Genomic DNA, 57,671 nt, shown 5'->3' on the forward strand with positions numbered 1-57,671 from the left:
GTATTTCCCAAAAGCTCTACCTCAGCTTTGCCGCCATCGTGTTTCTGTTGGGCATCCTTGTCATCAGCGCATACCGTGGGTTTGGACAGGTCGACAGTGCGATCAGCAGCAACGTCCACAGTTATCGCGTGTTAAGTCAGTCCAAGATAGCCCTTGAACAGTTGATCAATATCGAGACCGGTATGCGCGGCTTCGTCATCACCGGCAAGGACAACTTTCTTGAGCCCCAGATTGCCGGTGAAAGTACATTCTCTAGCAGTCTTGCGACGCTCAAAGAACTGACGATTGATAACGCCGAGCAGCAGAAACGGCTTGCCTCATTGGAGCAGCTACAAAAGCGGTGGCTGGACGAAGACGTTCATTCGATCATCGCGCAACGGCGTGAGCTGACGCAAAGCGGCACCTCCGGTGATTCGCTGAATCAGCGCATAAGCAGCGGCGCAGACAAAGCCAAAATGGATGGCATGCGCGGCATTATTGCAGAGCTATCGCAGGCAGAAGACGTTCTGTTGGCAAGCCGCACTCAAGAGATGAACAACGCCAAGGATCGCGCGATTACGATTCTGGTGGCCGGTGGTTTGATTGCGGCCTTTTTGGCGGTCATCCTCGCCTATGCTTTAGGCCGCACCACGCGCGCCCGCCTGCAAGTGGCTATAGACGCGGCGACAGCGGTTGCCGAAGGTAGATTGGACACCGTGATTGATACCAGCAGCAGCGATGAACTGCCCAGGGCATTTGATCGCATGCAAACGCGCCTGCGGGAAATGATTCAGCAGATCAATCAAGCTGCCAGTCAATTGATTGAATCCGTACAGAAGATTTCAGGAGCTTCGGAGCAGCTTTCCAGCGCGGTAAACGAACAATCAAACTCGGCATCCGCGATGGCGGCCACGGTTGAAGAACTTACGGTAAGTATCAACCATGTATCCAACAACGCAGGCGAGGCCGGCGGACTTGCTCATCGCTCTGGTCAGCAATCAATAGATGGATCCACCGTCATCCAGAACACACTGACCAGCATGAATGGTATCGCGAAGACCGTGCAGCATGCCTCAACCAAAGTGTCAGAGTTGGGCCACCATTCCGAGCAGATATCTACCATTATCAGTGTTATTCAAGGCATCGCAGATCAAACCAATCTCCTCGCCCTCAACGCTGCCATTGAGGCTGCTCGAGCGGGTGAACAAGGCCGCGGCTTTGCAGTAGTCGCCGACGAGGTACGGTTGCTCGCGCAGAACACCGGTAAATCTACCAAGGAAATTGCCGGCATGATCGACAAGATCCAGCTCGGAGTCCGTGAGACTGTGGAGAGTATGCGCAGCGGCGTGATGGAAGTTAGCCAGGGTGTGGAAATGGCGGAGTCAGCTGGCAAGGCTATTACCGAAATTAGTCAAAGCTCTGGCCAAGTGCTCGAGGTGGTCGAACAGATTTCTTTGGCCTTGCGTGAGCAAACAGCTGCAAGTCAGGACGTCGCACGTAACGTCGAACGATCTGCACAGATGGCTGAGCAAAATAATCAGTCTGTGCAAGATCTTCTGCGCACCAGCAACGATTTGAATCAGTTGGCGATAGGACTTAAACAGGAAGTAGGTCGGTTTCGTCTGTAATGGAGTGGCAGAAACCATATTCTTGATCAAGCCCAACCTGCAAAGGTTGGGCTTTTTCATGCGCGCTATTTTTTCCGTGGGCTGCCTGTTGGCACCCGTCAGGCGCCAGTGGCGCGCTGCTTGAGGTAATCCACAAACGGGTCGATATCCGTGCTGCACAGCAAATGAGCGATCGCGCGCACCTCGGTTTCCGGCCATTCCCACCAGGCGGACTGTTCGAGGATCTGGCGGGTGGGCTCATCGAAGCGCCAGCGGATATGTTTGGCGGGGTTGCCGCCCACGATGGCGTAAGGGGCAACGTCCTTGGTCACAATGGAGCCGGCCGCGACGACCGCGCCATTGCCGATGGTGACGCCGGACAGAATCTTCGCGTGCGAGCTGATCCAGCAATCATTGCCAATGATCACGTCGCCCTTGCTGCCACCAAAATCAGTGATGTGCGCGAGGCTTTTGACCTTGGCCGGGAAGGGATAGCAACTGAGCCAATCGGTGCGATGATGGCCCCCCAGGTACACTTCGACATTGCCGGCAATGGACGTGTAGGCACCCACGCGCAAGGTCGTGCCTTCATGCCAGTCGTGAACCTTCAGGTCTCCGTAGGTGCCGATGCCAAAGCTGTAGTCGGGGTAACGGTTGCGCAGTTTCTGCGTCGAACGCTCCAGGGGGGAGAGCGCGCGCAATGCCTTGCGCGCTTGGTGTTCGCGCCATTTACGCAATAGTTTCATGCGTCGAGCCTTCTTGCAGAGGTTGAAATCAGGCCGCCATCCTGAGCAATGGGTGGCTTCTATGCAAGACGAAAATGCTCAGGGTAATGGCCGGGAGAACCCTGGCACATAAGCGTTTAACTGCCAACCACCGCCAGCAGCAACAGTCCCATCAGTGCCACCAGCAGGGTTAATCAGGCACGTCCTGGACGGTTTCGACGGGTCGATCCTGCCCCAGGTGCACCATTGCTACCCCGTCACCGGCGAAGTGGGTTTCGTGCTGATACTGAATGTCGCCAGCCTGCGGGAATACCAGGCGCTGGACCGGGTCAAGGTAGGGCTAAAAGTGCCGGTCAGTTGAGCGCTTCATTGTCTGAAAAAAAATGGCCGCTGCCTGTCCCTTTTTTTCACCTCGCCTGTCATTCATGGCAAGTGAATCAAATCGAGAGCTTCCGCCAATGCCCGCCGTCCCACCTTTGCGCCTGCGCCCGTTACTGAACTTGAGCCTGATGCTGAGCCTCAGTGCCAGCCCATTATTCGTCCCGATCAGCTACGCCGAAGACAGCAGTGCTCGGCGCAGCTACCAGGTGCCGGCTGGCAGCCTGAGCGCGGCGCTGACCCGTTTCGCCGGGTTGTCGGGGGTTAATCTGTCGGTAGATCCTGCGTTGGTCAGCGGTCGCAGCAGCAGTGGCCTGGCCGGCGAATATGGCGTGGAGGAGGGCTTTGCTTACCTGTTGCAAGGCTCCGGCCTGCAGTTGCAACCGATGGGTGAGCAGGCGTACAGGCTGGTGCCGGTGCCCGAAGGCAGCAGCCTGCAATTGGCGCCGACGTCAATCATCGGCAGCGCGGGGCAGGAGGGCGGCGATACCTACGCTGGTGGGCAAGTGGCGCGTCGTGGCTCGCAGGGCTTGCTCGGTTCGCGGGACTTCATGGAAACGCCGTTCAGCATGACCACCTACACCGAGGAAGCGGTGAAGAACCAGCAGGCGCGCACCCTCGGCGACCTGATCGCCAGCGACCCCTCAGTGCGCGCCACCAACCCGGCCGGCGGGCGCTATGAGCAGTTCACCATTCGCGGATTCAGTCTGTTCAACAGTGATGTGGCCTACAACGGCCTGTACGGCGTGTTGCCGACGTACACCATCGACATGGAAATGGCCGAGCGCGTCGATATCCTCAAAGGCCCGAGCCAGTTGATCAACGGCATCTCACCACGCGGCAGCGTCGGCGGCGGAATTAACGTGGTGCCCAAGCGCGCCACCGACAAAGACATCAGTTCGTTTACCGGCACCTGGGCTTCCGGCAGCCAGGCTGGCGGTGCGGTGGACGTGGGCCGGCGCTTTGGTGAGGACAACAAATTCGGCATCCGTTTCAACGGCGTGAAGCAGTCTGGCGACACCGAGTGGGACCACCAGAGTGTCGACCGTGAGATGGCCGTTCTGGGCCTGGATTTTCGTGGCGATCGCCTGCGCCTTTCCACTGACATCGGTCACACCGAGCGTGACACCGATGCCCCGCAGGAGCGTGTCCAGATCGGCCCGAATGCCCGCGTGCCGAGTGCCGGCGATGTGCGCCGTAACTACGCGCAACCCTGGAGCAAGGCCAGCACCAACGATACGTTCGGCACCGTCAACGGCGAGTTCGACCTCACTGATAGCGTGATGCTCTACGGCGGTGTTGGCGCGCGGAAAAGTAATCACGACTTCCTGCGCCACGCGGTGTCCGTCACCAACAACGCCGGGGATTTCAGCGTGCAGCCGCGTGATTTCACCCGTGACGAAAACGTGCGCACCGCCACGGCGGGCGTGCGCAGTTGGTTGCACACCGGCCCCGTCAGCCATGAGCTCAACCTGGCTGCCAGCTACTTCTATATGGACTTTGAAAACGGCGGGGCGCGGTATGCGGCGGCGCCAAGTAACCTCTACGACCCCGTGCAAATCCCGACCCCCTCGCGGCCGACGCGCTTCGATTCCAAGGTCTACACAGAGAATAAGTTCAGCGGTGTCGCGCTGTCCGACACCCTGGGTTTCTTCGACGACCGATTGCTGCTGACCCTCGGCGCGCGCTGGCAGCGGGTGAAGGTGGATGACTGGACCGACAACGTCAAAGGTGACACCGCCTATGACGAGGAAAAAGTCTCGCCGTCGGGTGGCATCCTCTTCAAGGCCACCGACACGTTGTCGCTGTATGCCAACTACATGGAAGGCCTGAGCCAGGGCAAAATCGCACCTTCTACCTCAATCAACGAAGACGAAATCTTCCCGCCGTTTATCAGCCGGCAGGTCGAAGTCGGTGCCAAATACGACGCGGGCGCCTTTGCCGTCACCGCCGCCGTGTTCCGCATCAAACAGCCAGCCTATGAAACCAACGCCACCACGCGGGTGTTCGGCCCCAACGGCAAACGCCAGAACGACGGGGTGGAGCTGAGTGTGTTTGGCGAGCCGCTCAAGGGCTTTCGCCTGCTCGGTGGCGTGATGTACATCGACAGCGAGCTGACCCATACCACCAACGGCACCTACGACGGCAACCGCGCGCCGGCCACGCCCAAGTACAACGTGAACCTGGGGGCGGAATGGGATGTGCCGACGCTCGAGGGTTTGACCCTGACCAGCCGGGGCATTTATTCCAGCTCGCAGTACCTGGATCAGTCCAACGTGAAAGAAATTGATGCCTGGAACCGCATCGACGTCGGCGCGCGTTACGCCTTCAAGGTGGATGACAAACACATCACCTTGCGCGCCAATATCGAGAACGTCGCCGATAAACGCTACTGGAGCTCGGCCGGGGCCTCGGATGACAGCGAACCGGGATTAACCCTGTCGACACCGCGTACCTACTTGCTCTCGGCCACCGTCGACTTCTAACTGCGCAACTTGAGGGCAAGCGGGCTTGTCGAGGCAAGCGTGATTGATGTGGCGAGCGGGCTTGCCCCGCGTTGGGCTGCGAAGCGGCCCCAAAACCTGCCAATGAGTTCTGACTGAAAAAACTGCGGTGACTGAATAGAGGCTGCTGCGCAGCCCAACGCGGGGCAAGCCCGCTCGCCACAACAAGCCCGCTCGCCACAGCAGCCCAGCTGCCAACAGGATGTACAGCGCCTGTAAATGAAAAAGCGTTAATAAGAATGTTTTTTGATTGCATCGCCCTGATATGGAATAGTACCCGCCGTTTTCCCCAGCCTGTCCAGCCGGGGTGTTCCAACGCCGAGGTCCCTGTCATGCGAATGCTGCGCTCCATCCCGACCCTTGCCGCCTGCCTCCTGGCGTTCTCTTCCAGCGTGTTAAGCGCTGCGCCCATCGACCTCAATGATGGCCAGCACGCAGTGCACTTGCCGGATGCGCCCAAGCGCGTGGTGGTGCTGGAGTTTTCCTTTCTCGACAGCCTCGCCGCTGTTGACATTACGCCCGTAGGCGCTGCCGATGATGGTGACGCCAACCGAGTGCTGCCACGCGTGCGCCAGGCCATCGGCCAATGGAAATCGGTGGGCCTGCGCTCGCAGCCGAGCATCGAGGAAATCGCCCGGCTCAAGCCGGACCTGATCGTCGCCGACCTCAATCGCCACCAGGCGCTGTACAGCGACCTGTCGAGCATCGCGCCCACCTTGCTGTTGCCTTCGCGTGGTGAGGATTACGAGGGCAGCCTCAAGTCCGCCGAGCTGATCGGCAAGGCCCTGGGTAAAAGCCCGCAGATGGAGGCGCGTATCGCGCAGAACCGCGAGCATTTGCAGGCGATTGCCAAGCAGATACCCGCCGGTGCCAGCGTACTGTTCGGCGTCGCCCGGGAAGACAGCTTTTCCGTGCACGGCCCGGACTCCTATGCCGGCAGCGTGCTGCAAGCCATTGGCCTGAAAGTACCTTCGGTGCGCGCCAACGCCGCCCCCACCGAGTTTGTCAGCCTGGAGCAATTGCTCGCGCTGGATCCGGGCTGGTTGCTGGTCGGTCACTACCGCCGCCCAAGCATCGTCGACACCTGGAGCAAGCAGCCGCTGTGGCAAGTGCTCGGTGCGGTGCGTAACCACCATGTGGCCGAAGTCGACGGCGACAGCTGGGCGCGCAATCGCGGTGTGTTGGCCTCGGAGCAAATCGCCGAAGACGCCCTGGCCATTCTCAAAGGCGGCAAAGCCGTACTGAGCCAATAAGCATGGGCCGAAGTCTCGCGGCAGCGAGTATCGTGCTGCTGGGCGCTTTATTGTTCTGGCTCTCTTTGTACAGCTGGTCGCCGTTCACCCTCACGGCGGCGGATGCCTGGAATGGCTTGGTTCACCAGGGCAGCGTGGGCGGCAATATGGCCTATATCGTCGCCCAGTTGCGGGTGCCGCGAGCGGTATGCGCGGCCTTGGTCGGTGCCTGCCTGGGCCTGGCCGGTGCGCTGATGCAGGGCATTACCCGCAACCGGTTGGCATCGCCGTCGCTGTTTGGTGTAACGGCGGGTGCGGCGCTGGGGTTGGCATTGTTCTCGACCGGCTTGGTCGCGCCACCCTTTGCCGGCGGCGCATTGTTGATGACCTGCGTGGGCGGCGCATTGGCCTGGATTACCGTGTTCAGTCTGGGCGGTGCGTGGTCGCCCGCCACCGCCCAAGGCCGGCTGGTATTGGCCGGCGTAGCCGTGGCGGCGCTGTGCGCAGCATTGACGCGGCTCACGGTGATTCTGGTCGAGGCTCAGGCACAAAGCGTGCTGAACTGGCTGGCCGGCTCCCTGGCGAACGTCGGCGCGGCCCAGGTGCAATTACTCTGGCCTTGCACCTTGATCGGCGGCCTGTGGGCGCTGTGGTGCGCGCCGCGCCTGAACCTGATCAACCTGGGCGAAGACGCTGCACGCTCGCTGGGCGTGGGCATCGCCAGCCTGCGTCTGCAGGTATTTTTCGCCAGCCTGTTGCTGGTGGGGGCCAGCGTCTGCGCCGCCGGCCCCATCGGTTTTGTCGGGCTGATCGCGCCGAATATCATTCGGCAATTTCTCGGCAATGACTACCGCTGGCTGATCCCTATGAGTGCAGCCCTGGGCGCGGCGATCGTGCTCGGCGCCGACTTGCTCAGCCGCGCTGTGGCCTTTCCGGTGGAAACCCCGGCGGGTGTGGTGACCGCGCTGATCGGTGCGCCGTTCTTCCTCTTTCTTGCCAGGCGCGCGCTATGACCCAACCCCGATTGCGCCTATGGCTGCTGCTCGGCATGTTGCTGGTGGCGACCGGTGTCAGCCTCAGTGCCGGCACGGTGTGGCTCACCCCGGAAACGGTGCTGGACCGTCTGCTGGCCCACAACGCCCTCGACTTCGAAGTGTGGAACCATCGCCTGCCACGCAGCCTGATCGCCATCCTCGCCGGCTGCGCGTTCGGCCTGGCCGGGGCGATTGTCCAGGGTGTGATTCGCAACCCGCTGGCCTCGCCGGAAATCCTCGGCGTCACTCAGGGCGCCGGGCTGGCACTGACGGTGGCGATCATCGGCTGGCCGCACATGCCGATTGCCTGGTTGCCCCTGGTGGCCTGCCTCGGCGGTGCGGGTGGCGCCTTGCTGCTGGCGCTGTACAACACCGGCGTGAGTTTTTCCGGGGTGCGTTTCGCACTGTCGGGTGTGGCGATTGCGGTCACGTTGTCCAGCGTTACCGAGTTTCTGATCCTCTCCCATCCGCTGGATATCAACACCGCCTTGCTCGCATTGACCGGCAGTTTGTGGAGCCGCAACTGGCACCACGTGGCGCTGGTGTTGCCGTTTCTGCTGCTGATTCCGTTGGGCCTGTGCCTGGCCAAACCGCTGAACCTGATCGCCCTGGGTGACGAAGCCGCCCACAGCCTGGGCACCGCACTGACCCGCGCGCGCTGGTTGGCGATGGCGTGCGCGGTGGTCCTGACCAGCCTCGGCGTGGGGGTGATCGGGCCGATTGGGTTTATCGGCCTGGTCGCGCCGCACATGGCGCGGCGCCTGGTGGGCGGGCATCACCTGTATCTGCTGCCGGCGGCGATGCTGATCGGCGCGCTGTTGCTGGTGCTGGCCGACACCCTCGGGCGCACGTTGATCGCGCCCAGCGAAATCCCTGCGGGGGTGCTGACGGCGGTGATTGGCGCGCCGTATTTTCTTTGGTTGCTGGCACGGTTCAAGGGCTGATGACATGAGCATTTTAAAAGCACATCAACTCGATATCGGCTACGGCGCCACGCGCATCGTGCAGGGTTTGTCGTTCGCGCCGCCACCGGGGCGTGTCACTGCGTTGATCGGGCCCAATGGCTGCGGCAAGTCCACCTTGCTCAAGGCCTTCGCGCGCATCCTCAAGCCAAGCCAGGGCGAGTTGACGTTGGGGGATCAAGCCTACGCCAGCCTGTCCGCTCGTCAGTTGGCACAACAGATCGCATTTTTGCCCCAGGTGCTGCCGGTGCCGGAAGGCGTCAGCGTGCGCCAACTCATCGCTTATGGCCGCAGCCCGCATAACTCGCTGTGGGGGCGCCTGAGCGGCCACGATCAGGCCCACGTGACCCAAGCCATGCAGCGCCTGGAACTCGACGCCCTGGCCGACCGCGCCCTGGCGGACTTGTCCGGAGGCCAGCGCCAACGCGCGTGGCTGGCGATGGTGCTGGCGCAGAACGCGCCGGTGGTGCTGCTCGACGAACCCACTACCTACCTCGACATCAGTCACCAGGTCGAACTGCTCGACTTGATGGGCGAACTGGCCGCCGAAGGCAAGACCGTGATCACCGTGCTCCACGACATCAACCAGGCCTGCCGCTATGCCGACCACCTGGCGGTGATGCACGGCGGCAAACTGGTCGCGCACGGCGCGCCCGCCGAAGTGATCAGCGCCGAACTGATGCGTCAAGTATTCGATGTGCAGGTGCAGATCATGCGCGAGCCGGTGGCCGGCACACCGATGTGCCTCGTGGAAAAAAGCACCCGAAATCAAGCCTGACGCCACTCAACCTGCTACTGACCACCGTGCCCTGCGCGGCTTGATGTGAAATGCAGTTAAAACTGTGGGAGCGGGCTTGCTCGCGAATGCGGTGGGTCAGCCACCTGATGTGTTGGCTGACACGCTCTATTCGCGAGCAATCCCGCTCCCACAATGCCTGGCCTCAGTTGGCTTCAGCGCTCCACACGGCTTTCTTCACTTCAATGGCCTTGGGCAACAAACGGTTCTGATAAAACAGATCCGCCGTCGCTTGCTGCGCCTGGATGACCGTCTCGTCAATCGGCAGGATCGGCGAAGGCGGGCGGTTATCCATATAGCGGGCAATCACCTTGGCAGGCAGGCCCATAAAGGCGGTCAGCACCTTCAAGCTGTCTTCACGCTCGCTGCGGGTGAGCGCTTCGGCGGCACTGAGTTCACCCAGCAGCGCTTGGATAAACGCGCCGTTCGCCTGTGCATACTCACGCCGCGCGGTGTACACCGGCCCCGACAAACCCAGGCCCTCGCCGTTGGCCAGCACATGGCTCGGGCTCTGGCTCAAAGCCAATGACGAATAGGGTTCCCAGATCGCCCAGGCGTCCACGCTGCCTTGCTCGAACGCCGCGCGGGCGTCGGCTGGGGGCAAGTACACCGGTTGAATATCCTGATAGCGCAGGCCGGCTTTATTCAAGGCACGCAGGATCAGGTTATGGGAGCTGGAGCCCTTCTGGAACGCCACTTTTTTGCCCTTGAGGTCGGCAACCGAGTGCAGTGGGCTGTCGTTGCGCACCAGGACGGTTTCGGCGGTTGGCTTGGGCGGTTCGGCGCCGATGTAGACCAGGTCGGCACCGGCCGCTTGCGCGAACAGCGGCGGGATATCGCCGGTAGAGCCTACATCCAGTGCGCCCACGTTCAGTGCCTCAAGCATCTGCGGGCCGGCGGGAAACTCGATCCATTTCACCGCGGTGTGTGCAAAGCGCTGTTCCAGCAAGCCATGTTCCTTGGCGAGTACCAGGGCGATAGAGCCTTTCTGGTAGCCGATGCGCAGGGTGGCGGGGTCGGCCGCCAGCGCGGTGTGGGTGACGGCCAGCAGGGCCAGCAACAGCAAAGGGATTTTCATGCCTGAGCCGCCTTGAAACGATTCGCCGGGCGCACCAAACCGAGGTGTTCCCTGAGTGTGCTGCCGGTGTAGTCGGTCCGGAACAGGCCGCGCCGCTGCAGTTCGGGCACCACCCATTGGGCAAAGTCCTCAAGCCCTCCCGGCAAATGCGGCACCAGGATATTGAAACCATCGGCCGCAGCGTTTTCGAACCAGCGTTGCAGCTCATCGGCAATCTGCAGCGGCGTGCCGATCAGGCTGTAATGCCCGCGACCACCGGCAATCCGCCGGCCCAGTTGCGCCAGCGTCAGTTGCTCCTGATTCGCCAGGTCACTGAGCAATTGCTGGCGGCTGCGTTGCCCACTGTCGGTCAATGGCAGCGACGGCAACGGCCCGTCCAACGGGTACTTGGACAGGTCGAAATTACCCAGCATGCGCCCCAGCAAGGCCACGCCCACCTCGGGCTCGACCAACGCCTGGAACGCCTCGAATTTCGCCTGTGCCTCAGCCTCGGTTGGCCCCACCACCACAAACACGCCGGGCATGATTTTCAGCGCGTCGGCCTCACGTCCGTAGCCGCCCAGGCGCCCTTTGAGGTCGGCATAAAACGCCTGCGCATTGGCCAGCGACGTTTGCGCGGTGAACACCACGTCGGCGGTCTGCGCAGCCAGCTCCCGGCCGGCTTCGGAAGAACCCGCCTGCACGACCACCGGCTGGCCCTGTGGCGAGCGGGCCACGTTCAACGGGCCCTTGACCCGGAAATGCTCGCCGACGTGGTCCAGCACATGCAGTTTCGCCGGGTCATAGTAGTGGCCGCTGGCTTTGTCGCGCACAAAAGCGTCGTCTTCCCAACTGTCCCATAAGCCAGTCACCACCTGATGAAATTCCCGCGCCCGGCTGTAACGCTCGCGATGGCCCAGGTGCTCATCCCGGCCAAAGTTCTGCGCCTCGGCGGCATTGTCCGAGGTCACCAGGTTCCAGCCCGCGCGCCCGCCGGAGAGGTGGTCCAGCGAGGCGAATTTGCGGGCCACGTGGTAGGGCTCGTTGTAGCTGGTGGTCGCCGTGGCGATCAGGCCGATATGCGCCGTTACCGCACTCAACGCCGAGAGCAACGTCAGCGGCTCGAAGTGATCCGAACGCGCCATCTGGCTGGCGATCTCACCCGTGGCGGCGGCAATGCTGTCGGCCACGAACAGCGCGTCGAACTTGGCCGCCTCGGCGATCTGCGCCAGGCGTTTGTACTGGGCGAAATCCAGCCCGGCGTTGGCCGGCACGTCCGGGTGGCGCCAGGCGGCGACGTGGTGCCCGGTGGCCATGAGAAAGGCGCCGAGTTTCAATTGACGACTCATGCTTAAAAATCCTTGCGCAGTTGCACGCCGAAGTAACGTTCATCGTCACGGGGCACGGCGCGGTAGATGTAGTTGCCGCCGCTGGCCAGCAGCGGCGAGTAGGCCTTGTCGGCGAGGTTCTTGGCCAGCAGCGCCACGCGCCAGCCATTGCTGTAATCGGCCAGGGCCACGCTGGCGTTCCAGATGCCGTAGGCGCCTTGTTTGGTGTCGACGTTCTGGCTGATGTCGTACTGCACTTCGCTCTGCCAGCTGTAGTCGGTGCCCAGTTCGACGTCCAGGCCGTTCTCCAGCGGGATGCTGTAGTCGGCGCGCACGTAGCTTTTCCAGTCCGGGCTGAACGGCAGTGGTTTGCCATTCACGTTGCACGTTGCCGCCGCACCGGCGGGGCAGGCGAATTCGTCAATACGCGCATGGGTGTAAGCCAGGGCCCCGGACAACTTGAGTTGCTGGGTGGCCTGCAAGGCGTAATCGAGTTCGACACCTTCGGTGCTGACGCTGCCGGCGTTGATCAGGCGCGTCACGACTTGGCCTGCGACCGTGTCGAAAAAGTTGGCCTGGTAGTTGTCGTAGTCGCTGTGGAAGACCGCAAGGTTGGTGGTCAGGCGATTGTTCCAGCTGGTGGCCTTGATCCCGGCTTCCCAGGTGTTGGAGGTTTCCGGCTTGAGGGCGTTGGTGTCGCGCGGCTGCATGTTGAAAAACACGTTGTACGCCGGGCCTTTGTAGCCACGTGAGTAGGTCAGGTAGCTGGTGATGCTGTCGCTGATGTCGAATTGCACGCCCAGCCGCCCGGACCAGCCGTCCTCGTCTACCGAACCGGCACTGCGGGTGGCCGGTTGAATGCCACTCACCGTGGTAGCGGAGGTCGACACGCGGCGGTGATCGTATTTCAGCTCGTCGTGGGTGTAGCGCAGGCCGGCGATGCCGCGAAAGCGTGAGGTGAAATTCAGCGTGGTTTCACCGAATGCCGCGTAGCTGTCGCTGGTGGTGGTGTAGTCGGCAATGCCGCGGTCGGTGCGCGCCGGGGTGGTCAGCGTGCGCTGGTAGGTCTCTTCGTTCTTGCCATGCATGTAGAACAGGCCACCGACGTACTCCAGGAACTCACCCTTGGGCGAGGCCAGGCGCAGTTCCTGGGAGTACTGGTCGAAGGCCAGCTCGCCCTTGTCGGCGGTGCCGGGGAAGGCGGCGGTTACGGTGCCGAGGCGGTCGCCATCCTGGTATTGGGTGTTGTCCCAGCCGCGCCAGGCGGTGATCGAGGTCAGGGTGTAGTCGCCCAGGTTCCAGTCCAGCTGCGCCGACAACCCTTTGTTGGTGTCTTCGACATGGCTGCGCGTGTCGGTGTTGATATCGCGGTTGTCGCTGGACGCGCGCACCGGGCTCAACGCATTGGCAAACGCGGGTGTCAGCGACTTGCTCACCACGCCATTCGGGCCGTCGTCATGGGCCTGCATATAGTCGGCGATCAAGGTCAGTTTCACCTCGTCACTGGGGGTGAATTCCAGCTTGCCGCGAATACCTTTGTGGTTGTAGCCGTTGACCTCCTGGCCGTTGTTTTTGTTATCCACATTACCGTCGTAACTGCCCAGCAGCGTGCTGATCGAGCCCTTGAGTACCCCGGGCACCAGGCTGCCACCAATACCGAAACGTGTGCGGCTTTCGTTGCCGCTGTAATACGACTGGTCGATATAGCCGTGGGTCTCGGCGGTGGGTGCCTTGCTGGTGATGTTCAGTACGCCGGCCGAGGCGTTCTTGCCGAACAAGGTGCCTTGCGGGCCGCGCAGCACTTCGATGCGCTCAAGGTCCAGCAGGTCGAGGGTGGCCTGGCCTGGACGCGCATACACCACGCCGTCGATCACTGTGGCCACGGTCGGTTCAACGCCTGGGGAGGTGGAAATGGTGCCCACGCCGCGCACGAACAACGAGGTGTCCTTGTTCGACGCGCCGGTGCGAAAGTTCAGCGACGGCACTTGCTGCACGATGCTCGCCACGCCGTTGCGGTTGTCGCGCTCCAGTTGTTCGCCATCGAGTACCGAGACCGCCACCGGGACTTTTTGCAGCGACTCTTCACGCCGCGTCGCGGTAACCGTGACGGATTTGAGCGTGGGTTCTTGCTCATCGGCGGCACATACGCCCGGCGCGGGGAGGGCGGTCAGCCCGGCGAGAAACAATAAATGAGTGTGACGTGGAAAGTTGTGCATGCTGTGCCCGCTCCAAAAATGCCCTGAACCGCTGCGGTTCTGCGACCGTCAGCGCCTGTGTCGTGTCTTGGGCATTCGCTCGAGCGAGTAGCAGACAAAGCGCTTTGGTAGCGCTAACATCGGCATTATTGTTGGGGCTGGTTTAGAGCGTCAAATACTAAAAAATTAGTCCTATATGCTTTTTCGTTTCTAACAGGATTGCCTCTTGAGCGAAGAAAAACCGCGCAAACGCCGTGGCGCCGGGCGCGTCACTCTTAATACCGTGGCGCGCCAGGCCGGGGTGTCGGCGATCACCGTGTCGCGCTATTTCAATCAGCCAGAGCAGGTCTCACCAGAGCGCCGGGAGCGTATCGCAGCGGTGGTGGCCGAGTTGGGTTATGTGCCGAATCTGGTGGCCGGTGGGTTGGCCTCGGCGCGCGGGCGGATCGTGGCCATGGTGATTCCCAACATCTCCGGGCCGATCTTTGCCAACACCATCCAGGGCTTCAGTGACACGCTCAGCCGCCATGGTTATCAGCTGCTATTGGCGTCCAGCTACTTCAGCGCCGACCAGGAAGAAAGCGCGGTGCGCGCGTTTCTCGGGTGGTCGCCGGCGGCGTTGGTACTGACCAGTCGTTTCCACAGCGCGGGCACTGAAAAAATGATCGCCGAGGCAGACATTCCGGTGGTGGAAACCTGGGATTACGTGCCCACGCGCGAACCCTTGCAGATTGGCTTCTCCCATTACGAGGTGGGCGTCAGTGCTGCGCGCTACCTGTATGCCAAGGGTTATCGGCGCATCGCCTTCGTGCAGAACAGCGCGCCCGGCGACTTCAGTGCGCTTGAGCGGCGCGACGGTTATGCCGCCACCGCCGCCCAACTGGGTGTGCAGCCCTGGGTGTTTGCCCCGGATGCGGACCTGGCGCCTTTCGAAGCCGGCAAGCAGGCAATGCAGGTGCTGATGAGCCACGCCACGCCGCCGGATGCGATTTTCTTCGCCAACGACAACCTGGCCGCCGGTGGTTTGCTGGCAGGCCAGCGGGCCGGATTGAACATCCCGCAAGACTGCGCCGTGCTCGGTTTTGGTGATTACCCCTTTGCCGAAATGCTTTTGCCAAGTCTGAGCACGATAAAACCGCCAGCCCTGGACATCGGAATATTAGCCGCCACGCGGGTACTTGAAAGTTTGGGTGTTCTGCCAGTGGAGGATGAAGTTGTGCGATTGAATCTTCTGGAGTGTCGCTTGATTGAGCGTGAGAGCACTTGAATAACTAGTGAAGTGGCTAATTGCAACTAGCTCACTTCTGCTGATTCACTCCAAAGGCCCTAAATCAAGGGCTGTACCGGAAATCCGGGACAGCCAATGCGTATTCTTTTCAGTTTGTTTCCAGCCATCAGGAACTAGATTTACAACTTTCAGTCGATTAACCCGGTTAACCCCGACTGCGGCGTGGCGAACTAATGGCACTTCTCCGGTATTGGCCAGTAGTTCCAAATAGCCATACTTTCTCGCAACTAGACACCCCACACTATGTCGTCAATGCCCACCGACGCCTGCACTCTGCAGATCCCGCACACCGACCACGTGTGCGCGTGGCTGATGCGGCACGCCGGGCTGAAAACGGTCGACCTGGAGCGCGCCCGGCGCCTGTCTACGGACGCCGGCGACCTGCTCGGCCTGCTCGCGCGTCTGGGGCTGGTCTCCGAAATCGAACTGGCCCGCGCCTGGGCGGACCTGCTTGGCGCGCCGCTGTTGCTGGCCGATGCCGCGCCGCCGCTGCTCGACCCGTTGCCCGCCCTCACTGAGCGCTTTATGCGCCACTACCAGGTTGTACCCATGGGCTGGGCCCAAGGTGGCCTGCGCGTATTGGCGGCCAACCCGGCGCACCTCTATCCCTTTCAAGCCCTGGCCTACGCCTGCCAGGTGCCGGTGTGGCTGGCCATCGGCCCGCGTACTGAAGTTGACACGCTGGTCGAGCGCTACTACGGCCAGGGCCGCTCCGCCATGGGCACCCTGATTGAAAACCTCGATGAGCAGGGCGGGGCGCTGGAAGATATCGAACACCTCAAGGACATGGCCTCCGAAGCGCCGGTGATTCGCCTGGTCAACCTGATCCTGCAGCGTGCGGTGGAACAGCGCGCGTCGGATATCCACATCGAACCCTTCGAAAACCAGCTCAAGGTGCGTTACCGCATCGACGGTGTGCTGCACGACGCCGAAGCGCCGCCGGCCAGTTCGTCGGCGGCGGTGATCTCGCGGGTCAAGATCATGGCGCGCCTGGACATCGCCGAACGGCGCCTGCCTCAGGACGGGCGGATCATGCTGCGCGTCCAGGGCAAGGCGCTGGACCTGCGCGTGTCCACGGTGCCCACCAGCTTCGGTGAATCGGTAGTGATGCGCCTGCTCGACCGGCAAACCGTGCAGTTCGACTTCCAGAGCCTGGGCTTTGACGGCCAACGCCTGGCGGCATTTCTCGACCTGCTCGAACGCCCGCACGGCATCCTGCTGGTCACCGGGCCCACCGGCTCGGGCAAAACCACCACCCTCTACACCGCGTTGTCGCGGCTCAACACCGCTGAACGCAAGATCATCACCGTTGAAGACCCGGTGGAATACCAGCTCGAAGGCATCAATCAGATCCAGGTCAAGCCCGCCATTGGCCTGGACTTCGCCGGCGCGCTGCGCTCCATCGTGCGCCAGGACCCGGACGTGATCATGGTCGGCGAAATCCGCGACCTGGAGACCTGCCGCATCGCCATCCAGTCCTCGCTCACCGGCCACCTTGTGCTCTCCACCCTGCACACCAACAGCGCTGCCGCGAGCATCACGCGCTTGCTGGACATGGGCGTGGAAAGCTACCTGATCGCCTCGACGGTCAGCGGCATTCTCGCCCAGCGCCTGGTCCGGCGCCTGGACCCGGCGACCCGCGTGGCATTCGAAGCCGCGCCGGAACTGATCGAAGAACATGGCCTGGATCGCTTGACCGACCAGCGCCCGATCCTGCTCTACAAGGGCACTTATCGCGGTCGCAGTGCAATCACCGAATTGCTGGTGATGAACGACGAACTGCGCAGCCTGTTGATGCGCCACGCCGACGCCACCACGCTGGAGCAGGCCGCGCGCCGCGCCGGTCTGCGCACCTTGCATGAAGAAGGCCTGCGCCAGGCGCTGGCGGGCGTCACCTCGCTGGAAGAAGTGCTGCGCGTCACCCGTGGAGAGGGCGCGTGAGCCTGTTCAAGTTTCGCGCGCTGGACAGCCAGGGCGTGGCCCACAACGGTACGCTGCAAGCCCAAGACCAGGCGGCTGCCATCGCCGTCCTGCACAAACGCGGTTTACTGCTGTTGCACATCGAAGTGGCCGGCAGCCCGCTGCTGCGCACTGTGCGCGGGCCGTTGAAGGGCGCGGCCCTGGTGAGCTTTACCCAGCAACTGGCTACGTTGCTCGGCGCCGGTCAGCCGCTTGAGCGCGCGTTGGGCCTGCTGCTCAAGCCACCCGGCCAACCCCAGGTGCGCGCGCTGATCGAGCGTATCCGCGACCACGTCAAGGCGGGCAAGCCGTTATCCGCCGCGCTGGAGGAGGAGGGCGACACGTTCTCGGTGCTGTACGTGAGCATGGTGCGCGCCGGTGAGGCCGGTGGCGCGCTGGAAAGCACCTTGCATCAGTTGGGCGACTATCTGGAACGCAGCCAGTTGCTGCGCGGCGACGTCATCAATGCGCTGATCTACCCGGCGTTCCTGGTGGTCGGCGTGGTGGGTTCGCTGGCGCTTTTGCTGGCGTACGTGGTGCCGCAATTCGTGCCGATTTTCCAGGACCTGGGCGTGCCGATTCCGCTGATCACCGAGGTCATTCTCGCGCTTGGCCAGTTCCTCGGCGCCTATGGCGTGTGGGTCCTGGGCGCTCTGGTGGCGGTCATCTGGATCGTGGCGGCACGCCTGCGTGATCCGCTGCGCAGGCAGCGCTACGACCGCCGCCTGCTCGGCATTCGCGTGATCGGCCCGCTGCTGCAACGCGTCGAAGCCGCCCGACTGACGCGCACCCTCGGCACCCTGCTCAGCAACGGCGTGGCCCTGCTGCAGGCACTCGTGATTGCCCGCCAAGTCTGCACCAACCGGGCGCTGCAGGCCCAAGTGGCGGACGCGGCGGAATCGGTAAAAGGCGGCGGCACCCTCGCCAGCGCGTTCGGCGCGCAACCGCTGCTGCCAGACCTGGCCCTGCAAATGATTGAAGTCGGCGAACAGGCCGGTGAGCTGGACAGCATGCTGCTCAAGGTCGCCGAGGTGTTCGACGTCGAAGCCAAACGCGGCATCGACCGCCTGCTCGCCGCGCTGGTGCCGTCGCTGACCGTGGTCATGGCCGTGCTGGTGGCGGTGATCATGCTGGCGATCATGCTGCCGCTGATGAGCCTGACCAGCAATATATGAACCTTCAAGGAGCCACTCCCATGCGACACCTCCAACTCGGATCGACACGCCGCCAAAGCGGTTTCACCCTGCTCGAAATGCTCGCGGTGATCGTGTTGCTGGGCATTGTCGCGACCATTGTGGTGCGCCAGGTCGGCGGCAACGTGGACAAGGGCAAATACGGCGCAGGCAAGGCGCAACTGGCCGGCCTGAGCATGAAAATCGACAGCTATGCCCTCGACGTAGGCGCGCCGCCCAACAGCCTGCGACAGCTGGTGGACAAGCCCGCCAACGCATCCAGCTGGGCCGGCCCCTACGCCAAGCCCTCAGACCTCAAGGACCCGTTCGGCCATGCCTTCGGCTATCGCTACCCCGGCGAGCACGGCGCCTTCGACCTCATTTTCTACGGTCAGGACGGCCAGCCGGGCGGCGATGGCTACAGCGCCGACCTGGGCAACTGGGAATAACCTCGCCATGGCCCAGCGCGGCTTTACCCTGCTGGAGATGCTGGTGGTCATCCTGTTGATCGGCCTCGCCGCCGGGTTGCTGGGGCTGGGCGTGCGCCAGGGTTTGCAGGCGGCGCAAGAGCGTCGCGTGGTCGGGCAGATGGTCGATGCGCTGCGCACCACGCGGGCCGGGGCGGTTGTCAGCGGCACGGCGGCGCGCACTGAATTCGATCTGCAGAAAATGACCTTCCAGGCGCCGGGCCGCGCGCTGCAACGCTGGCCGGCTGAGCTGCAGGTGAGCTTGCACACTGCCGAACAGGCCGGTTCGGCTGTCGAGTTTTACCCCGACGGCAGCTCAACCGGCGGCCATCTGTTGTTGGCCAATGGCAGCCGGCGCTGGCGCATCGACGTGGGCTGGCTGACCGGCAGCGTGCAGTCCAAGGCGCTGCCATGAAATACCAGACAGGCTTCACCTTGCTTGAAATGCTCGCCGCGCTGACCTTGATGGCGGTGTGCGGCACAGTGTTGCTGGTCGCCTTTGGCCAAAGCGCGCGCTCGTTGTCGCAAGTCGCCCACAGCGACCGCCTCACCCATGCGGCGCTGACGGTATTCGACCAGGAAGCGGCGGGGCCGCTGGCTGAAGGTGTCAGTGAAGGTGACTTGCAGGGCATCCACTGGCAACTGACCCAGACCCGACAACAGCCGCACCTTTTTCGCCTCGACCTGACCGTCAGCGAAGGGCCGCACCAGGCCCGTTTCAGTACCTTGAAGGCGCGCCTGTGAAGCGCCGCGAGCAGGGCTTCACCTTGCTGGAAATCCTCGTGGTGCTCAGCCTGCTCGCGGTACTGCTGGTGCTGGTGGGCGGGGCGTTGCTGGGCGCCAATCGCGCTGTGTCCAAGGCCCAGCGCTACACCACCAGCCTGGATGAGATGCGCGCCGCCCAGCAGTTTTTACGCACGGCGATCAGTGAAGCGCTGCCCCTGGACGTCACCGAAGATGACAGCCAGACCGATGGTTTTTTTGTCGGCACGTCCCAGCGATTGCAGTTTGTGGCGACGCTGCCGGGTGTGCTCGGCGGCGGCATTCAGCGATTCACACTGCAAGCGCAAAAACAGGCATTGCAGGTGTCTTTTGCTCAGCTCGAATCGCACGCCAACGTCGCCCGCAGTGAGCCGCAAGTGCTGCTCAAAAACGTCCAGGACGTGCAGTTCAGTTACCGCGGCGTATCGCCTTTGGGCCAAGCCACCGGATGGGTCAACCAATGGCCGTGGCCCAAGCGTTTGCCCGCTGCGGTGCGCATTGCCGCGCGCATCGACGGCCCGCTGCCGTGGGTTACCCAAGTGATTGCCCTGCGTCTTAACCTCGCCAGCGGAGCGCTGGAGGAATGAGGCGCCAACGCGGCGCTGCGCTGCTGCTGGTGCTGTGGGCGCTGGCCTTGCTCAGTGTGTTGCTCGGCGGCCTGGCCGGTTGGGTACAGCTGCAAAGCCGCCAGGCCCTGTGGTTGCGCCAGCACACCCAGACCGTGCTGGCTGCCGAAGCCGGCATCGCCCTGGTCATGGCCGATCGGCGCTGGATTGCCGACGGCCGTGACATCCCGCTGACCTTCGACGATGCCCAGTTGCACGTCAGCCTGCGCAGCGAGCGCGGCAAGCTCTACCTGATCAACGCCGAGGCCGATGACTTGATGCGCCTGGCCCTGGCCTGCGGCGCCACCCAAGCCCAGGCCGACCAATTGATCAAAGCCTTTGAGGCGCGCCGCAAGCAAGGCCTGCCGCCGTTTCGGGTGCTGGAAGAAGTGCGCCAGCTGCCCGGCATGACACAAACGCTGTACAGCCAATTGCTGCCGGAAATCACCCTGTGGAGTGACCTGGATCGACCCGATCCGGCCTTCGCCAGCCCGCTGATGCGCAAGGCGCTGAACTTGCCGCGTCAGAACGCCGAAGGCGCCGACCCGGGTGTGGTGCTGGTGGTCGACAGCCACGCACAGCGTCCCGGCGGCTACCAGGCACGCCTGCAACTCACCGTTTTACTGAGCCCCTCGGAGGACAGCGCGCAACCCTACCGGGTGCTGCGTTGGCAAGAATGAATCGACTGGAACCCATCGCCCGGCACTGGCGCGGCAGCCTGCTGCAACAGGGCTGGCGCCTGTGGCTCGCGGAGTTGCGCGCCTGTGTCCCGAAATGGCTGGCCCTGAGCGAGCCGCCTGAGCAGGTCTGCCACTGGCCACTGAGCGAACCGGTCACACTCGCCAGCGCGCGCCAGGTGCTGATGCTCGCGCCCGACGCGGTGCTGCTGCAAACCGTGCAGCTGCCGCTGGCCGCCGCGCGCAACCTGACCGCCGTGGTCGGGTACGAGCTGGATCGCTACACGCCCTTCGAGGCTGACCAGCTGTACTTCGTCGCGCGCCAGGAGCAACGCACCGCCACGCACCTGCAGGTCACGCTGGTGGCGATCCTGCGCGAACAGCTGGACCAGATCCTCACCGACTGCGCCGCCCTCGGCGTGCACCCTCATCGGGTGGATGTGGACCACCTGGGCATCGACTTGCTCCCCGCGCCACTGCGCCCGCGCCAACGCCCCACCGGCAAAGGCCTGCAACGCAGCCTGCCGTGGCTGTGCGGTGCCTTGCTGATTGCGGCGATGTTGCTGTGGCTCAACGACCGCCAGCGCGTGCTCGACGCCATGCGCGCCAGCGTGCAGCAGCAAAAAGCCCAGGTTGCCGAGGTGCACGCCTTGCGCCAGCAACTGCTCAATACCCGTGGCGCGGCGCAATACCTGACCCGGCGCAAACTGGCGCAGCCGCCCTTGGCCGCGTTGCTCAATGACCTCACCACCTGCCTGCCCGCCGACACCTGGCTCGACCAGCTGGACGTCAAGGACGGCGAGATTTCCATCTCCGGGCAAAGCGCCAAGGCCAGCGCGCTGATCACCCGCATCAAGGGTTGCCACAGCCTGGAAAACGCCCAGTTCGAAGGGGTGATTCAACCCGATGCGCGCACCGGCAAGGACCAGTTTGCCTTGCGTGCCCACCTACGTCAGGAGGCCGCCGATGCGCCGACCCCTCACACCCCGTGAACGTCGCGGCGCGGCCTTGCTGCTGCTGGCCGTGGTCGTCGGCGCGGCCTACTGGCTGTTGATCGACAGCTGGTTCGCCGGCCCCTTGCGTGACATGGGCGAACAGGCCGAGCAGTTGCGCGAGCAGCAGCAACGCTACGCCGGCGTGGTGCGCCAGGGCGATGCGCTGCGCCAGCAACTTCAACAGGCCCGCCAGGACCCGGCCAGCAGCACCAGCCTGTTGCCGGGCGATGACCCTGACGTGGTGGCCGCCGACCTGATGCAGCGCCTTGCCGACCTGATCAACAGCCACGCCACGCTCGGCGGCGGCTGCAGCCTGACCCAACGCAAGCCCATCACCCCCGAGCAGGACGAGGGCGAGCCGTATCGTCAGGTCAAAGTCAGCCTGACCCTGAACTGCGCCATCGAGCCCTTGGAAGCCGTGCTGCATGAGCTGGAGTACCAGCCGCCGTTTTTGTTTGTGGATGAGCTGCGCATCCGCCGTGGCCAGCAGGCGCCAGCCAGCGGCGGGGCGGGAAAACTGCTGGTGCACCTGTTGGTGCGCGGCTATCTGCAACCGCAGGTGGCGCGATGATCGGCGCCCTGCGCCCCCTGGAATGGGGCTTGCTCGGCTTGGCCGGGTTACTCGGCGTGCTGATGGCGGTCATCCTCAGCAGCATCGGCGATCAACCGCAGTGGCTGCCCGAACCCGTCGCGCGTGCGCACCCTGCGGTCAGTGCGCGCGTGGCGCCAAGCGTGACACTCGATAGCCTCGCCGCCACGTGGCAAACGCCGCTGTTCAGCCCTGATCGCAGCCCCGACAGCGTGGTGGGCAAAGCCCGAGTCTCGAGCCTGGCCAACCTGACCCTCAGCGGCATCATGATCACCGGCAACCTGCAAATGGCGATGCTCAAGCAGGCCGACGGCCGCCCGCTGACCGTGCGCCTGGGCCAGACGCTGCCCAACGGCTGGCGCCTGGAACACCTGACGCCGCAATACGCCCGTTTTGCCCTGGATGGCCGCACGCAAACCTTGAACCTCTATGCCAAGCGCCTGCCGCCGCCGTCCACCCGGCCCCCGATTACTCTTCCCCGCGAGCCCCTCCCTTGATCGACATGCGCACTTCAACATTTTGCCTGGCCACCGCCCTCGCACTGGGCGGCTGCGGCGCCTTCCCCGACCGCCCCGACGCGGACGACGACCTGCTGCACGAAGCCATGCAGGGCACCGGTTCACAACGGCCGCCGACTGCGGCGCCTGCGCCTGAAAGCCCACCGCTTGCAGCCAGGTCAGCGCCACAGAGCCAGGTGATCCGTGGCAACCAGCAATTCGTGCGCCCGCCCACCGCATCACCGAGCGCGAAGGAGCAGGGCGGCGACATTGTGTTCAACTTCGCCGACCAGCCCATCGAAGCGGTGATCAACAGCGTGATGGGCGACCTGCTGCACGAGAACTACAGCATCGCCCAGGGCGTGAAGGGTAACGTCAGCTTTTCCACCTCCAAACCGGTGGACAAGCAGCAGGCGTTGTCGATTCTGGAAACCCTGCTGTCCTGGACCGACAACGCGATGATCCGCCAGGGCCAGCGCTATGTGATCCTGCCCGCCGACCAGGCCGTGGCCGGCAAGCTGGTGCCACAAATGCACGTGGCGGCGCCGTCCAGCGGCCTCTCTGCGCGGTTGTTCCCACTGCGGTATATCTCCGCCACCGAGATGCAAAAGCTGCTCAAGCCGTTTGCCCGCGAGAACGCGTTTTTGCTGGTGGACCCGGCGCGCAATATCCTCAGCCTGGCCGGCACCGCGGAGGAACTGGCCAATTATCAGGAAACCATCGACACCTTTGATGTGGACTGGCTCAAGGGCATGTCGGTGGGCGTGTTCGGCCTGCAACGCGCGTCAGTGGCCGAGTTGATGCCCGAGCTGCAAGCCATGTTCGGCCCGGACAGTGGCATGCCGTTGGCGGGCATGCTGCGGTTTTTGCCGATTGAGCGCACCAATTCGGTGATGGCGATTTCTTCACAGCCGCAGTACCTCAGCGAGGTGGGTGACTGGATCCGCACCATCGACGAGGGCGGCGGTAACGAGCCGCAGATGTATGTCTACGATGTGCGCAATATGAAGGCTTCGGACCTGGCCAGGTACCTGCGCCAGATCTATGGCAATGACGCGATCAAGGACGACGCGCCGGCGAAGGTTGCGCCGGGGTTGCGCACGGCGACGTTGTCGTCGCTCAACAGCAATTCCGGCGGGTTGCAAGATGCGCCGCCACCTGCCGAGGAACCTGAGCAAGCACCGGACGTTGCTGTGCCTGCGGCGGATAAAAGTCTTGAAGCCGGAACTCGGATTACTGCGCAGAAGAGCAGTAACCAACTGCTGGTGCGCACGCGTCCGGCGCAGTGGAAGGAGATCGAAGCGGCGATCAAACGCCTCGATAATCCGCCGCTTCAGGTGCAGATCGAGACGCGCATTCTTGAGGTCAAGTTGACCGGGGAATTGGATCTCGGGGTGCAGTGGTATCTGGGGCGCCTGGCGGGGAATTCCGGAAGTAATACGGTGGCGAATGCCTCGGGCAGCCAGGGGGCGCTCGGGGGCGGCGGGGCAGGGCTGGGGGCGTCGGATTCGTTGTTTTATTCGTTTGTCAGCGCCAATTTGCAGGTGGCGTTGCATGCGTTGGAGACCAATGGGCGCACTCAGGTGCTGTCGGCGCCGTCGTTGGTGGTGATGAATAACCAGCCGGCGCAGATTCAGGTGGGGGATAACATTCCTATCAGTCAGACCACGGTGAATACCGGCAACGCCGATTCCACCTTGAGCAGCGTCGAGTACGTGCAGACCGGGGTGATTCTGGATGTGGTGCCGCGCATTAATCCGGGCGGGTTGGTGTACATGGATATTCAGCAGCAGGTCAGTGATGCCGAAACTCAGAGTGGTACCAGTGATACGCCGGTGAATCCGCGGATATCGACGCGCTCGGTGTCGACGCAGGTGGCGGTGCAAAGTGGGCAGACGGTGTTGTTGGGCGGGTTGATCAAGCAGGACAACGCGCAGAGTGTCAGTGCTGTGCCGTATCTGGGCAAAATTCCTGGGTTGCGGTGGTTGTTTGGTAACACCAGCAAGTCCAAGGATCGCACGGAGTTGATTGTGTTGATTACGCCTCGGGTGATTACCAGCAGCAGCCAGGCGCGGCAGGTGACGGATGATTATCGCCAGCAGATGCAGTTGCTGCGGCCGGCGAGATGAAGTGAAGCAATGGGGTGGAAAATGTTGGGGCTGGGTTGCCTGGGATGGTGGTAGCTCGTGTACATATCCGTTGCTGCGGTAACGGCCGCTATGGGTTCCGCTCTTACAGCGGGTCACTTTTGGAAGGACCTGTACGGACCCAAAAGTAACCAAAAGGTCCTCGCCCCACCACTCGGCACCTCGCCTGGGCTCGGTGTGCCCTCACGCAGGCTTTGGAAAAGCAGAGCACGGCGGCCTGGTAGCCGACCTGAGTGGTAGAAGCAAAAGCACAGCAACACATCTATCTGATTCACAGAGATCCAAATGTGGGAGCGGGCTTGCCCGCGATGGCATCAACCGGGTATGCCTGATACACCGAGTTGTCTGCATCGCAGGCAAGCCAGCTCCCACATTTGATTGATTGCAGTCTCCAGGATCAGGTCGGCTGTCAGCCCGCCGAGCTGTAGATTTTGATCCTGGGTGCTCAGTTAAACCACGCTGGCGACCCGCGCTTGATCTCAAGAAGACATTACCAATAGGAATAAAATTATTCATAAATAATGAAATTGCAGAATATTAGCTTATACCCAAATAGCATTATATTTTTAAAATCCATTCCGTTATGTTTGATCGCAACAGCCTACCCCTGACCTCGGATGGTACCCAGCGTGATTCAGATTCTGCGCGCCATAACCGGGTAAAGACCCTGCGGCAGAATCGTTGGAACGGAGTTCAACGTATGTTGCCCATTCAAACCCCTCGCTCGCCCCACACCTAGTTTCCAATCGCCGAAACACCCTCGAAAAATCCGAGCACCGCGCCCGACCGCGCGAGCGCCCGACTTCGCGATCTGGAAAGTCTGGAGTGGCCATGAAGCACGTTTTACACCCCACCACCGCCCTGGCGCTGGCCCTGCTGGCGAGTGCAGCTCAGGCCCAGGACGACAGCACCCTGTCCACCGTGGTGGTCACCGGCAACCGTGGCGCCGAGCAGCGCACCGTCACCAGTAGCCCGGTGCCAATCGATGTCGTCAGCGCCAAGCAACTGCAAAGCACCGGCAAGCCCGGTTTGATGGAAGCCTTGAGCGCGGTGATCCCGTCGCTGACCCTGCCGGAAAAAACCGGTTGGGACGCCAGCGGTATTGCCCGCGCCCCGAACCTGCGCGGCCTGAGTGCCGCCGAAGTGCTGGTGCTGGTCAACGGCAAGCGCCGTCACACCAGCGCCACCCTGAACATCAACGGCATCAACACCGGCGCGGCGCCGGCTGACTTGGACCTGATCCCGATCAGCGTCATCGACCACGTTGAAGTGCTGCGCGACGGCGCTGCCGCCCAATACGGCTCGGACGCCATTGCCGGGGTGATCAACGTGATCCTCAAAGCCGACACCAGCGGCACCGCTGTGACCAACATCGGCCAGGGCTACGACGGCAAGAAACAGACCGTGCAGCAAAGCCTCAACAAGGGTTTCGAAATCGGCAACGGCGGCATCGTGCAGTTGGCCCTGGACGCACGCAGCCAGAATGACGACAACAAGGCCAGCGCCAACGGTTACACCTACGAGCAAGCCTATGGCCTGGCGGGCAAGTCCACTTATGGCGGCTACGGCACGCCCAAGACCAACCTGCTGACCCTGGGCTACAACGCCGAGCTGCCGATTGATGACAGTTTGAGCCTGTATTCCTTCACCACCTACTCGCGGCGCAAGGCCGAGCAAGGCCAGAACTTCCGCCTGCCGACCATCACCAACACCATCACCACCGGGCCCAATGGTTACCCGGCCGGCTACACGCCGACCTGGTACATCGACGAGGACGATCTCCAGGCCGCGTTCGGCGGCAAGGGCACGGTCGGCGAGTGGAACTGGGACCTGTCCACCACCTACGGGCGCAACGAAGCGGAGCAGGGCACCACCCACAACCAGAACCCGTCGCTGGGCGAGTACACGCCCAACAGCTTCACCTCCGGCACCTGGATTTCCACCGAGCTGACCACCAACCTCGACTTCAAGCGCGGCTTCGACATTGGCCTGCAAAAGCCGCTAGACCTGTCTTACGGCTTCGAGCATCGGCGCGACACCTATGAGGTGCAGGCCGGTGACTACGCCTCGTATGCCAATGGCGGTTACTGCGTGGCGCCGGGCAATTGCGCGTCGTCCGGGGCGCAGGTCACCAACGGCATTTCACCGGCGGAAGAGAGCAGCGCCTCGCGCAACAGCCTCGCCAGTTATGTCGATGTGGGCTTCAACCCGCTGCCGGACTGGTACGTGGGCACCGCGTTGCGCTATGAGCATTACAACGAAGGCGTCGGCGCGACCCGCAGCGGCAAGCTGACCACGCGCTACGATTTCACCCCGCAGTTCGCCGTGCGTGCCACGGTCAGCAATGGCTTTCGCGCGCCGTCCCTGGCCAACAGCCTGTTCAGCGCGCGCTCCACGACCTATGGCGTGGTCGACGGCGTGTATCAATCGATCAACTACGGCGTGTTGCCCGTGGGGTCGGCGGCGGCCAAGGCCTTGGGCGCCGAGGGCTTGAAACCCGAGCGTTCGACCAACTTCAGCCTCGGTTTCACCCTCACGCCCACCGACCGCTTGAATTTCACCGCCGACGCCTACGTGATAAACCTGCGTGACCGCATCACCCTGACCGGCACCCTGCTCGGCCCGGACGTCACCCAGGTGTTGCAGAACAACGGCATCAACTCCACCTCCGGCGGCCAGTACTTCATCAACGGCGCCGACACCCGCACCAAAGGCGTGGACCTGGTCAGCAACTACAACCAGGACATCGGCCCGTACGGCTCGCTGAAGTGGACGGCCGCGTTCAACTGGAACCAGACCAAGATCCTCAACTACAAGGCGTCCACCGACATCCTCGGCACCTCCTATGACCTGATGGACCGCCAGGCCCGCGGCCTGATCACCGATGTGCAGCCCAAGACCAAGCTGATCCTGGGCGGTGACTGGAGCATCGATCGCTTCAGCCTCAACCTGGCCTTGACCCGTTACGGTTCTTACAAAGAGGTCAACGTTTCCGCCGACCGCAGCCTCGACCGGGTCTACAGCGCCAAGTGGATCACCGACCTCGACCTTGGCTACAACCTCACCAAAGACCTGAACGTCGCCGTCGGCGCCAAGAACCTGTTCGACCAATACCCCAAAAAACAAGGCGTGCCGAGCAGCACCATGCTCGCCAGCTACGGCACGTATTCGCCCTACGGTTTTACCGGCGGGTACTACTACACCCGGCTGACTTACGCCTTCTAAGGCCGCAACTCGCGAGGAATAGACCATGCCCATTGTCGCCAAAACCTATGACCTGATCGATGAGGTCACCGACTACCCGGTTCGCCAGGCGCGTGTCGCAACGCCGATCAAAGCCTTGCACGTGGTGCCGGCCCGACACCCGTGGCGCTGGGCCGGGTCGATTTTCGCCGCGCTGGTGCTGCTGGCCATCGTGCATTCGCTGGCCACCAACCCGCGTTGGGAGTGGGGCGTGTTCGGCCAGTGGTTCTTTTCGCCGTCGGTGCTGCGTGGCCTGGGCCAGACGCTGTTGCTGACATTGCTCAGCACCGTGTTCAGCATCATCCTCGGCACTGCCTTGGCCCTGGCGCGGCTGTCGGGCTCGCCGCTGCTGGCGGCGTTGGCCTGGGGCTACATCTGGTTTTTCCGCTCGATGCCGGCGCTGCTGGTGCTGATCATCCTCTACAACTTTGCCTACCTGTATGACCACATCGTGCTCGGCGTGCCGTTCACCGGCGTGGTGTTCGCTGAATGGTCGACGGTGGATGTGCTCAGTCAATTCACCGTGGCGGTGTTGGGCCTGAGCCTGATGCAAGCGGCCTACGCGGCAGAGATCATTCGCGGCGGCCTGATCGGCGTGGACGCCGGCCAGCATGAAGCGGCGGCGGCCTTGGGCTTGCCGGCCTCGCGCCGTATCTTCCGCATCATTCTGCCCCAGGCCTTGCGCTCGATTCTGCCCTCGGGTTTCAACGAAATCATCGGCCTGGTCAAGGGCACGTCCATCGTCTACGTGCTGGCTTTGCCGGAGCTGTTCTACACCGTGCAGGTAATCTACAACCGCACCCAGGCAGTGATCCCGCTGCTGATCGTGGCCACCGTGTGGTACCTGATCATCACCACCGTGCTGACCAGCGCCCAGTATTACGTCGAGCGCCACTTTGCGCGTGGCACCGCGCGCGTGCTGCCGCCGACGCCGCTGCAACGCATCCGCCGTTGGCTCAAGGAGAAAACCCATGAGTGACGCACGCGCCGGGCGCATCCAGATCCAGGGCGTGGGCAAGCGCTTTGGCAACCAGCAGGTGCTCAACGACATCGACCTGACCATTGACCCGGGCAAGGTCACGGTGATTCTCGGGCCATCCGGCTCGGGCAAATCCACCTTGCTGCGCACCATCAACCACCTGGAGAAGATCGACAGCGGGCACATCACCATCGACGGTGAATACGTCGGCTATCGGCGCAAGGGTGACCTGCTCTACGAATTGAAAGAGCGCGAGATTCTTAAACGGCGCATCGACGTGGGTTTCGTGTTCCAGAACTTCAACCTGTTCCCGCACCTCACCGCCTGGGAAAACATCGCCGAAGCGCCGCTGGCCCACAAGCGCTGGCGTAAAGCCGAAGCCCACTTCAAGGCCGCCGAGTTGCTGGCCAAGGTTGGCCTGGCGGACAAGGTCGATGCCTACCCGCGCCAGCTCTCCGGCGGCCAGCAACAGCGCGTGGCCATCGCCCGTGCCTTGGCGCTGGACCCCAAGGTGCTGCTGTTTGACGAACCCACTTCAGCCCTCGACCCGGAACTGGTGGGCGAGGTGCTCGATGTGATCAAGGGCCTGACCCAACTGGGCGTGACTCTGGTGATCGTCACCCACGAGATCGGTTTCGCCCGCGAGGTGGCCGACCACGTGGTATTTCTGTGCGACGGCCAATTGATCGAAGAGGGCCCGCCCGAACAGATTTTCCGCCAACCCCGACATCCCCGCACCGTGGCCTTTCTCGGCAAGGTGCTTTAGTTCAAGGAGTGACTGCCATGTTCATCCATACCGCTCGCGTAGCCTTGCTGGCGCTAGCCGTCAGCACCGCGCAAACCGCTTTCGCCGTGCAACAGGTCGACCTCAGCCCTGACCGCGTGCGCATTCATGTGCCGCGCAACGAAGCGGCCATCGCGCAGATTCCGCCGGGCTTCAAGTTTGCCCAGCCGGGCAAGTTCACCGTGGCCGTGTCCGGCGTGGCCGGGCCACCGCTGGCGCTGCTGGCCAATGACGACAAGACCACCATCGGCAGCGAGGCCGACACCGCGCAGCTGGTCGCCGACAGTCTTGGCCTGCAACTCAACGTGGTGCAGACCAGTTGGGAAGATTGGCCGCTGGGTGTCAGCTCGGGCAAATACGACGCGGTGATCAGCAACGTCACCGTGACCGAGGCGCGCAAGAAGCGTTTTGACTTCGCCACGTATCGCCAGGATGTGCTGGGGTTTTACGTCAAGAGCACCAGCAAGATCACCGAGATCAAACAAGCCGCGGACATTGCCGGGCTGAAGATCATCGTCGGCTCCGGCACCAACCAGGAAAAAGTTCTGCTGGCGTGGAACGAGGCGAATGAAAAGGCTGGCATCAAACCTGCGCTGTTGCAGTACTTCGACGACCAGGCCGCCGCGCAGCTGGCGGTGCAATCGGGGCGCAGCGATGCGCTGTTCGGGCCCAACTCGGTGTACGCCTATTCGGCGGCCATCACCGGCGGCATCAAGCTGGTCGGCACGGTGAATGGTGGCTGGCCGTTGAAGGCGGATATCGCCGTGACCACCCGCAAGGACAACGGCCTGGTCCAGCCGATTCACACGGCACTTGAAGGCGCGATTGCCGGTGGCCAATACGAACAGGTGCTGCAGCGTTGGGGCCTGGACATCGAGCGCGTCGACACGTCGCTGATCAACCCACCGGGCCTGCCGGACTAGGAGCATCGATCATGGGACTGACACGACGTGAAGCGCTGTCGAGCATCGCCGCAGTCGGCGGCGAGCCGGCCGTCAAGGATGCACTCGCGGCATTGGGCCTGGGGCCGTCGTCGCACCGGCGCCCACAGCCGCTGAAACTCAAGCCCGGCCTGGGGCAGGGCACCCGCGTGCTGGTGCTGGGCGCCGGCATTGCCGGGCTGGTCACTGCGTTGGAACTGACCCGCGCCGGGTTCAGTGTGCAAGTGCTGGAGGCGCGCGATCGCGTCGGCGGGCGCACCTGGACCCTGCGCCATGGCGACCGCGTGGACTACAAGGACGGCCGCACGCAAACCGTGGCATTCGATCAGGGCCTGTATTTCAACGCCGGCCCGGCCAGGATTCCCAGCCAGCACCGTACGATTCTCGACTATTGCAGCGAGCTGGGCGTACGGCTCGAAGTGCTGGTCAACAGCAGCCATGGCGCCCAGGTGCGCCCGGACCTGCAACAGCCGGCATTCACCGTTGGCCAGGCGATCAACGATACGCGCGGGCACTTGTCCGGCTTGCTGGCCAAGGCCGTGCAGCGCGATGCGCTTGATGATGTGTTGAGCAGCGAAGAGCGCACGCGCTTGCTGGCGTTTTTGCAGGTGTACGGCGACCTGTCGCAAGAACTGGCCTATGCAGGCAGCCTGCGCGCCGGTCACCTGGAATCGCCTGCGCACCCCGGCGCATTGCCCGCCACGCGAAGCCCGCTGGCACTGGATCGGCTGCTGCATCCCGAGCTGTGGGGCGCGTTATTGCACACGGAATTCCCTGAGTTTTCGGCGACCATGTTCCAACCGGTGGGAGGCATGGACCGCATCACCGATGCCTTTTACCAGCGCGTCAGCGAACACGTGCAATTGGGCGCGCAGGTCAGGCAGATCCGCCAGCTGGAACACGGCGTGGCAGTGACTTATCACGACCAGCACAGTGGCCGCGAACAGGTGGTGCGCGCCGACTATCTGGTCTCGACGTTGCCGCTGCCGCTGCTGGCCAAACTCGATACTGATTTCAGCGACCCGATCAAGGCCGCGTTGCTCAGCACCCGCAGCGATCAGGCCACCAAAGTGGCGTGGCAATCGCCGCGCTTCTGGGAAACCGACTACCGCACCTACGGCGGCCTGTCCTGGATCGAACACCCGGCGCGCCTGCTCTGGTACCCGAGCAACGACCTCAACACCCGCGAAGGCTTGCTGGTGGCCGGATACGTGACCGGGGAGGGCGCCGACGTGTTTGGCGCGCAGCCGTTCGATAAGCAGCACGCCACCTCCAGGGAGGCCGTGGAGCTGTTGCATCCGGGTTACGCCAAACACCTGCGCAACCCGCTGGCCGTGTCCTGGGAACAGATTCCCTACAGCGAAGGCCCGTGGCTGCAACGCGAACACTTCCCCGCCCACGCCAGTGCCTTGCTTGAACAGGCCCATGGCCGCGTGTATTTCGCCGGAGACGGTCTGGTGCAAAGCGGCGTGGGCATCTGGCAGGAATCGGCGGCCAACTCGGCGCGCCATGTGGTTGCGCAACTGGCTGACCGCGTGACGCAACAAACACAGCGTGCGGCATTGGCCGCGTCTTAAGGAGCATCCTCATGAGCGACAGCATTCAACGTACCAGCGTCGGTGATTTTCCAATCTCGCAAACCGTGACTGTGCCGGCGTCTGCCAGCCTGATTTTCGTCAGCGGCACCTTACCGGATCTTGCCGACGCGCAGGCACCGGCAGGCACGCCAGCCGCGTACGGCAGCACCGAAGTGCAGACGGTGTCGGTGTTCAACAAGCTGCGCAAGATCCTTCAACAACAAGACCTGGACCTGGGCGATATCGTGCAGTTGCGGGTGTTTCTGGTCGGCGCTGAAGAAACCGGTGGCAAGCTGGACTTTGCCGGGTTGCAGCGTGGTTATACGCAGTTCTTCGGCACGCCAGAGCAGCCGAACAAACCGGCGCGTACGGCGTTGCAAGTGGTGGCGTTGCCCTTGCCGGGGGCGTTGGTGGAAGTCGAAGCTATCGCGGCCCGTACGGCGTAATTTTTTGCAGTGAGCAGGTTAATTGTGGCAAGCGGGGCTGTTGTGGCAAGCGGGCTTACTGTGGCGAGCGGGCTTGCCCCGCGTTGGAGTGCGAAGCGCTCCCAATCCAACCGCCGCGGTATAACGGGTAAACCGCGTCGTCAGGTTTTGGGGCTGCTGCGCAGCCCAACGCGGGGCAAGCCCGCTCGCCACAACAAGCGCGCTGGCCACAGTGATTCATGTTTATCCACGGAGGAGCATCAAAATGTCCACATTCCCCCGGAAACTCAAGTTCGGCGCCATTCTCACTGGCGTCGGCACGGCGCAAAACGAATGGCTGCACCCGCAAATCCCCGGCGATGCCAGTGTCGACATCGACTGGTATCGCGCCCAGGCGCAGCAGGCCGAAGCGGCGAAGTTCGACCTGGTGTTCATCGTCGACAGCCCCTACATCACCCAGGATTCGGCGCCGCACTTTCTCAACCGCCTGGAGCCGCTGACCCTGCTCTCGGCAGTGGCCGGTGCGACCTCGAAAATCGGCTTGGTCGCCACACTGACCACGTCCTACACCGAACCTTTCAACGTGGCGCGGCAGTTCGCCTCCCTGGACTTGATCAGCGGCGGCCGCGCCGGCTGGAACGTGGTGACCACCGGCCTGGAAGGCGCCGCCGGCAACTTTGGCCGTGAGCAGCATATCGACCACACCGAGCGCTATCGCCGCGCGGCCGAGCACTTGGAAGTGGTGCAAGGGCTGTGGGATTCCTACGAGGACGACGCCTTCGTGCGCGACAAAGTCAGCAAGGTGTTTCTCGACCCCCAACGTCAGCATCGCCTGGACCACCACGGTGAGTTTTTCTCAGTCACCGGGCCGCTGAATATTGCCCGTTCGGCCCAAGGCCAACCGGTGATCTTCCAGGCCGGGATCTCCGAGTCCGGGCGCAGCCTGGCGGCGAACTACGCCGAAGGGATTTTCGCCGGCGTGGGCAATTTTGAAGACGCCCAGGCTTACTACCGCGACATCAAACAACGTACTGCCGCCGCCGGGCGCAACCCCGACCACGTGACCATCCTGCCCGGTATCTCGCCGATTATTGCCGACACCGACGAACAGGCCCAGGCCATCGACCGTGAACGCAACGGCGAGCTGGACTTGCACAAGGCGCTGGTGCAACTGGGTCGGCCGTTCAACTACCACGACTTCACGCAGTACGCGCTGGATGAGCCGTTCCCTGACCTGGGTGACCTGGGCAGCAATGGCTATCGCGGGCATGCCGAGAACATAAAGCAAGTCGCCCGCGATCAAGGGCTGACCTTGCGCCAGGCGGCGCTGCGCTTCGCCAAGCCGTTCTCCAGTTTTGTCGGCTCACCCAAGACCGTGGCGGACGAGATCGAACGCTGGTTTGTCGAAGATGCGGTGGACGGTTTCAATATCCACGTGGGCGCGCCGGACGACTTCGCGCGCTTCACCGATCAAGTGCTGCCGTTGTTGCGTGATCGCGGGTTGTTTCGCAGTGAGTACAGCCACAGCACCTTGCGCGGGCACTTGGGCTTACCGGTGCCGGTAAATCGGCACACCGCGGCGCGCGCTGAGCCTGCGCCTGAGGTGTTGCAGGCAGTCGGATAAGGGATTACCACCATTTCCAGCGACCCTGTTTTTTCAGGGTCGCGATGACGGCTTCGCGTTTATGGCGGATTTCTACCATCTTGTGACGGAGTTCGCGGTAGCGGTGGCTGTTGAGGATCAATAGGCCGGTCAGCGGGCTAAGCAGGGATATGGCGTAGAGAAAAGGCGGCGGACGGTACGCTATCGTGGGCAGCGATATCAGTAAGCAGATTACGTAAATGCCGACACTGACCCATACCAAGCGGATTCGACCATAGGTGACTTGAGCCTTGGAAAAAAAGAGGACAAGGCCTGTCGCAACACTGCCGAAAAAGAAGATTTTGATTGCAAGGTCTTCCGGAAGTCCTGAGAGAAGGGTCACCAACAATAGGACGGCAGTCATCGCAATCGTGAAACAGCCGGCAAGTAGATCGGCTCCAATCACTAGCGCATAGCGTCTCCTGAACTTTCGTGGGTTTTCAAAGTAGAAGTATGCGTAAGCGCGTTCGTCGGAAGGCAAAGATTTCCAATCTTTACATTTTTCATCCATTGCGGATTCGCCTAGGTCTTTTAATGTTTCGCGCTTGCTCATTGGCTGGCTTCCTCGTAGATACCAATCGCCAGCGTCCTGATGTTTCCTGGTAGTGAGCTGCTAGCGAAACCCAAGGTTGCAGCGAAGGCATCTCTAATATGGTTGACGGTAGAAAGTTGCATTTGTGTGGCGCTGATTCGTTTTGGTAATACCCCATTGGCTTGTTTTACCTTGAGCAGTTTGGACGTCAATCGGGGGTCACGAAGCTTGAGCAGCTCATCATTCAGTTTCGCTCGCTCTTGGCGGTTCAGGCCTTTGAGTACTTGTTTGAGCGGCTTGCCGGTGACTCTCGTTGCTGTGTTTACTGTTTTGATCGTGGTCAAGGCGGAAGTGGCAACACCCAGTAATGCAATGGCATTCAGCGTTGCGTCGACGGCCTGATACCAGGCTTCGCTATCCAACCGATCAAGGCGTTGCGGAGCAAACGCCTCGGCGCCGGTTCGACCTAGCCCGACGATGCATTGTGTAACGCTGGCAGCTAGGGCGGCCTGGCCGATAAATGTAATCACCGCACTCGTGCCCGCCGTAAAGGGCAACAACATCACTCCACTCGTCACAACTATCCAACTCAGTATTGCCCCCGCACACGTCACCGCCGTGCCAAGCGCCTCCGCCACTAACTTCGACTCCCGCGGCTCATGCTCCAGCATCCGCTTGAACTCCGCAGGCCCGACATAGCGAGGCGCCTCGCGCAGCACCAGCTTCTTCGGCACCACGCTGCATACCGCCTGAAACTCACGCAGTGTCACCACGTTGAACGCCTCATCGATGTACACCACGCCCGCGCCAATCAGCCCCGGGTCGGTATCAATGGCAAAAAACAGCCGACGCACATCAATACTGCTTTCAATCCGCTGACGCGTGGTGCGGTGAGCCGAGGGGAAACCATCTTTCAACAGGGACGCAGTCATCCTTAACGCCTTGTTTTTGCGGGAGTCGAGAGCGTAAAGACCCGCAGGCACCTATGAATGTCGGAAGGTTCGCCAATTCAAGTGGGGTGCGTCTCTATCCCGCTTTGGCGTCTTGCGTGCAACGTGGGGGCTAAGGAAAAGTGCGCCCCCACGTCACTACCAACGCACACCAAGGCAGGGAGCAAACATGGCCGTCGATATGTTTTTGAAGCTGGGCGACATCAAGGGTGAGTCAAGGGATCAAGCCCATCGCGACGAGATCGATATTACCCACTGGGCGTGGGGAATGTCGCAGTCGGGTTCGATGCACAGCGGCACGGGTGGCGGTGCGGGCAAGGTCAATATTGCCAACTTGAACCTGACAAAGCCGCTGGATAAATCCAGCCCTAACCTGATGATGGCCTGCGCCAGCGGCAAGCATTATCCGGAAGCGAAACTGGTGGTGCGCAAGGCGGGAGGCGCGAGCCCGGTGGAGTATCTGGTGATCACCCTGAAGGAGGTCATGGTGGTGTCCTACAGCACCAGTGCTGAAAACGGCGCCGATGTGCTGCACGACAGTTTCGCCTTGAATTTCGCCACCGTCGACGTCAGTTACCAACCGCAGAAAGCCGATGGCGGCAAGGACGGTGGGCCGGTGAAGTTTGGCTGGAACATCCGCCAGAACGTGAAAGCCTGAGCCCCCATCACGTGCCCGGATACTGCGTCTTCATCAAAATAGACAGCACACGCGGCCGCCAGAATTTGCGGCGGATTCATTTGCCCCCGCAATCTAGGAGATTAAGAGAAGTTTTATGAAGCGTTCAGACAGTCGGTCGTTCTGGTACATCACTGCGCTATTGACCGTCATTGTAGGGCTTTCCGGCTACCAGATTATTGATGGGTTGATTCGAGGTGTAGTGGTGTCCTTCAGTCGCGTCGGGCCTTCCATCACTTACACGCTGGCGGGGCAGCCGAAACACTATTGGTTCACCCTTAGTTGGTTGGCAGCTATTGAAACGTTTTTAATTGCGCTGACCCTGTTTACGGCGTGGGTTGCCCGAGAAATGGGCAAAAACGAACGGTTCAAATGATACCGATGGAGGTCTGGGTCCAGAGCACGGCGTCGAGTTGGTCGTTGGCCGGTGGGGTTTGCTGGCAGCCCGCCAGGGCGGTGGTCAGCAGGCAAACGCCGGCGAAAATCAGGTTACGCATGGGCAAGTCTCGAAGAGGAGGGCGCATCGGCAGCACCTTAGCCTAAACGCTGACCTTAAGCTGTACCTCAACCGAAATGTGGGAGCGGGCTTGCTCGCGAAGGCGGAGTGTCAGTTGATGTATCTGGTGACTGACACATTGCGTTCGCGAGCAAGCCCGCTCCCACATTTGGATCTTCGAGAATCAGACAGCAAGGATGTGGATTGCCCCTTCAAGGCCTACACACCAACGCCTGGCGCTCATAGTTCAGCGCCTTGTTCTGCGGCGCCAACGCATAGCTTGCGCTGCACTGCTGATCGCCCCACTTGATGATCAACGTGCCCTGATCCTCTTCCACCAACGCCAGCGCATTGCCATTCGGGTCTGCAATCGCCAGTTGCTTGCCGGTCGAATCTTCCAGCGAAGCCCCGAACGACAGAGGCTTGTGCTGCGCATCAAACAACTCGAACAACACCCGGCGCCCGGTGGTACCGCTGTAGTGCGCCACCACGATCGCGCCACGGCGTGGCACCACTTGTTGGGTGGCGTTGGTGATTTCCACATTGCCGCCCAGGTCGCGGGTGTCCAGGCTCACCCAGTTCACCCGGTAAGGCTGGGCATTGGGGATCACTGCATAGCCGTTGTAGCCGGTCTCTACGCCGCTGTAGCTGCTGATCTTCGCGCCGGCAATGCCCGGCACTTCGGCCAGTGCGAAGGTCTCACTGACCGTCTGCCCCAGGTTGATACCGCCTGCGTGCGCGACCACGGAGCCGGCGAGGTTGAGGTTCTGCGAGTTGTAACCCTGGCCCTGGCTGTAGCCCAGGCTCACATCGGCCACGGACGTCCGGCTGTTGATGTTCACCGAGCCGGAATCGCCGCTGGTGTCGCTGTGGCCAGCCTGCACCGAATAAAACGTGTCGCTGGTATCGGCGACGTAGCCATTGATGCCCGCCTGCGTGGTGGTGTCGCCGTGCTGCCGGCTGGTGGTGACAAACGCACGCGGCGCGCGGGCCTGGCTGCCAAGCGGGAACGAAATCGACAGGTTCAACTGCGTGTCGCTGCTCGGCTGGCCCCAGGTGACGATCTGCTTGGTGCGCGTTACGCCGAGGTTGTAGCTCAGCTCGCCCCAGTTGCTGGTGTAGCCGGCCGAAAAGCTCTGCGAGCCGCCGCGGTTCCAGTAGCGCTGGTCACTGGCATTCACGTACACGCTGCCAAATTCGTTGTTGCGCCCGATGCTCTGGTTGATGGTCAGGTCGGTGCGGGTTTTAGAGTGGCCGGTGCGCACACGCACGTCCTGGCTGTTGTCTTCGACATGGTCGCTGAGGGTGCGGTAGCCCTCGGTGGAGTAGCGGTAGGCGGCCAGGGTGAAGTTGGTGTCGGTGCCAGTGAAAGTTTTTGCATACAGCGCCCGCACGCTGCTGCCCTGGGTAGTTTTGCCCTGCGCCTTGCTGGAGGAGTGCGTCGTGTCCAGCGAGAAGGCGCCGAACGAGGTGTTCTGGCCGGCGCCAATGGACAGTGCGTTGTAGTCCTCGCTGGCCTGCAACCCGACAATCGCGCTGAGGTTGCTGGTCAGGCCGTACGCCAGGGTACCGCTGAGAAAACGCGGGCTCGCCAGGCCGTCGGCGTTGCTCTTGAAGGTACCCGCCGAGAGGCTGTACTTGACCTGGCCTTCACGCACCATGATCGGCAAGCTGGAAAACGCCTGCATCGTCACGCGGCGCGTGCCGTCGGCTTCGATCACGGTGATTTGCAGATCGCCGTTGGAGCCGCTGGGGTAGATGTCGTTGATCTCGAATGGCCCCGGCGCGACGTTGGCGGTGTAGAGGATGTAGTCGTTCTGGCGAATTTCCACCGTCGCATTGGTCTGCGCCACGCCACGGATCACCGGCGCATAACCGCGCTCGCTGTCGGCACGCATGCCGTCATCGGAGGCCAGCTTGAGGCCGCGATAACGCACGCTGTCGAACAGGTCGGTGTCGGAGAAAATCTCACCGGCGCTGAACTGGCCCTTGATCGCCGTCACGTCGTGCTGCAGGTAAGTACGGTTGCTGGTGTAAGTGTTCGAGCGCCCGGTGCCGCCGCTCAAGTTCGATTCATTGCGCAGGCGCCACGCGCCCAGGTTGATACCGTTGCGCAGGCCGAGGTTATTGGAGAGGCGCGTTTTGTAGTCGCCGGCGGTGCGGCTGCTGTTGAGCTGGTAGTTGATAAACGCTGCGGGCACGCCGTCATCCCATAGTTGCGGGTCGACGTAACCGCGCATGCCGCGCTGCATGGCCACCTGCGGAATGCTCGCCATCAGGCGCAGGCGGCTGCTGTCGTAACGCACGCTGGCCTCCTCGATCATCTCGGCGAGGGCATAGCATTCCTGCGGCTGCTGCGGGTCGATTTTGCCTTCGGCCTGGAGGCGGTGCATGTCGATGCCCAGCTGCTTGAGCAGATCGAGGGTCAGGCAGGCTTCGACCCGGTCGTTTTTCGGGTTGCGCTTGAAGTCGATGTCGCGCCGGCCCACCAGCACTTCGTTGCTGTACAGGTCGACGCGGTAATTGCCCGGCAGCACGCTGTTGGCCGAGAGCAATTGCTGCAGGTCGACCGTTGACTGCGAGCCTTGCAGGAACGTGGTGTTGAAGGTTTGCGCAGTGTCCTCGGCCATCGCCCAGGCCGGCAGGCCGGCGGCAATCGCGAACGACAGCGTCTTCAACTTCAGTGCGCCACGCGCGGGCCTGTTACTGGAAAGAAAAGACATGCGAAGACCTGTGACATCCCTGATTGGCGAACAGGCGGGCACGCGAACACGCACGCAACGTGAGCCTGTGGGTTAGAGAAAGTGCTTAGGGGTTGAGGCGTGCTTCGGTGGCGTGTGCAGCGATGCCCGAAAGTGGCGCGGTGTAATGGTTCTGTGCGCCGTAGTCATTGATGCTGGAAAACGACAGTTGCACCGGGCCGGGCGCTGGCGCCGTCTTGAGCGCGAACTGTCTTTGCTCGCCGGGCGCGATCATGGTCGAGTCGCTCGCCAGTTGTGCCTGCACCTTAACGTCGGCCATGGACACGTGGTACAGCGTCGGGTTTTTCACCTGCAACAGCGTTTGCGCGCCGTGCTTGACCAATGCCCACTCCAGCTGTGCAGGCGCCTGCAACGCACTGCCGGTCAGGCCGGCAGGGCGGAAAAAAATCTTGATGCGTTGGCGAATGGCCAACTGCAAGGTGTTCTCGGTCTCGCTGGCCTTGGGAATTTCCTGCACGTTCAACCACACCACCGACTCGCGGTCCGTGGGCATGCCCGTGCCTTCATACAAGATGCGCAGCAGTTGCTGTTCCTTGGCGAACACCCGGGCCAGTGGCGGGGTGACGGCAAACGGAGCACGGCTGCCGCTGGAGTCATTCATGTCGACCCAGGACTGAATCAACACATCCTGGTTACCGTTGCGCACGGTGATATTGGCTTCTTTGTGGTCGCCATCGAACACGATGCGGGTGGCATTCAATGAAATGCTGGCGGCGGCCTGGGTAGCCATAAGCATGCCCAGCAGCCCCAGGCATGCGGCAAGAGAACGAGGCAGCATGAGGGTTATCCGGTGTAATCAAAAAAGAGAATGGCGAGGCCGTGTGGCCTCGCGCGTTCGGTGCACGGGGCGCCGGGGTTACTCGTATTGCAGGATGAACGGCAGGGTGGCATCACCGCGACCGGCGGTGGATGCACCGGCAGCGCCGGTGGTGACGTAGGCAGCCGCGAAGCTCAGGGTGGCGTCGCCGCCGGCAGTGCCGGTGCCGTGCATGGTGCTTTCGATGCGCGCAGTGGCCTGCGAGCTGAGGTCGATCAAGCTGCCATTGCTGTCGAGCAGGGCGATACCGACGTTTTTAGCCGAAGCGGAACCGGCATTCAGCGCCAGTACGTTCTTGCCGGTCACCAGGCCCGAACCGCCGTTGTTGGCGTCAAAGATCATCGCGACTTTGGTGCCCTGGTTGCAGTTGACGTTCAGGTTGAAGTCTTTGGCAGTCACACGGCCGGCGGTTGGGTTTTCCGCGGTGCCCATGTCTTTGATCGAAACGTTGCCCATGTCCACCGAAATACTGCGATCGGAGTTGGCGCCGTCTACCGAGCAGGCGTCGTTGTTGATCACGCCGGTGAAGGTAATTTTACCGCTGCCGCCCAGGGTAGGCGTCGGTGCCGGATCATCGGCAAATGCACTGCCGGAGGCGGCGATAATGGCCGAGGCGATAACAGCCAGGGAAAACTTCTTCATGATGATGTCCGTAAGTGTTAGTTGGAAAATGCGGTTGTTGAACTGCGAGGAAAGAATAAGAGGGCAGGCGCTGCGAGCGAATAAGACGATTCTTATAAGCCGCGCAATAGACGGGTTAGTTGCACCGCAAGGCAGTTTTGGAGCCCGCAAACAGGGGGCCAAGCCATTGCCCGGGAATGGCTTGCACGGTGTGCTTAGTTGAAGATATTGCGCGCCAGGCAATAGGCGAGAAGGTCCTGGTCGCTGCTCACTTCAAGTTTGCGCATGGCCGATATTTTTTGTGCGCTGATGGTCTTTGAACTGCGGTTCTGGCTGCGCGCAATATCACTCACGCTCATGCCGGAAATAAACAAACGCAAGATCTCGAACTCTTTGGGCGACAAGCTGGTAAAGCGCTCGTCGATGGCCGTGAGGGTCTCGATCACCGAGGTCTTGGGCGGCTCCAGGCTGCGGTAGGCGCTCTGTTGTGCAATGGCCTTGAGCGCCAGTTGAATCTCGGTGTGCAACTGGCTTTTTTGGATGATGCCGACCACGCCCAACTCTTGCAGACGCGTGAGGATCAGGTGGTTGGAAATCATGGTCAGGATCAAAATCTGCACCTGCGGAAAATGCCGTTTCAGGTACTCCACCAGCTTCAGCCCATCGCCGTAGGGCGAGTCGCCGGGCATGTTGTAATCGGTGATCACGATGTCGGCGCCCTGGCGCTGCAACAGCTCGATCAGGCCCGCCGAACACACCGCTTCGCCCACGACTTGAAAGCGCGTGTCGCGCTCCACCAGTTCGCGTACCCCGAGCAGCACGATCGGGTGATCGTCCGCGATAACCACGTTGAATTTTTTCATAAAGGGCCGTCCGTAGTGCCAGTTCAAGTGAGGGAAGTGTGCCCGGGCTGGAGAGTGTCCAGGACGGCCGACAGTCGTTGCATCACCGCCTTCACCTTGAGCTCAAGCGTGGTGTCGAGGCTGCCGCGGTTCAGTGCGTTTTCCAGCTCGATGCAGGCCTGGGCCAGAGGGAGCGCCTGCACGGCGCCCAGTGCGCCGGCGGCCGAATGCAGCAGTTGGGCGAGCGCGCGCGCATCACGCTGCTCCAGTGCCGCGCCGAGTCGCTGCAAATCTTGCTGCACGCTGCTGATGAACAGCGGGCGCATCTTGTCCGACAGTTGCACGTGGTCGTCGAATGGCGCGGGCGGCGGTTCGACCGGCGCCTTGACCTGGCACAGCTTGACCAACTGCGCGCGCAGGGTTTGCAGGCTCAGGGGTTTGACGATCCAGGCGTTCATGCCGACCGCCAGGCAACGCACGCCTTCCTCGCGCATGGCGTTGGCGGTCACGCCGATGATCGGCAATTGCGGGTCATGCGCCCTGAGCGTGCGGGCCAGCTCATAACCATTCATCAAGGGCATGTTCACGTCGGTCAACACCAGGTCGAAGGCGTGCGGTTGCCACAACTGCAGCGCCTGCTCGCCGTTGGCGGCCAGGGTCACCGAGCAGCCGAGCGCCTCCAGTTGTTCCTTGATGATCGCCTGATTGATCGGGTTGTCCTCGGCCACCAGGATGCGCAACCCAAGCTGCCCGGCGCTTTGTGGCAGGGCCGCCGGCGGTTGCTCATGCTTGCCATGCTGGGCCAGCGATACGGTGGTGGCGATAGCCCGTACGTCGTGCACGTCCACGACCCAGCCCTGTGCCGTGTGCAGCGGCGGGCTGTGCGCGCCGGGCAGGCACAGCACGCGTTGCCCGGCCCAGTAGCGGGCGGGCTCGCTGGGCAGCAGATCGACCAGCACCGCCTGGCGGCTGTCCTGTTCCGGCGTGGGCGCCGCCAGGGCCGCGGCAATGCCCAGGCGATTGAGCCAGTCACACAGCGACTGCGCCAGCTCGCGCACCGGCGCCTGCACATACACAGGCGTCGCGCTGGGTTCGATCAGCGGCGGGTTGGTCAGCGCACCGCTGCTCAGCGGCAAGCGTATTTTCAGGGTGAAGCTGCTACCCAGGCCGGGCTCGCTGACCACTTTGATCTCGCCGTCCATCATTTGCGCCAGCCAGCGGCAAATCGGCAGCCCCAGCCCGGCGCCGCCTTCGCCGGCGGTGTCGGGAGCCTGGTAAAACACATCGAACAGCTTGGCCTGCTGCGCCTCGGGGATGCCCACGCCAGAGTCGGTGACCTGCCATTCCAGATTGACGTACTCGGCGTCGCACGCCGTGACCCGGGCGCGGATCACCACGCGCCCGATGTCGGTGAACTTGAGCGCGTTGCTCACCAGGTTGTTGAGAATCTGGCGAATGCGCATCGGGTCGCCCAGTACGCTGTCGGGCAGCTGCGGGTCGATGCAACTGTAAAGCTGCAAACCCTTGCGCTGGGCGAAGGCGGCGTAGGTGTGCAGGGTGTCTTCGAGCATGTCCAGCGGGCAGAACTCCACGGCCTCAATCGCCATTTGCCCGGACTCGATTTTCGACACGTCGAGCACGTCGCTGATCAGTTGGAACAGCGTCGCGGACGAACGCTGTATGGTCTGCAGGTAGGTTTTCTGGTGCGGGTCCAGGTCGGTCAGGCCGAGCAGTTCCAGAGTGCCGAGCACGCCATACAACGGCGTGCGAATTTCATGGCTCATGGTCGCCAGGAACAGCGTCTTGGCCTCGTTGGCGGCATCGGCGGCGTGGCGGGCGTCCTCTAACGACTGGGCATCTTCGATATGCCGGGTGATGTCGTTGAATGCATACAGGCGCACGTCTTCGGCCTGGTAACGGGTGGAGACGAAGCCGATCTGCAGGTGGCGGCCTTCGATCTCCAGGTGCGTCTCGCCGCTGTCGGCGCTGTCATGCACACCGGTCAATGCGGAGACCAGCCGCGCGGTGCCTGGCCATTGCTGGGCCCGCTGGTTCTCGATCAACACCTTGCCGTCACTGCGCCGCACCACGCACAGGCCAGTGGGCGCGGTGTCGATGATCACGCGGCTGAACGCCACGCTTTCGGCGATGCGTTCGTGCGCCAGGCGCGCGGGGTTGATCACCTGGCGCCGGTACCAGCGGCTACCGCCCCAGCACAGCGTAATCAGGATGCCCAGCAACAGGGCCAGGCTGCTCAGCGGCCACAAGGCCGAATGGAAAAAGTGCGAGTAGTTCAGCCCATAGATTGCGCTCCAGGGCTGGTCGCCGCGTTGGGTAATCTTGAATTCGAAGCCGTCGGCCCTGAAGTGCACGCCATCGCTGAGCGGCACACCGACGTCTGGCCCGACCAGCCGGCTGCCGTCGGGGGCAATCAGGGTGAAGCGGTCAAAGGCCGAGTGGTCCAGGGCGCGCTGCACATCGTCAACCTGAGCCACGTCGAGCAAAGTGCCGACCACCGCCTGGCCCTGGCCGTCGAGGGGCAGGCCGATATAGGCCAGCAGGTGCGCAGGTGCGGGACCGGCCTGCCAGTACACGCGGTTCTGTTCCAGCGGCTGCGGCGTCTGCTCGAGGGTCTGTTGCACCGCGTTGACCAGCGCCACCAGGTTGCCGGTTTCCTCGCTACTTTCTCGACGCTGGTAGCCCACCGACGGAACGGTGATGGCGTAAGGCGTCTGGCGATTGAGCAGAAAGGTTTGTGGCGCTTCATAGGGCGATGACGACCAGAAGGCGCTGTAATAGCTGGTGAGGTGCGCGCCCAGGGCAAAAATCTGCGACCGGGCGGCAGCGCTGATCTGCTGCTCGTCAAACTTGACGCTGAACGGTACCGAAAACGAATATTTCTGGCCTTCGTACAGCGTGCGGTGGTTGTCGACCATGCGGCTTTTGAGGCTGACCTGAACGTTGGTGGCGCGCAACAGTTCGGCCTGGATGCCCGGGTGCGTCAGACTTTTGAGGTACGACTCCTGCTCCGCCAGGTTCTCCATCAGGCGCGCAAAATGAAAACGCGTGGCGCCGTAACGGGTTTCGACCCCGCGTTGCAGTGACCAGTAGTTGGTCAGCACCAACAGCAACGCGATCCCGAGCAGCACCATCAGGCCTTTGTTCAGGCGCGACGAGCTGCGGGTGAAGGCTTCGAGGACCGCGTTGTTGTGCTTCATCAGGGGTTTCCGCAGGCGCAGGATAAATCGGCACAGGATGGAGCTGACTCCTTACTATCGAACAGATAATCCGCGGCCGCCAGCTAGTGAGATGTCGCGGGGCCATCATTGTTCAGAAGTTGTTGAAATTGTTCTGAAGAGACCGCGTGTGAAATCAGGAAACCCTGCACCTGATTGCAGTCGACCTTGCGCAGCAGAGCCAGTTGCTGCGGGGTTTCCACCCCTTCGGCCACCACCGTGAGGCCAAGTTTGCGGCCCAGCGCGATGATGCTTGCCAGGGCCTGCGCCATGCCCTCGTTGTCGTGGCAGCCCTGCACCAGTGCCTGGTCGATCTTCAATTCGGTAAACGGCGTGGAGACCAGGTTCAAGTACGAGCTGTAGCCCTTGCCGAAATCATCCTGGGACAGGCCGAAGCCCTTGATGCGCAGGCGGCAGGCGCCGGCGTAGAAGTTGCTGATGTCCTGGGGCACCGAGCATTCCATCAGTTCGAAGCAGATCATTCCCGGAATGCCGTCGTGGTGCAGCACGAATTCCAGCAAGCGGTCGGCCAGGTCATGGCTGTTGAGCAGGTGCGTGGGCAAGTTGATCGACACCGGTATTTCGTAGCCACGCTGGCGCCAGCGTTCCTGGGCGTGGATCGCCTGTTTGAGCACCACCCACAACAATCGCTCCTCCAGCTCGAATGCCTTGATCGCCGGCAGGAACGCGGCGGGCAGCATCACGCCTTGCTCGGGGTGCATCCAGCGCACCAGGGCTTCGGCGGCGACGATACGGCCGTTGGCGAGGGACTTTTTCGGTTGGAACCAGGCCTGCAACTGGCCGCTGCTCATGGCGTGCACCAGGGTGTGGCGGTCGATGTCCAGGTGCTCGGGCAATTCGGGGGAGGGTTTGCGCACCGTGTTCCTGAGTTGGTCGACGAGGCTGCGCAGGGCGTCGGCGGCGACCGGTTTGGAGATCAGCCCGATCACTTCCACATCGAGGTTTTTCGCCACCAGGCTGGCCGCCATCAGCATGCGCCGCGACGCCGCGCTCATGATCGCCAGCGCCGGCTTGCAGCGCAGGCTGGCCAGGCACTGGATAAACTGCACGCCGTCCATGCCGGGCATCAGCAGGTCGGTCAGTACCAGGTCAAAATCGCGCTGGCGCAGACGCTCCAGCGCTTCTTTACCGTCCTCGGCGGTTTCGAGCATGAAATCCCCCAACTCACTGAGCAGGTGCTGCAGGTAGATGTGCTGCAGGGGATGGTCCTCAACAATCAAAATACTAAGGGGCTTCATGGGTGATCCGTGCATAAGGCGCCAGGGAGTTGGATAGAGCCCGCAACGCAAAGGGTTTGACCAGGCAATGGTTCATGCCGGCGGCCAGGCACAGGTCGGCCTCGCCGCGCATGGCGTTGGCGGTGGCCCCGATAATCGGCAACGGACAGCCCTGACGACGCAGTTCGCGCGCCAGTTCATAGCCGTTGATGTGGGGCATGTTCACGTCCGTCAGCACCACGTCGAAGTTGCCGGCGGTGTACAGCTGCAACGCTTCCTGACCATCGGCCGCCAGCTCCACGGTGCAGCCGAGTTCTTCGAGTTGGTCACGCAAAATCAGCTGGTTGATGATGTTGTCCTCGGCCACCAGCAGGTGCAGGTTGAGTTTGTTCAAGTCACGCTGACGCGTCTGCTCACCGGCGCGGGCCACCCACAGCCCCTGGGCCTGGCTCACGGCCTGATGAACAGCGCCCAAGTGGTTGAGGTTGACGTGCCAGGCGCCGGCCTCGGCCTCCAGCGCGGTGCAGGCATGGCTGCTGACGTGAATCACCGGGCCCGGCCACTCGGGCGCCAGCGATGGATCGACGCTGCCGGGATGCACTTGCAGCAGCAGATGGCTTTCCGGCAGCGTCGGCAGCCCGGTCTGAGCGCGGGCACCCCAGCGGCGCAGCCAGCCGCTGATCGAATGCGCCAGTTCCGGGATGGGCGACACCACGTAGATCGTCTCGGCCAGCAGCGGTGTCATCGGTGGAGTCGGCGCTTCTTCCAGCGGCAGGATCAGGCTGAAGCTGCTGCCCAGGCCCAGTTCGCTGACCATGCGGATATTGCCGTTCATCAATTCGGTGAGGCGCTGGCAGATCGGCAGGCCCAGGCCGGTGCCGGCAACCACGTTAGTGTTGCCTTCGCTCTGGTAGAAGGGCTCGAAAATCATCGCCTGGTCTTCCTGGGCGATGCCTTTGCCGGTGTCCGAGACTTGCCACAACACACTGGAGCGCTCGCCATCGCGGCCAAGCACTTTGACGCGCAGCACCACGCGCCCATAGTCGGTGAACTTCACGGCGTTGTTGAGCAGGTTGTTGAGGATCTGGCGGATGCGTGTCACGTCGCCGATCAGCCGTTCCGGCAGCTTCGGGTCGAAGCAGGCATACAGCTGCAAACCTTTGCCCTGGGCGGCCGCGGCGTAGCCCTGAATGATTTCGTGGACCAGGTCCAGCGGCGAAAACTCGCTCATTTCAAGAGCCAGCTGCCCGGCTTCGATCTTCGACACATCGAGCACGTCGCAGATCAGTTGCAGCAAGGTCGAGGAAGACCCTTCGATGGCCTGCAGATAGTCTTTCTGCTGGGCGTCCAGTTGTGTGCGCGCCAGCAATTCCAGGGTGCCGAGCACGCCGTACAGCGGCGTGCGGATTTCATGGCTCATGGTCGCCAGGAACAAGGTCTTGGCGGCGTTGGCGGCGTCTGCCGACTGCCGCGCTTCTTCCAGCGCCGCTTCCACTTGTTTGCGTGCGCTGATATCGCTGAAGGCGCAAAACAGCACGTCCTCGCCCCTGTAGCGGGTCGGCGCGCTGCTCAGGTACAGGTGACGGCCGTCGATGGTTTCAAAGTAATCGCTGCGTTCGGACGGCTCACCGGCGTAGGCCTGCGCGATCCACCCGGCGCGCAACGCCTCGCGCTCCGGGCCGTGGCCCAGCCATTGCTGGGCGAGGGTGTTTTCCAGCACCACTTGGCCGTCGGTGCGGCGCAGTACGCACAGGGCGACAGGCGCGGTCTGGATCACATCGCGGCCGAACGCCTCGCTTTCGATCAGCGCCTGGATGCGATGGATCGAGGGAATGATGAAGCGCTGATCGACGCGGCGCATCACCAGCCAGATCAGCGTCAGGCTGAACAGGCAGAACAGCAGCGAACCCAGTAGCTGTTTCCACAAGCCGGTGACCACCGCGCGCAGGTCGATGGAATACATCAACTGCCAGTCCGAGGATTTCAGGTGCTTGCGGATCACCAGGTGATCGGGCAGCAAGCCGTTGCCGACAAAGCCGAAAAAGCTTTCTTCCTTGGGCCTGAGGTGTTGCTGGCGCATCTGCGTGTCGTCGCTGTTGGTAAAGACCAGCATGCCCTGGGAGTTGAGCATCATGAACTCGCCGGCGCTCTGGTCGCTGAGGGTCGAGGACACTTCACGGCTTTCCATTTCCAGACCCAGCCAGCCGGAAGTGGGGTCTTGGCGATCCAGACGGATGAATATGTACAGGTGCGAATGGTGTTCGGTGCGGTCGCTCAGCCACAACTCGTTGAGGGTGGACGGATCGCTGTGCTGCAAGGCCTTGAGGCGGTTGAGCATGCACTTGGAAATCGGCAGGACTTGCGCGGTCGCGTCATACACCCGTGTCACCTGCGGGGTAGGGCCGGCGTTCACGTACAGCAGGTTGAGTTGCTTGGCCTTGAGGTAGTCGCGCAGGCGGGCCGTCAGCCAGATGCTCCACTGGTTGCCCGGCGTGTCGCCCAGCTGCACATGCTCCTCTTCGGGAGAGGAGGGGTAAATCCTCGACTGCTTGCGCACCGCCGAGAGGCTGAGGCTTTCAAGCAGCGCCTCGCGGTTGGTGAAAAACGTATGGGCTTCGGCGATGGCGCTGCTCATGTAGCCACGGCGTTGGGAAATATCGTTGTTGAAGGTGGACAGCAGAAAGGTGTAAACGCCGCTGAGGATGCCGATGAGCAGCACGGTCGCGAAAATACGAAGCAGCCTTCTGGCTGCTTCGGGTCGGGAGAGGACGGGGTTGATCTGGAGCAGATAACTTTTCAATCGCATCGGCGGACTTTAAGCGTCGGCCGTGTCGCGTGGCATAAGACGATCCTTAAAAATCAGCTATTTGTAATACATATCCACCACCACCGCGGCGTCGAATGCGCCGGGAATCGGCAGGGTGCGCCATTTCAAATCGGCGCGGAATTCGTCGTGGCTCTGGCCCAGGCCCATGAGGTTCTGCAGCGTGAACCAATTGTCGAACGGCAATTGTTGTTGGCTCTCGGCGCGGGACAGGGCGATGCCCACCGATTTATTGTTGTCCGGTACCAGCAACCCATTGATCACACTGCCGCCACCCGGCGTGGTGGCGAAGCGCGCGCTGACGGTATAAGGCGTGTCGCAGCCTTTGCGCAGGTTCAAGCTGAAGTTTGCGGTGCTGGCGACTTCGCCGATTGCAAACTTGCGTGAGGGCATCGGGAAGCTGACCACGCTGGGGCTGATGGTCAGCTCGGGGGTACAGGGCACGAAGCGGATGCCGTTCATGCCGGTGACCACGTAGTTGAAGTTGCTGTTGGGCCTTGAGTTCAGCCCGCGCACGCCGTCCAGCTGGAACACCCGATACTCGGTCAGGGTACTGGCCTGGCCACTGGGAGGCGTCGGGTCGTATTTCTCGATGAATACGCTGAAGTTGAGGGTGAAGCGCGCCTTTTCCCAGCCTTTGCAGTTGGTCAGGTTGCAGCCGCGGTCGGAAAAGAACCCGGTGCCGACCTTGCCGGTACTTTGGGTGATCGGCTGGTTGTTATAGCGAATACCCACGCGGATACCCGTGCCGATGCTGACGTTGGCCGGGTTGACGTAGAAGTAGATTTCCTCGCGGCCGTAGTAGTAGTCATCTTTGCAAATCACATTGGTGGAGCGTGGGCCGGACTCCCAGATAATGCTGCCGTTTGGCGCATCGGCCGCCACCGCCAGGGCGGTGCCCAAGGCTTCCTTGGTAATGATCGAGTCGCTGCCGTCCTCACGGCAGGCCAGCGCATGGCTGGTGGCGGGCAGGACTGCGCAGGCCCACAGCAGCATGGGTAGCATTCGTTTGGTGAGTGACATTGGTGCAAATACCCCGCGAACCATCAGTTGAGCGCCGCGCTGTGGCGGGCTTGCAAACCGATATCGGTGATTTCGGTGAAGTGGAGGGTGGTGCCTTTGGGCAACGGGCCTGGCGCGGTCAGGGTTTTGCGCTCGAAAGGCTTGAGCAGCAGGTAATCACTGAGCACCTGGCCGTCGGTTTGCAGGTTCACCAGCGACAGGTGAAAGGCGCTGGGATTGCTGACCGTGACGGTGCGCCCATCGTTGCTGCGCCATTGCAGCTGCTGCACCGCGTCGGCCGAACCGCCTTTGAGCGCGGGTGGCCGATAGAACAGCTTGAGCCGCTGGCGTATCGCAAATTGCACGCTGTTGGGGTCTTCCGGCTTGAGCGGGATCTCCATGATGTTCAGCCAGAACAGCGATTCACGGTCGCTGGGCAACCCTTCACCGGCATACAGGATGCGTAACTGATGATGCTCGCCGGCGCCCAGTTGCACCAACGGCTCGGTGGCGGCAAACGGCACGCTGTGGCTGCTGGCTTCGTCCTCGCCGCTGATCCAGGTTTGCACCACCACTTCCCGTGCAGCCTGGTTGACCACGCCGATGTTGGCTTCGCGGTCATGGCCGAAATAGATCAGGCGCGTGCCTTCGACCTTCAGCGCTGCGCCGGCAGGCGGCGGTGCAAGGGCCAGCAATCCGCAGGCTAAAATCATCATTCTGAGTAAAAACATGAGCACAGATGAATCCATGGGAGCGTGGGGGAACGCGGCCCATGGTAGGGGCAGGGCGCAGCGGGGGCTTTCAGGCGATTCTTAAAAGTGCGCGGCTGTACCCGGTTACCGTTTCAGAATCGCCTTAAAGTCAGGTTTCACCCCTGACAGGTAACGTGGTCAGCGTTGAATGATCGACGCGGATGCCCAACTGTCAGGTTTACCTATGTCCAATAAAGCGTTACGCCTTCTGATTGCCGATGCAGACATTCTGCAACGGATCAAGATCGAGAAAATGCTCAACCAGCTGGGCTATCACCGTATCGTCCCCTTGAGCTCGTTCGACGAACTGCAGGTATTGACACGTTCGGGCGTCGTGGCGTTCGACCTGTTGATCATCAACACCGCGCTGGTGCACTCGCGGCAGGTCAACCTGTTGAAGTATTGCAATGACAACCCGCTGATTCGCCACACGCTGATCTACGACGGGCAATGTGCGCAAAGCTCGGTGGTGTCGGTATCGGTCAGCCAGACCCTGCACTTGTCGCTGTCGCAATCGCCGGATTTCAACTCGCTGCGTCGCTGCATGGAAGTGGTCGATCCGGACCATAGCCTGCCAACCGTCGAACGCCCGGTGCTGCGCGCCGTTGACAGCCGGACCAGCGTGCCGTCAGCGGTGCCACGCGCGATCTACCAGGGCGATCCGGCGGTGGTGGCCTGCGCGGTCGGGCTCTCGCCCAAGCGTTGATCAATCGGCAGGCTCAGGCGTATCGGCACCGATTTGGCCGCCGGCACCTTGCTGCGCTCGGCGTGGTGCCAGAGCGGCACCAGCGGGTTGCATTCGGGGTAATACGCCGCGGCGCAGCCTTCGGGGATGTCATACGCAACGATTTCCAGCGGGCCGACCTGGCGCTTGACCTCAGGCTCTATGGCGGTGGTCAACATCACCCCCTGACCGTTCTCGAAACCCAGCCGCGCGATATCGTTACGGTGCATGAAGATCACCTCGCGCGTGCCACTGATGCCGCGAAAGCGATCCTCGTAGCCGTAGATCGTGGTGTTGAACTGGTCGTTGCTGCGCAGCGTCATCAGTTGCAGCACATCACGCGCCAGCACCGGGGTGTTGACGTCATCGTCTTCATTGAGCGTGGCGGGCAGCACGAACTGTGCCTTGCCGCTTTCAGTCAGCCATTCGCGCTGCGCAACGGCGATGGGGCGGTGAAAACCTCCCGGTTCGGCCATGCGGGTTTCCATGTCGTGGAAGATCTGCGGGTAGATGGCGGCAATAGCGCTGCGCACCTTTGAGTAGTCCGCGCTCCAGCCCTGCCAGTCAATCGAGCTGCCCGCTGGCAGCGTGGCCTGGGCCAGGCCGGCGACGATGCTGGCCTCGGCGCGCACGTGGGCGCTGACCGGTTCGGCGCTGCCATGCCAGCCGTGGATGCAGCCGGTGCTGTCCTCGGTGGCCCAGGTTTGCTCGACACCCTGCTGCCGGTCGATTTCGATACGCCCCAGGCACGGCAGCAGCCACTGGTGTTGCGCGGGCAGCAAGTGCGTGCGATTGAGTTTGGTCGCGATCTGCACGTTGAGTTGCAAGGTTTGCCAAGCGGGCTCCATGCGCGAGGTGTCGGGAATCGCGCGCAGGAAGTTGCCGCCCAAGCCGATGAAGCCGCGCACACGCCCGGCCAGAATGCCTTCGCAGGCGTCCACTGTGCACAGGCCCATTTGCTCCGGCACCTTGAAGCCGAACTGCTGCTCGATCAGCTTGATCGGGATTTTTTTCGGGTCTTCGGTAATGCCCACCGTGCGTTGGCCCTGCACATTGGAGTGGCCGCGCACCGGGCAGATGCCTGCGCCCGGCTTGCCGAAATTGCCGCGCATCAGCAACAGGTTCACCAGCATCTGCACGTTTTGCACCCCGTGCCGATGCTGGGTCAGGCCCATGCCGTAGATCATCATGACGCGGTTACTGCGCGCGTACACCTGCGCGGCCGCTTCCAGGGCGCCGCGGCTCAGGCCGGAGCGGCGCTCGATGGTCGGCCACTGCGCGGCGCGAACCATCGCCGCAAACGCGTCGAAGCCTTCGGTGTGTTCGGCGATAAAGGCGTAGTCGAGTACCGGCGCACGCCCGTCGCGCTGCGCCTGGTCGTCCAGCTCCAGCAGCACTTTAGCCAGGCCGAGCAGGGCGGCCGTGTCGCCACCGATCGCCACCTGGTGATACTGGGTACTGATCACGGTGGATTCGGGGGTGAGCATTTCTACCGGTGATTGCGGATTGACGAAGCGTTCCAGGCCACGTTCGCGCAAGGGGTTGAAGGTGATGATCGGCACGTCGCGTTTGCGCGCATCCTGCAACTGGTGAAGCATGCGCGGGGCATTACTGCCGACATTCTGGCCGAAGAAAAACAGGCAGTCGGTGTGCTCGAAATCTTCCAGCGTCACGCTGCCGACCGGGATGCCGATACTTTCCTGCAGGCCGACCGAGGTGCTTTCGTGGCACATGTTCGAACTGTCGGGCAGGTTGTTGGTGCCATAGGCCCGGGCGAACAGCTGGTACATGAACGAGGTTTCCAGCGAGGCGCGGCCCGAGGCGTAAAACACCACGCTGTCGGGTTGCAGCGTTTGCAATTGCGCGCCGATCTCGCGGTAAGCCTCCTCCCATGACGTTTCGCGGTAGCGGTCGGTGGCCGCGTCGTAGCGCATCGGATGGGTCAGTCGACCGTGTTGCTCCAGTGCGTAGTCAGACCATTTGCGCAGTTCACTGAGCGAGTGTTCGGCGAAGAACGCAGGTGAGGTCTTGAGCGAGGTCAGTTCCCAGGCCGTGGCCTTGGCGCCGTTTTCGCAGAACTCCAGGGCATGCGGCTTGCCGGGTTTGGCCCAGGCGCAACTGACGCAGGCGAAGCCATCGGGCTTGTTCTGTTTGAGCAGCGCTTTGGTGGCCTTGGCAAAGGCTTGCTCGCGCCAGAGGATTTTCATCACCGACTGCGCCGAGCCCCAGCCGCCGCTCGCGTGGGTGTAGGGTTGAAAGTGGGCTTTTGGATAGATGAGCATGGGCTGCACCTGAGGGCTTTATCGGTGAGGGATAACGTTACGACGAGTACGCTTGGCAAAAGGTTCGAGCGGGCTTCCGGGCGGCAGGCTAACCGCTCGTCCGACGCCGTGCGGATTTGTTGAACATCCGTTTCTCTGCCTCGGCCCTATCAATCAAGACGGCCGCATTTATTCAGTCGTCGCTGCCTATTAAAAAAAGCCTGCCGTGAATACCTTGCTGAGCGGAGAGACGCCTGATGAACGACCTACCTGTAGTCAACCCAGCGATTCAGCCTTTGGCTTTTGAGCCGTCCTTCGAACAGATTCCCGATGATGAAGCGCAGACCAGCAAGGAGCTGGCCGAAGCGCTGCACGGCATCATGGAAACGACCTTTCGCGACAGTGGCCACGCCACTCGCAGTGTCCACGCCAAGGCCCACGGCCTGCTGCGCGGGCACATCAGCGTGCTGGAAAACCTGCCCGCCACACTGGCCCAGGGCGCGTTTGCCAAACCGGTGCGGTTGCCGGTGTACCTGCGCTTTTCGACCAACCCTGGCGATATTCTCGATGACAAGGTGTCCACGCCCCGTGGTCTGGCAATCAAGATCGTCGGCGTGGACGGCCCGCGATTGCCGGGCAGTGATGGCGAGGTCACCCAGGATTTCGTCATGCAAAACGCCAAGGCCTTCACGGCCGCGACGCCAAAGGCTTTTTTGAAAACCCTGAAATTGTTGGCCAAGACCACTGACAAAGCGCCGGGCATGAAAAAAGCCTTCTCGGCGCTGCTGCGAGGCGTGGAAGCCACCCTTGAATCCATGGGCGGCGAAAGCGGCACGCTGAAAAGCCTCGGCGGCCATCCGCAGACCCATATTCTTGGCGAGAGCTTTTCCAGCGTGGTGCCGATGCTCTATGGCCCTTACTACGCCAAAATCGCTGTGGTGCCGGTGTCGTCCAACCTGACGGCATTGACCGACTTGCACGTGGACTTTGGCGACAACCCCGACGGCCTGCGCGCAGCCGTCGAGGCTTATTTTGCCCAGAGCGGCGGCACCTGGGAGGTGCGCGTGCAATTGGCCACTGACCTGGAAAAAATGCCCATCGAGGATGCTTCCGTGCAATGGCCCGAGGACCTCAGCCCATACGTGACCGTGGCGCGCATCGACCTCGAACCCCAGGCGGCCTGGAGCCCTGAAAACGTCCAGAAAATCGACGACGGCATGGCCTTCAGCCCGTGGCACGGGCTGGCGGCGCATCGCCCGTTGGGCGGAGTAATGCGCGTGCGTAAACCGGCTTACGAGATGTCGTCCGGGTTCAGGGCCGAGCACAACAGGTGCCCGATCCACGAACCGCGGCCGTCAATCACGCCATAAAGGTTGGTGGTCGTCATCCAGCGTCCAATGGGGTTGGCGGGGTTCCAGACACACCCCGCCAACCCAACGCGTATGGCTGGCATGGTCCAGCCAATAGGCGTCGGCGTTCAGCACCGCTTGCCCCAGTGGGGTCAGTGCGAGTGGGCGACGCGGCCAATCGTGCTCGGTTGCAGTTTCAACCAGTAATGGCGCGTCACCATCGATCAACGGTCGCAACAACGCATGGAACATCATGTCGCCCAGAAACGGCAGCGGCTCACGCTTGGCCATTAGTTCTGCGAACACCCGGCCAAAGGGCACGGGCCCGGCTTCGGCGATGTACTGCAGGGACAAGCGTTCGGTGAGTGACAAACCATCGCGTGTGCCTGGCAGCTCCTGCAATTGGCGCGTCAGCGCGGGCGCGAGCAAGGGCAGGGCGCGGTGGTTGCCGTGAGCCAGTTGCGCCCAGTCGACCGGCGAGGGATTGCAATAAGCCGACCAGGCCTGCTTTGCCAGCTGTACGGCCTTATCGTCGATCAACCGGCGCTGTGGCCATAACCACGCGAGGACGTCGGGTGCCAGTTGCCCAATGCCGATAAACCGCTCGACGCCGGGAATGCGGTGCACTTCGATCAGCTCAAGCTTGCGCGGTGCCTGCTCAAGCCCGGCCAACGCACGGATCAGGAACAGCTGGTCATAGGCATCCGCCTCGCACCACAGCACGCTGTGTTCGGCATCGGCCAAGGCCTCAAGCTGGTGGTATTCATCACTGCTGCGCCGCGCGACTTCGGTGGGGTCCATGGCAAAGGCCTGGCTGATAAACGCGCTGCGCATCGCGCGGAAGGCGTCGCCGGGGAGGTCGCGCACCGGCCCCATGCACAGCGGGTCGGTGAGCATCTGGAACTGGCCTTTGAACCCCGCCACCTGCAGGGTGTGGGCAATGTCGCTGCCGCAACGCCAGTGGGTGCTGCGGGCTTCATCACTGGCCTCAAACGCGGGGTGGCGGGCGGCGAAGTCGAGGTCGTCGACGTGCGCCTTGAGCTTGGGCCAACTGCTGAACCCCAGTTGCCGGGCGACGTGCCATTGGGCCTGGGACAACGTGGCGGTGGGGTCCTGGCTTTTCAGGCGCGGCAACAGTTCCTTGGCGCGCTTGCGCTGCTGCTCAAGGTTAAGACGGCCATCGGTGTTGGAGGATACAGGGCGTTGCGACATACGATCTCCTTGCACATACCTTTTCCGCTTTAAGGTTGGGAGTCGTAGAAATGAAATGCAGCGTGAGTGTCTTGGGCGCAGCCCTTTCCGCGGAAGGTGGCGTAGAGAGCGCCAGGCGGGAAATATAGGCAGCATTGGCGCTCAGTGCAACCCTGCACGCGTGGGAACGGGCCTGCCCGCGACAGCGCGGTGTCAGTCAGCCAATGTGCTGACCGAACCACCGCTTTCGCGGGCAAGCCCGCTCCCACATTTTGTTGGGTTGCTCTTACTTGTCCTTACGCGCATCCATGGTCTTTTGATGCTCGGCCAGGAACGGCTGCTCCGCCGGGTCAAAACGGTCGATCCCGGCGGTGAAGCGATGCCAGTACGGATACAACGGCTGTCGCCGCGTCACCGCCTCGATGCGTGAAGACTGTTCTTCGGTGAGTTTCAGTTCGGTCGCCGCCAGGTTGTCGCGCAAGTGTGCTTCGGTGCGGGCGCCGACGATCAGCGAGGTAATGCCCGGGCGATCCTTGAGCCACGCAAGGCAAGTGCGCGCCACCGATACACCGTGCTCGTCGCCTACGGCGGCGAGGGTTTCGATGATATCCAGCGCGCGTTCCTGGTCATGCACATAGGGTTCCGGCCAGTCACTGCCTTGGCGGGTAGTGGCCGGTGGTTTGTGCCCGCGCCGCGTCGAACCGGTCAGCAGGCCTTCGCCCATCGGGCCCCATACCAGCGTGCCGACGGACTGGTCGAGCGCCAGCGGCAGCAGTTCATATTCGGCTTCGCGCGATTCCGGCGTGTAGTAAATCTGCTGGGTGATGGGCTTGAGCATGCCGTGCAGCTCGG

Annotated in this window: 48 protein-coding genes and 1 pseudogene (1 of these 49 running past the window's edge); 30 read left to right on the forward strand and 19 right to left on the reverse strand. The window is 62.4% G+C overall.

The features are described from left to right. The first annotated feature begins 2 nt into the window (after positions 1–2). Positions 3–1,607 (forward strand): methyl-accepting chemotaxis protein, encoded by a 1,605-nt coding sequence (locus tag L8K08_RS18140; RefSeq protein ID WP_242199156.1) that lies wholly within the window; start codon positions 3–5, stop codon positions 1,605–1,607. A gap of 98 nt (positions 1,608–1,705) precedes the next feature. Here L8K08_RS18140 and L8K08_RS18145 read toward each other — a convergent pair whose 3' ends face one another. Next, positions 1,706–2,332, reverse strand: coding sequence for a CatB-related O-acetyltransferase (locus L8K08_RS18145; RefSeq protein WP_106580540.1), 627 nt, complete (start codon positions 2,330–2,332; stop codon positions 1,706–1,708). A gap of 154 nt (positions 2,333–2,486) precedes the next feature. Here L8K08_RS18145 and L8K08_RS18150 point away from each other — a divergent pair, with 154 nt between their 5' ends. From L8K08_RS18150 to fecE, 6 genes are all read left to right on the forward strand, one after another. Next, positions 2,487–2,672: an Lrp/AsnC ligand binding domain-containing protein gene (locus L8K08_RS18150; RefSeq protein WP_242199160.1), complete on the forward strand. Its 186-nt coding sequence runs from the start codon at positions 2,487–2,489 to the stop codon at positions 2,670–2,672. Between the two features lie 97 nt (positions 2,673–2,769). Beyond that, a complete protein-coding gene (locus L8K08_RS18155) occupies positions 2,770–5,175 on the forward strand; it encodes a TonB-dependent receptor (RefSeq protein WP_242199162.1) in 2,406 nt (801 codons plus the stop codon). Between the two features lie 350 nt (positions 5,176–5,525). Continuing rightward, positions 5,526–6,446, forward strand: a complete 921-nt coding sequence (locus tag L8K08_RS18160) for a Fe(3+) dicitrate ABC transporter substrate-binding protein FecB (RefSeq protein ID WP_242199164.1) — start codon at positions 5,526–5,528, stop codon at positions 6,444–6,446. A gap of 2 nt (positions 6,447–6,448) precedes the next feature. After that, a complete protein-coding gene (fecC, locus tag L8K08_RS18165) occupies positions 6,449–7,438 on the forward strand; it encodes an iron-dicitrate ABC transporter permease FecC (RefSeq protein ID WP_242199166.1) in 990 nt (329 codons plus the stop codon). Further along, positions 7,435–8,403, forward strand: coding sequence for an iron chelate uptake ABC transporter family permease subunit (locus L8K08_RS18170; RefSeq protein ID WP_242199168.1), 969 nt, complete (start codon positions 7,435–7,437; stop codon positions 8,401–8,403). Before fecC ends, L8K08_RS18170 begins: the two co-directional genes overlap by 4 nt. Positions 8,404–8,407: 4 nt before the next feature. Beyond that, entirely contained in the window at positions 8,408–9,199 is a 792-nt protein-coding gene (gene fecE, locus L8K08_RS18175; RefSeq protein WP_242199170.1) for a Fe(3+) dicitrate ABC transporter ATP-binding protein FecE, read from the forward strand. A gap of 163 nt (positions 9,200–9,362) precedes the next feature. Here fecE and L8K08_RS18180 read toward each other — a convergent pair whose 3' ends face one another. Genes L8K08_RS18180 through L8K08_RS18190 form a run of 3 tightly spaced genes read right to left on the reverse strand, consistent with a single transcriptional unit; the run spans position 9,363 to position 13,818 of the window. Further along, entirely contained in the window at positions 9,363–10,295 is a 933-nt protein-coding gene (locus L8K08_RS18180) for a sulfonate ABC transporter substrate-binding protein (RefSeq protein ID WP_242199173.1), read from the reverse strand. Further along, positions 10,292–11,623 (reverse strand): LLM class flavin-dependent oxidoreductase, encoded by a 1,332-nt coding sequence (locus L8K08_RS18185; RefSeq protein ID WP_242199175.1) that lies wholly within the window; start codon positions 11,621–11,623, stop codon positions 10,292–10,294. Before L8K08_RS18185 ends, L8K08_RS18180 begins: the two co-directional genes overlap by 4 nt. A 2-nt stretch (positions 11,624–11,625) precedes the next feature. Further along, positions 11,626–13,818, reverse strand: coding sequence for a TonB-dependent receptor (locus L8K08_RS18190; protein WP_242199177.1), 2,193 nt, complete (start codon positions 13,816–13,818; stop codon positions 11,626–11,628). Positions 13,819–14,023: 205 nt separating this feature from the next. Between L8K08_RS18190 and L8K08_RS18195 the strand changes: the two genes are divergently transcribed. From L8K08_RS18195 to L8K08_RS18285, 19 genes are all read left to right on the forward strand, one after another. Next, a complete protein-coding gene (locus L8K08_RS18195; protein ID WP_242199179.1) occupies positions 14,024–15,064 on the forward strand; it encodes a LacI family DNA-binding transcriptional regulator in 1,041 nt (346 codons plus the stop codon). Positions 15,065–15,328: 264 nt separating this feature from the next. Next, on the forward strand, positions 15,329–17,026 hold the full coding sequence (gene gspE / locus L8K08_RS18200; protein WP_242199182.1) for a type II secretion system ATPase GspE: 1,698 nt from the start codon (positions 15,329–15,331) through the stop codon (positions 17,024–17,026). Then, positions 17,023–18,219 (forward strand): type II secretion system inner membrane protein GspF, encoded by a 1,197-nt coding sequence (gene gspF, locus L8K08_RS18205; RefSeq protein ID WP_242199185.1) that lies wholly within the window; start codon positions 17,023–17,025, stop codon positions 18,217–18,219. Before gspE ends, gspF begins: the two co-directional genes overlap by 4 nt. 20 nt (positions 18,220–18,239) lie before the next feature. Further along, complete coding sequence (gene gspG / locus L8K08_RS18210; protein WP_242199188.1) at positions 18,240–18,665, forward strand: type II secretion system major pseudopilin GspG; 426 nt, start codon at positions 18,240–18,242, stop codon at positions 18,663–18,665. Positions 18,666–18,672: 7 nt separating this feature from the next. Next, the gene (locus tag L8K08_RS18215) at positions 18,673–19,098 is read left to right on the forward strand and encodes a prepilin-type N-terminal cleavage/methylation domain-containing protein (protein ID WP_242199191.1); all 426 of its coding nucleotides are present in this window, start codon (positions 18,673–18,675) and stop codon (positions 19,096–19,098) included. Continuing rightward, on the forward strand, positions 19,095–19,427 hold the full coding sequence (locus tag L8K08_RS18220; protein ID WP_242199193.1) for a prepilin-type N-terminal cleavage/methylation domain-containing protein: 333 nt from the start codon (positions 19,095–19,097) through the stop codon (positions 19,425–19,427). Before L8K08_RS18215 ends, L8K08_RS18220 begins: the two co-directional genes overlap by 4 nt. Next, entirely contained in the window at positions 19,424–20,032 is a 609-nt protein-coding gene (locus L8K08_RS18225) for a prepilin-type N-terminal cleavage/methylation domain-containing protein (RefSeq protein ID WP_242199195.1), read from the forward strand. The genes L8K08_RS18220 and L8K08_RS18225 overlap by 4 nt, the downstream gene beginning before the upstream one ends. Next, positions 20,029–20,730 carry a general secretion pathway protein GspK gene (locus L8K08_RS18230; protein ID WP_242199197.1) on the forward strand — a complete coding sequence of 234 codons (702 nt, stop codon included), beginning with the start codon at positions 20,029–20,031 and terminating at the stop codon, positions 20,728–20,730. Before L8K08_RS18225 ends, L8K08_RS18230 begins: the two co-directional genes overlap by 4 nt. Continuing rightward, complete coding sequence (locus tag L8K08_RS18235) at positions 20,727–21,719, forward strand: type II secretion system protein GspL (protein WP_242199199.1); 993 nt, start codon at positions 20,727–20,729, stop codon at positions 21,717–21,719. Before L8K08_RS18230 ends, L8K08_RS18235 begins: the two co-directional genes overlap by 4 nt. After that, on the forward strand, positions 21,694–22,293 hold the full coding sequence (gene gspM / locus L8K08_RS18240) for a type II secretion system protein GspM (RefSeq protein WP_242151007.1): 600 nt from the start codon (positions 21,694–21,696) through the stop codon (positions 22,291–22,293). Before L8K08_RS18235 ends, gspM begins: the two co-directional genes overlap by 26 nt. Further along, entirely contained in the window at positions 22,290–22,808 is a 519-nt protein-coding gene (locus L8K08_RS18245; RefSeq protein ID WP_242199201.1) for a general secretion pathway protein GspN, read from the forward strand. The genes gspM and L8K08_RS18245 overlap by 4 nt, the downstream gene beginning before the upstream one ends. A 5-nt stretch (positions 22,809–22,813) precedes the next feature. Next, a complete protein-coding gene (gspD, locus tag L8K08_RS18250; protein WP_242199202.1) occupies positions 22,814–24,937 on the forward strand; it encodes a type II secretion system secretin GspD in 2,124 nt (707 codons plus the stop codon). 849 nt (positions 24,938–25,786) lie between these two features. Beyond that, positions 25,787–28,180 carry a TonB-dependent receptor gene (locus tag L8K08_RS18255; protein WP_242199203.1) on the forward strand — a complete coding sequence of 798 codons (2,394 nt, stop codon included), beginning with the start codon at positions 25,787–25,789 and terminating at the stop codon, positions 28,178–28,180. 25 nt (positions 28,181–28,205) lie between these two features. Then, on the forward strand, positions 28,206–29,177 hold the full coding sequence (locus tag L8K08_RS18260; protein WP_106578952.1) for an amino acid ABC transporter permease: 972 nt from the start codon (positions 28,206–28,208) through the stop codon (positions 29,175–29,177). Next, on the forward strand, positions 29,170–29,943 hold the full coding sequence (locus L8K08_RS18265; RefSeq protein WP_242199205.1) for an amino acid ABC transporter ATP-binding protein: 774 nt from the start codon (positions 29,170–29,172) through the stop codon (positions 29,941–29,943). Before L8K08_RS18260 ends, L8K08_RS18265 begins: the two co-directional genes overlap by 8 nt. Positions 29,944–29,960: 17 nt before the next feature. After that, positions 29,961–30,884 (forward strand): ABC transporter substrate-binding protein, encoded by a 924-nt coding sequence (locus tag L8K08_RS18270; RefSeq protein WP_242199206.1) that lies wholly within the window; start codon positions 29,961–29,963, stop codon positions 30,882–30,884. Positions 30,885–30,895: 11 nt separating this feature from the next. Continuing rightward, a complete protein-coding gene (locus L8K08_RS18275; RefSeq protein WP_242199209.1) occupies positions 30,896–32,479 on the forward strand; it encodes an FAD-dependent oxidoreductase in 1,584 nt (527 codons plus the stop codon). Positions 32,480–32,490: 11 nt separating this feature from the next. Beyond that, entirely contained in the window at positions 32,491–32,925 is a 435-nt protein-coding gene (locus L8K08_RS18280) for a RidA family protein (protein WP_177018528.1), read from the forward strand. 244 nt (positions 32,926–33,169) lie between these two features. After that, positions 33,170–34,528 (forward strand): LLM class flavin-dependent oxidoreductase, encoded by a 1,359-nt coding sequence (locus L8K08_RS18285; RefSeq protein ID WP_242199211.1) that lies wholly within the window; start codon positions 33,170–33,172, stop codon positions 34,526–34,528. 4 nt (positions 34,529–34,532) lie between these two features. Here L8K08_RS18285 and L8K08_RS18290 read toward each other — a convergent pair whose 3' ends face one another. Both L8K08_RS18290 and L8K08_RS18295 read right to left on the reverse strand, forming a co-directional pair. After that, entirely contained in the window at positions 34,533–35,099 is a 567-nt protein-coding gene (locus L8K08_RS18290; RefSeq protein WP_242199213.1) for a hypothetical protein, read from the reverse strand. Continuing rightward, on the reverse strand, positions 35,096–36,010 hold the full coding sequence (locus L8K08_RS18295) for an NAD synthetase (RefSeq protein WP_242199217.1): 915 nt from the start codon (positions 36,008–36,010) through the stop codon (positions 35,096–35,098). The genes L8K08_RS18290 and L8K08_RS18295 overlap by 4 nt, the downstream gene beginning before the upstream one ends. Before the next feature lie 187 nt (positions 36,011–36,197). On the opposite strand from L8K08_RS18295, the gene L8K08_RS18300 reads away from it, so the two are divergent. After that, complete coding sequence (locus L8K08_RS18300) at positions 36,198–36,686, forward strand: type VI secretion system tube protein Hcp (protein ID WP_177018538.1); 489 nt, start codon at positions 36,198–36,200, stop codon at positions 36,684–36,686. Between the two features lie 115 nt (positions 36,687–36,801). Beyond that, entirely contained in the window at positions 36,802–37,080 is a 279-nt protein-coding gene (locus L8K08_RS18305; RefSeq protein WP_242199219.1) for a hypothetical protein, read from the forward strand. A gap of 4 nt (positions 37,081–37,084) precedes the next feature. Here the strand turns inward: L8K08_RS18305 and L8K08_RS18310 are convergent. The 10 genes and pseudogenes from L8K08_RS18310 to L8K08_RS18355 form a co-directional block, all read right to left on the reverse strand. Further along, positions 37,085–37,201 (reverse strand): annotated as a pseudogene (locus L8K08_RS18310) (acid phosphatase); the annotation flags it as partial. 211 nt (positions 37,202–37,412) lie between these two features. After that, positions 37,413–39,923 carry a fimbria/pilus outer membrane usher protein gene (locus tag L8K08_RS18315; protein ID WP_242199221.1) on the reverse strand — a complete coding sequence of 837 codons (2,511 nt, stop codon included), beginning with the start codon at positions 39,921–39,923 and terminating at the stop codon, positions 37,413–37,415. 85 nt (positions 39,924–40,008) lie between these two features. Beyond that, positions 40,009–40,740 carry a molecular chaperone gene (locus L8K08_RS18320; RefSeq protein WP_242199223.1) on the reverse strand — a complete coding sequence of 244 codons (732 nt, stop codon included), beginning with the start codon at positions 40,738–40,740 and terminating at the stop codon, positions 40,009–40,011. A gap of 78 nt (positions 40,741–40,818) precedes the next feature. Further along, positions 40,819–41,421: a fimbrial protein gene (locus tag L8K08_RS18325; RefSeq protein ID WP_145165911.1), complete on the reverse strand. Its 603-nt coding sequence runs from the start codon at positions 41,419–41,421 to the stop codon at positions 40,819–40,821. Positions 41,422–41,615: 194 nt separating this feature from the next. Next, positions 41,616–42,263 (reverse strand): response regulator, encoded by a 648-nt coding sequence (locus L8K08_RS18330; RefSeq protein ID WP_053257033.1) that lies wholly within the window; start codon positions 42,261–42,263, stop codon positions 41,616–41,618. A 23-nt stretch (positions 42,264–42,286) separates the two neighbouring features. Then, complete coding sequence (locus L8K08_RS18335; RefSeq protein WP_242199225.1) at positions 42,287–45,460, reverse strand: hybrid sensor histidine kinase/response regulator; 3,174 nt, start codon at positions 45,458–45,460, stop codon at positions 42,287–42,289. A gap of 83 nt (positions 45,461–45,543) precedes the next feature. After that, positions 45,544–46,737 (reverse strand): EAL domain-containing protein, encoded by a 1,194-nt coding sequence (locus tag L8K08_RS18340; protein WP_106578938.1) that lies wholly within the window; start codon positions 46,735–46,737, stop codon positions 45,544–45,546. Then, positions 46,724–49,522, reverse strand: a complete 2,799-nt coding sequence (locus L8K08_RS18345; protein WP_242199227.1) for an ATP-binding protein — start codon at positions 49,520–49,522, stop codon at positions 46,724–46,726. The genes L8K08_RS18340 and L8K08_RS18345 overlap by 14 nt, the downstream gene beginning before the upstream one ends. 57 nt (positions 49,523–49,579) lie before the next feature. Next, on the reverse strand, positions 49,580–50,536 hold the full coding sequence (locus L8K08_RS18350) for a fimbrial protein (RefSeq protein ID WP_242199229.1): 957 nt from the start codon (positions 50,534–50,536) through the stop codon (positions 49,580–49,582). 50 nt (positions 50,537–50,586) lie between these two features. Beyond that, positions 50,587–51,258 carry a molecular chaperone gene (locus L8K08_RS18355; protein WP_242199230.1) on the reverse strand — a complete coding sequence of 224 codons (672 nt, stop codon included), beginning with the start codon at positions 51,256–51,258 and terminating at the stop codon, positions 50,587–50,589. A gap of 220 nt (positions 51,259–51,478) precedes the next feature. Between L8K08_RS18355 and L8K08_RS18360 the strand changes: the two genes are divergently transcribed. Next, positions 51,479–52,000, forward strand: coding sequence for a chemotaxis protein CheY (locus tag L8K08_RS18360; protein WP_242199231.1), 522 nt, complete (start codon positions 51,479–51,481; stop codon positions 51,998–52,000). Here L8K08_RS18360 and L8K08_RS18365 read toward each other — a convergent pair. Next, positions 51,943–54,300, reverse strand: a complete 2,358-nt coding sequence (locus tag L8K08_RS18365; RefSeq protein ID WP_242199232.1) for an FdhF/YdeP family oxidoreductase — start codon at positions 54,298–54,300, stop codon at positions 51,943–51,945. The two genes, L8K08_RS18360 and L8K08_RS18365, sit on opposite strands and share 58 nt — an antisense overlap. 236 nt (positions 54,301–54,536) lie before the next feature. On the opposite strand from L8K08_RS18365, the gene L8K08_RS18370 reads away from it, so the two are divergent. Then, positions 54,537–55,649 carry a catalase family protein gene (locus L8K08_RS18370; protein ID WP_242199233.1) on the forward strand — a complete coding sequence of 371 codons (1,113 nt, stop codon included), beginning with the start codon at positions 54,537–54,539 and terminating at the stop codon, positions 55,647–55,649. On the opposite strand, the gene L8K08_RS18375 is transcribed toward L8K08_RS18370, so the two are convergent. Both L8K08_RS18375 and L8K08_RS18380 read right to left on the reverse strand, forming a co-directional pair. Next, on the reverse strand, positions 55,635–56,840 hold the full coding sequence (locus L8K08_RS18375) for a DUF1835 domain-containing protein (protein WP_242199234.1): 1,206 nt from the start codon (positions 56,838–56,840) through the stop codon (positions 55,635–55,637). The genes L8K08_RS18370 and L8K08_RS18375 overlap by 15 nt on opposite strands. Before the next feature lie 265 nt (positions 56,841–57,105). Continuing rightward, positions 57,106–57,671: the 3' portion of an aldo/keto reductase gene (locus L8K08_RS18380; RefSeq protein WP_242199235.1), read on the reverse strand. The gene runs 511 nt beyond the window's last position; the window shows 566 of its 1,077 coding nt (coding positions 512–1,077); the start codon falls outside the window, past its right edge; its stop codon occupies positions 57,106–57,108.

The organism is Pseudomonas sp. TREG-RG-20F-10-E-6-01 (assembly GCF_022662455.1).
In the GTDB taxonomy this organism is placed as follows: Bacteria; Pseudomonadota; Gammaproteobacteria; order Pseudomonadales; family Pseudomonadaceae; genus Aquipseudomonas.

Excerpts from the sequence above, each read along its gene's own strand:
- gspM (WP_242151007.1), top strand. The coding sequence starts at position 21,694 with ATGCGCCGACCCCTCACACCCCGTGAACGTCGCGGCGCGGCCTTGCTG.
- L8K08_RS18340 (WP_106578938.1), bottom strand. The coding sequence starts at position 46,737 with ATGAAGCCCCTTAGTATTTTGATTGTTGAGGACCATCCCCTGCAGCAC.
- L8K08_RS18185 (WP_242199175.1), bottom strand. The coding sequence starts at position 11,623 with ATGAGTCGTCAATTGAAACTCGGCGCCTTTCTCATGGCCACCGGGCAC.
- L8K08_RS18355 (WP_242199230.1), bottom strand. The coding sequence starts at position 51,258 with ATGATGATTTTAGCCTGCGGATTGCTGGCCCTTGCACCGCCGCCTGCC.
- L8K08_RS18170 (WP_242199168.1), top strand. The coding sequence starts at position 7,435 with ATGACCCAACCCCGATTGCGCCTATGGCTGCTGCTCGGCATGTTGCTG.
- L8K08_RS18350 (WP_242199229.1), bottom strand. The coding sequence starts at position 50,536 with ATGCTGCTGTGGGCCTGCGCAGTCCTGCCCGCCACCAGCCATGCGCTG.
- L8K08_RS18180 (WP_242199173.1), bottom strand. The coding sequence starts at position 10,295 with ATGAAAATCCCTTTGCTGTTGCTGGCCCTGCTGGCCGTCACCCACACC.
- L8K08_RS18230 (WP_242199197.1), top strand. The coding sequence starts at position 20,029 with ATGAGGCGCCAACGCGGCGCTGCGCTGCTGCTGGTGCTGTGGGCGCTG.
- L8K08_RS18335 (WP_242199225.1), bottom strand. The coding sequence starts at position 45,460 with ATGAAGCACAACAACGCGGTCCTCGAAGCCTTCACCCGCAGCTCGTCG.
- L8K08_RS18270 (WP_242199206.1), top strand. The coding sequence starts at position 29,961 with ATGTTCATCCATACCGCTCGCGTAGCCTTGCTGGCGCTAGCCGTCAGC.
- L8K08_RS18315 (WP_242199221.1), bottom strand. The coding sequence starts at position 39,923 with ATGTCTTTTCTTTCCAGTAACAGGCCCGCGCGTGGCGCACTGAAGTTG.
- fecE (WP_242199170.1), top strand. The coding sequence starts at position 8,408 with ATGAGCATTTTAAAAGCACATCAACTCGATATCGGCTACGGCGCCACG.
- fecC (WP_242199166.1), top strand. The coding sequence starts at position 6,449 with ATGGGCCGAAGTCTCGCGGCAGCGAGTATCGTGCTGCTGGGCGCTTTA.
- L8K08_RS18360 (WP_242199231.1), top strand. The coding sequence starts at position 51,479 with ATGTCCAATAAAGCGTTACGCCTTCTGATTGCCGATGCAGACATTCTG.
- L8K08_RS18160 (WP_242199164.1), top strand. The coding sequence starts at position 5,526 with ATGCGAATGCTGCGCTCCATCCCGACCCTTGCCGCCTGCCTCCTGGCG.
- L8K08_RS18300 (WP_177018538.1), top strand. The coding sequence starts at position 36,198 with ATGGCCGTCGATATGTTTTTGAAGCTGGGCGACATCAAGGGTGAGTCA.
- L8K08_RS18265 (WP_242199205.1), top strand. The coding sequence starts at position 29,170 with ATGAGTGACGCACGCGCCGGGCGCATCCAGATCCAGGGCGTGGGCAAG.
- L8K08_RS18260 (WP_106578952.1), top strand. The coding sequence starts at position 28,206 with ATGCCCATTGTCGCCAAAACCTATGACCTGATCGATGAGGTCACCGAC.
- gspG (WP_242199188.1), top strand. The coding sequence starts at position 18,240 with ATGCGACACCTCCAACTCGGATCGACACGCCGCCAAAGCGGTTTCACC.
- L8K08_RS18330 (WP_053257033.1), bottom strand. The coding sequence starts at position 42,263 with ATGAAAAAATTCAACGTGGTTATCGCGGACGATCACCCGATCGTGCTG.
- gspE (WP_242199182.1), top strand. The coding sequence starts at position 15,329 with ATGTCGTCAATGCCCACCGACGCCTGCACTCTGCAGATCCCGCACACC.
- L8K08_RS18370 (WP_242199233.1), top strand. The coding sequence starts at position 54,537 with ATGAACGACCTACCTGTAGTCAACCCAGCGATTCAGCCTTTGGCTTTT.
- L8K08_RS18190 (WP_242199177.1), bottom strand. The coding sequence starts at position 13,818 with ATGCACAACTTTCCACGTCACACTCATTTATTGTTTCTCGCCGGGCTG.
- L8K08_RS18275 (WP_242199209.1), top strand. The coding sequence starts at position 30,896 with ATGGGACTGACACGACGTGAAGCGCTGTCGAGCATCGCCGCAGTCGGC.
- L8K08_RS18235 (WP_242199199.1), top strand. The coding sequence starts at position 20,727 with ATGAATCGACTGGAACCCATCGCCCGGCACTGGCGCGGCAGCCTGCTG.
- L8K08_RS18285 (WP_242199211.1), top strand. The coding sequence starts at position 33,170 with ATGTCCACATTCCCCCGGAAACTCAAGTTCGGCGCCATTCTCACTGGC.
- L8K08_RS18345 (WP_242199227.1), bottom strand. The coding sequence starts at position 49,522 with ATGCGATTGAAAAGTTATCTGCTCCAGATCAACCCCGTCCTCTCCCGA.
- L8K08_RS18155 (WP_242199162.1), top strand. The coding sequence starts at position 2,770 with ATGCCCGCCGTCCCACCTTTGCGCCTGCGCCCGTTACTGAACTTGAGC.
- L8K08_RS18375 (WP_242199234.1), bottom strand. The coding sequence starts at position 56,840 with ATGTCGCAACGCCCTGTATCCTCCAACACCGATGGCCGTCTTAACCTT.
- L8K08_RS18290 (WP_242199213.1), bottom strand. The coding sequence starts at position 35,099 with ATGAGCAAGCGCGAAACATTAAAAGACCTAGGCGAATCCGCAATGGAT.
- L8K08_RS18365 (WP_242199232.1), bottom strand. The coding sequence starts at position 54,300 with ATGCTCATCTATCCAAAAGCCCACTTTCAACCCTACACCCACGCGAGC.
- gspD (WP_242199202.1), top strand. The coding sequence starts at position 22,814 with ATGCGCACTTCAACATTTTGCCTGGCCACCGCCCTCGCACTGGGCGGC.
- L8K08_RS18255 (WP_242199203.1), top strand. The coding sequence starts at position 25,787 with ATGAAGCACGTTTTACACCCCACCACCGCCCTGGCGCTGGCCCTGCTG.
- L8K08_RS18145 (WP_106580540.1), bottom strand. The coding sequence starts at position 2,332 with ATGAAACTATTGCGTAAATGGCGCGAACACCAAGCGCGCAAGGCATTG.
- L8K08_RS18220 (WP_242199193.1), top strand. The coding sequence starts at position 19,095 with ATGAAATACCAGACAGGCTTCACCTTGCTTGAAATGCTCGCCGCGCTG.
- L8K08_RS18280 (WP_177018528.1), top strand. The coding sequence starts at position 32,491 with ATGAGCGACAGCATTCAACGTACCAGCGTCGGTGATTTTCCAATCTCG.
- L8K08_RS18305 (WP_242199219.1), top strand. The coding sequence starts at position 36,802 with ATGAAGCGTTCAGACAGTCGGTCGTTCTGGTACATCACTGCGCTATTG.
- L8K08_RS18245 (WP_242199201.1), top strand. The coding sequence starts at position 22,290 with ATGATCGGCGCCCTGCGCCCCCTGGAATGGGGCTTGCTCGGCTTGGCC.
- L8K08_RS18215 (WP_242199191.1), top strand. The coding sequence starts at position 18,673 with ATGGCCCAGCGCGGCTTTACCCTGCTGGAGATGCTGGTGGTCATCCTG.
- L8K08_RS18325 (WP_145165911.1), bottom strand. The coding sequence starts at position 41,421 with ATGAAGAAGTTTTCCCTGGCTGTTATCGCCTCGGCCATTATCGCCGCC.
- L8K08_RS18295 (WP_242199217.1), bottom strand. The coding sequence starts at position 36,010 with ATGACTGCGTCCCTGTTGAAAGATGGTTTCCCCTCGGCTCACCGCACC.
- L8K08_RS18320 (WP_242199223.1), bottom strand. The coding sequence starts at position 40,740 with ATGCTGCCTCGTTCTCTTGCCGCATGCCTGGGGCTGCTGGGCATGCTT.